Source organism: Methylophilus sp. Leaf416 (assembly GCF_001424665.1).
Taxonomy (GTDB): domain Bacteria; phylum Pseudomonadota; class Gammaproteobacteria; order Burkholderiales; family Methylophilaceae; genus Methylophilus.
The window spans coordinates 173,015-230,685 of the sequence record NZ_LMQS01000005.1 but is presented as its reverse complement, the minus strand read 5'-3'; the positions used below and the strand labels follow the sequence as shown (position 1 = coordinate 230,685).

Genomic DNA, 57,671 nt, shown 5'->3' with positions numbered 1-57,671 from the left:
AACATGGCAATCTTCATTGCCTTTGGTCGCAAAAATGCCCGATTCACCCTCTTTGGTCACAGATAAAAAGTGATGCGGGCTTGCAGCAGTCTTAATCGCGTCTATCGCTACTTTAGCGCCACCGTCAGTGCCATTTTTGAAACCGACCGGGCAGGATAAACCTGATGCAAGTTCGCGGTGAATCTGGGATTCGGTGGTGCGCGCACCAATTGCGCCCCAGCTGACTAGATCTGCAGTGTATTGTGGCGATACTACATCCAGGAACTCAGTGGCTGCAGGCATGCCGATTTCATTTACTTCCAGCAAAAAGCGGCGTGCTTTTTCCAGCCCTAAGTTAATGTCATACGTGCCATCCAGATGTGGGTCGTTGATCAATCCTTTCCAGCCGACCGTGGTACGCGGTTTTTCAAAATATACCCGCATCACAATAACCAGCTCATTGCCAAGGCGGTTACGTACTTCAAGCAGGCGCTTTGCGTACTCCATGCCAGCATCGGTATCATGAATCGAACACGGCCCGACAACGACTACCAGGCGGTCATCACCTTGATGCAGAATATGGTGAATCGCCGTGCGCGTTTGCAGGATATTCTGGGTGGTGGTATTACTTTCCTGCAGGCGTGACAACAGCTCCGCCGGTTTCACCAGTGGTTTCACTTCGAGCACCCGAACATCGTCGGTGGCTAATTTTTCATAGGTATTCATGACTTCAAAATCTGTTCCAGCACTTCCAGGAAACGTGCATTTTCACTAAACAAGCCAATACTCACGCGTAAATAATCCGGCATTTCGTAATTGGCTACCGGCCGCACAATCACGCCTTGTTTTAACAAAGCCTGATTGACAGCGCTCGCATTGGTCACTTTAAAGCTGACAAAGTTGCCAAAAGATGGAATAAAACTTAACCCTAGCTTTGTTAAACCTTGCGTTATTTGTGACATACCGGCCTGATTGACTGCATAGCTGCGTTCGACAAAGTCTTCATCCTGTAATGATACTGTTGCCGCCACTTGTGCCAAACTATTGACGTTAAATGGCTGGCGCACGCGGTTCATCAAATCGGCCAAGGCAGTATGCATGAGGCCAAACCCAACTCGCAAACCTGCCAGTCCATAAGCCTTGGAAAACGTGCGCGAAATAATCAGGTTTTCAAATTCAGCCAGCCACTTAATGGCTTCAGATTTATAAGCTACAGACAGGTACTCGTCATAAGCTTCATCCAGTACCACCACAATATTTTTCGGCACTTTTTGCAGAAAGTCTTTTAGCACTGCTTTGGAAATCAATGTGCCGGTCGGATTGTTCGGGTTGGCGACAAAAATCAGTTTGGTTTTTGGCGTAATGGCTTTTGAAAACCCATCCAAATCGTGACCAAAATCCACAGCAGGGACTATTATTCCAGTTGCACCTGCCGCTTGCGTCACCAGTGGATACACAGCGAAGGCATGCTGCGAATAAATCACCTCATCACCGGCTGTTAGAAATGCACGTGCCGCCAATTCCAGTATGTCATTGGATCCGTTACCAAATACAATCTGGTCCGGCTTTACCTGGTATTTCTGGCTGACTGCATCACGTAGCGCAAAACTGTTACCATCCGGATATCGTGCGATTTCGTAAATGGCTTCTTCAAGCGCCATCTGCGCTTTAGGACTCATGCCTAGTGGGTTTTCATTTGAGGCCAGCTTTACGATATCTATTTCGTTTAATCCCATTTCGCGAGCCAGCTCGCTGATAGGCTTGCCACCCTGATAAGGGGCAATCGCACGTATATTGGCTGGCGCCAATGCCGACAAATGAGAAAGCTTTGATGAGTCAGACATATCTTTAACAGTTAAATAATGGCGGTTGGATATGAACCCAACACTTTGAGGAATGTGGCGCGTTCGGCTAATTCTTTCAATGCCGCTTGCACAGAAGGCGCCTGCTGATGCCCTTCAATATCGACAAAAAATACGTAGTTCCATAAATTCTGGCGTGAAGGCCTGGACTCCAGTTTGGTCATACTGACGCCATGGCGTGATAATGGCTCCAGCAGCTGTAACACAGCACCCGGCTTATTATGGGCACTCATCACGAGAGAAGTCTTGTCTTGCCCTGACGGCGCTACGCTATGATTACCCAACACCAAAAAACGCGTGGTATTTTTTGGGTCATCTTCAATATTTTCAGCCAGAATATGCAAATCAAACAGCTCGGAGGCGCGCTTGCTGGCAATCGCAGCAGCAAACGTGCCTTGGGTCGCAACCAGTTCATGAATCATCTGCGCTGCACGGGCATTGCTGGTCACCGCCTCCCGCTCTACACCAGGCAGTACCTTATTGAGCCATTCATGGCATTGCGATAAGGATTGCGCGTGCGAGAACACATGCGAGATTTGCGAAATATCCTGTTGGGCTGACAGCAGGCAATGGTGCACCGGCAGTGTCACTTCGCCAACGACTTGTAATGCACTGGCTAACAGTAAATCCAGCGTAATACCCACCGCACCTTCGGTTGAATTCTCAACCGGCACAATCCCGTAATCTGCCTGGCCCGCTTCCACCGTGCGGAACACTTCATCTATGCTGGCGCAAACGACTGCCTGGCGCCCTTCCCCAAATTGTTTCAGGGCTGCCTCTTCACTGTATGTGCCTAAAGGGCCTAAAAAAGCGATAGACAACTCTTTTTCCAGCGCACGGCAATTTGACATCACGGCACGGAAAATATGGCTGACGGCTTCCGGAGACAAAGGTCCCTGATTGTCAGCCTGTAAACGGCGTATGACTTGCGCTTCTCGCTCCGGACGGTAGATAACACCATCGTCTTTCAAATGTCCGATTTCACGCGCCAAAGCTGCGCGCTCATTCACCAATGCCAATACCTGCGCATCGATAGCATCAATTTTATCTCTAAATTTTTTTAATAAATCAGACATTTAAGATTCATACTTAATGTGAATTAAGAATTACCTTTTTCGAATTCCTGCATAAAAGCGACTAGCGCTTGCACACCTTCAATCGGCATCGCATTGTAAATACTGGCGCGCATACCACCTACGGAACGATGACCTTTTAACTGCAGTAGACCACGCGCATCTGCGGCTTTCAGAAATGCCTCATTCAGGCTCTCATCGCGCAAACGGAACGGGATATTCATACGTGAACGGTAAGCCGGTTCAATCGGGTTGTAGTAAAACTCGGTTTGATCCACATAGTCGTAGAGCAGGTTGGCTTTGGCAATATTTACTTTTTCTATCGCTTCAACGCCACCTTGTGCCAACAACCATTCAAACACCAGGCCTGCAATATAAATACTATAAGTAGGCGGCGTATTGATCATGCTCTGGTTTTCGGCCTGCGTTTTCCAGTGGAATACTGCTGGTGTTAATGGTGAGGCTTGTTCCAGCAAGTCCTCGCGCACAATCACCAGGCACAAACCTGCCGGGCCGATATTCTTTTGTGCACCGCCATAAATCACGCCATATTTCGATACATCAATCGGGCGAGAAAGAATATGCGAAGACATATCAGCGACAATAGGTACGCCGTTTGTGTCAGGCACATCCACAAACTCAACACCATTAATCGTCTCATTGGTGCAGTAATGGACGTAGGCAGCATCAGGGTTTAGCTGCCATTTGGAAAATGACGGCACATTCGTGAAATTATCTGCTTCTGCGGAAGCTGCAATATTGATCTGCCCGTAGACTTTGGCATCCTGCACACTGCGCTTGCTCCAGGAACCGGTAACGACGTAATCCGCCGATTTTCCATTCAGCAAATTCATCGGAATGATGGCATTTTCACCGATAGCGCCGCCTTGCAAAAACAGCACTTTGTAATTGGCCGGTATGGCTAATAACTGACGCAAGTCGGCTTCGGTTTTCTCCAGTATGCCGGTGAACTCTTTTCCGCGGTGTGACATTTCCATCACACTCATTCCACTACCATGCCAATCAAGCATTTCAGCTTGCGCGCGCTCCAGAACCGGTTTCGGTAATACTGCCGGACCCGCTGAAAAATTAAAAATCTGTGTCATGAATCCAACTATTCTTCGCTATCGTTCTCGTCTTCATCAGTTTCAACGATTTTTTCAAGACCGGAAAGCTTCTCGCCTTCACCCAGGTTAATCAGTGTCACGCCTTGTGCAGCGCGGCCCATATCACGAATTTCTTTGACGCGGGTACGGATCAATACACCACCGGTGGTAATCAACATGATTTCGTCATCTGCTGTCACCAATCTTGCTGCAACCGCCAAGCCGTTACGCTCGCTGATTGCAATCGCCTTCACGCCCTGTGTACCGCGACCGGAGTGACGGAATTCAGACAACACAGTACGTTTACCATAACCATTTTCGGTGGCAACCAATACTGATTGCTGATCATTTTCTGCAATCAGTAATGAAAGTACCTGCTGTTTGGCAGCCAGTTTCATACCGCGCACACCACGCGTCGCACGACCCATTGGGCGAACGTCATCTTCAGTAAACCAAACCGCTTTACCACCGTTGGAAACCAGCACAATGTCATTCTTGCCATTGGTGACTTCTGCACCAATCAGGTAGTCATTGTCATCGAGGTTAATCGCGATAATGCCGGATTTGCGCGGGTTGGAGAATTCAGTCAACGCAGTTTTCTTTACTGTACCCATGGCAGTCGCCATGAATACATAATGGTTTTCGTCAAACTCTTTCACCGGCAGGATAGCATTGATTTTCTCACCTTCTTCCAATGGGAACAGGTTCACAATCGGCTTGCCACGGCTAACGCGGCTACCTTGCGGCACTTCATAGACTTTGAGCCAGTAAACACGGCCACGACTGCTGAAACACAGAATGTAATCATGCGTGTTTGCCACAAACATCTTGTCGATAAAATCGTCTTCCTTAGTCGCTGCGGCTTGTTTGCCACGACCACCACGGCGCTGTGCACGGTACTCATCCAAAGGCTGGGATTTGATATACCCGGTATGTGACAACGTCACTACAACGTCTTGCGGTGTAATCAAATCTTCCAGCGACAGGTCTTGCGTATTGTGCTCAATCTCGGAACGACGCTTGTCGCCAAACTGTTTCTGGATTTCATTCAATTCCTCAACAATAATGGCCGTCACGCGTTCAGGTTTCGCCAGGATATCAAGCAAATCGGCGATGATATCCATCACCTCTTTATATTCGGTCACTATCTTGTCTTGTTCCAGGCCGGTCAGGCGTTGCAAACGCATCTGCAGGATTTCCTGCGCCTGCACATCTGACAAGCGATAGCCATTTGGCGTCAAGCCAAAGTCTACGGATAGTCCTTCTGGACGTGATGCTTCCATGGCTGCGCGCTTGAGCATCTCTTCCACCACAGTGGAATGCCAGTTGCGTGCCATCAATTCTTTTTTCGCTTCCGGTGGCGTTGGTGCGGCCTTGATGATGGCAATCATCTCATCCACATTAGCCAGGGCTACCGCCAGACCTTCGAGTACATGACCCCGGTCACGCGCTTTGCGGAGCTCAAATACAGTGCGGCGTGTAACGACTTCACGGCGATGGCGCAGGAAGGCTTCCAGCATCTGCTTCAGGTTGAGCAATCGTGGCTGACCATCCATCAGGGCAACCATATTCATGCCGAAGGTATCTTGCAGTTGCGTTTGCTTGTAGAGGTTGTTAAGAATTACCTCTGGCACTTCACCACGCTTAAGCTCGATCACCACGCGCATGCCGGATTTATCCGACTCGTCGCGCAGATCAGAAATGCCTTCTATTTTTTTCTCGTTAACCAGCTCGGCAATTTTCTCGATCAGGGTTTTCTTATTCACCTGATAAGGCAGTTCATCAATGATGATGGACTGGCGACCACCTTTATCCAGATCTTCAAAATGCGTGCGGCCACGCATCACGACACGGCCACGACCGGTGCGATATCCCTCTTTTACGCCAACGGTGCCATAAATAATACCGGCAGTCGGGAAGTCAGGTGCAGGGATGTACTCAATCAGCTCATCAATCGAAATTTCTGGATTTTTCAGCAGCGCGAAACAGCCGTTCAACACTTCATTCAGGTTGTGTGGAGGAATATTGGTCGCCATACCTACCGCAATCCCCGAGCTGCCGTTAATCAGCAGATTAGGGATTCGCGTTGGCATAATCAGCGGTTCTTGTTCGCTGCCATCATAGTTAGGGCCAAAATCGACGGTTTCTTTCTCGATATCTGCCAGCAGTTCATGGGCGATTTTGGACATGCGGATTTCTGTATAACGCATTGCCGCCGCGTTATCACCATCCACTGAACCAAAGTTACCTTGGCCATCAACCAGCATGTAACGCAAGGAAAAATGCTGCGCCATACGAACGATGGTGTCATACACCGCGGTATCGCCGTGCGGATGGTATTTACCGATCACGTCACCGACAATACGGGCAGACTTTTTGTATGGCTTGTTATAGTCATTGGATAGTTCGTGCATGGCAAACAATACACGCCTGTGTACTGGTTTGAGGCCATCACGCACATCTGGTAAAGCACGACCAACAATTACGCTCATCGCGTAATCAAGATAACTGCGGCGCATCTCGTCTTCGAGACTGATAGGCAGGGTTTCTTTAGCAAACTGATCGGGAGACTGACTCATTCTTGACCCATTTTATAGTTAAAAATTATCTCGCGATTTTAGCATATTTAGCAGACTCTGGCTGCTTAAAACGCGGCTAAAATGGCCTGGATCAGCCTTGCAGAAGTAAAAAACAAGTGCAAAATGCAGAATTAAATCTATCGTTTTACCTGCCCATATATGGAAACAATAAAACTCGGGATAATAAAAAACGGTTTATCGCATTACTCGTCTCCAGGTAGCGATAAACCGTTTGTTTTAAAGCTGGTGTTAAGCTTGCGACAGCAGCTGCAAGTCAGCTTTTAAATCTTCAACGTGCTCCAGCCCTACTGCAATACGCACCAGGTTATCTTTGATGCCAGCTTCTGCCCTGGCTTCGGCTGACACACGGCTATGCGTAGTGGTTGCCGGATGTGTGATGGTCGATTTCGCATCACCCAGATTAGCCGTAATTGAAATCAGCTTAGTGGCGTCAATTAACTCCCAGGCGGCCTCCTGCGCGTTTTGTCCGGCGCGTGGTTTAACCTCAAAAGTGACGATGCCACCACCTAATCTTTGCTGTTGTTGTGCTAACACATACTGCGGATGCGATGGTAAACCAGGGTAATAGACACGGGCTACTCGAGGCTGTTGTTCCAGCCACTGCGCTATCGCCAAGGCACGTTGCGCATGCGCTTCCATACGGATCTGTAGTGTTTCCATGCCTTTGACGAATACCCAGGCATTGAATGCACTCATGGTCACGCCTGCGGTACGCAAGAATCCATAGACCGGCTCCATCAAGGTCTTATTACCAAGCACAGCGCCGCCCAACACCCTACCCTGACCGTCAATATATTTAGTCGCAGAGTGAATCACAATATCGGCACCCAATTTCAATGGCTGTTGCAAAGCCGGGGTGCAGAAACAATTATCAATTGCCAGGTAAGCGCCTGCAGCATGGGCTATTTCAGCCAGCTTAGCAATATCGCCTACTTCGGTCAGCGGATTAGAAGGCGTTTCGGCAAAAAACAATTTGGTATTGGGTTTTGCAGCGGCTTTCCATGCGTCAGTATCGGTAAGTGATACCAATGTCACCTCCAACCCCCAACGTTTAAGGATATTCGAAAATAACTGCACGGTGGTACCAAACACACTGCGCGAAGCCACCACATGGTCGCCCGCACTACAAATACCCATGATGCAGGCCAAAATTGCCGCCATGCCGCTGGCGGTGGCCACGCATTGTTCGGCACCTTCCAAAGCGGCCAGCTTATCCTGAAACATAGTCACGGTCGGGTTGGTGAAGCGCGAGTAAATATTGCCAGGCTCTGTGCCGCCAAATCTTGCCGCTGCCTGGGCTGCATTTTTAAAACGGAAACTGGAGTTCAGGAACAGGGCTTCAGAATTTTCACCAAACTCGGTTGTCAGCGTGCCAGCACGTACTGCCAGCGTTTCCAAATGGTATTGATCACTCATTTTGTTAATCTTCCAACTATCTTAATCTTTAACGACACATTTAACTTTACAAGGTATGCAGCCAATAAAAAACCCGCTTCAGCATTGCGCTAAAACGGGTTTTTGGGCTCTCGCTTTAGCAGGATTTATAATGCGCTCGCAAGCTGAGTTCGGCTTCGTTTAAAGTTCGCCACTCAAATCAGCGCAATTTCATTAGACGCCATCTGATGGCGCCTGTCAAGGGCTAATCTACCCCAACCAGATCGGTTGATAACAAATTCAAATCCAGTTGCGTAGTTGAATTTGGTGGCGGTTGTTTTTTGTTGAAATCGCTACGCGCCGCCTCAATACGGTTCAGGTAAGCCGCATCAATATCACCAGTCACGTACTTGCCATCAAAACAGCTACAATCGAATTCTGTCAGGTGTGGGTTGGACTTGGTAATGCTCTCTTTTAATGCATCCAGGTCTTGGTAAATCAATGCATCAGCACCAATCTCGGCACAAATTTCTTCATCGGTACGATCAGTTGCCAACAACTCGTCACGACTAGGCATATCAATACCATATACGTTAGGGTAACGTACCGGCGGCGCGGCAGAAGCGAAATACACTTTGTTTGCACCGGCATCACGCGCCATCTGTACAATCTGCTGTGATGTGGTGCCACGCACAATCGAATCATCGACCAGCAAAACGTTTTTACCTTTGAACTCAATGCCGATCGGGTTCAGTTTCTGGCGTACCGATTTTTTACGTAATGCCTGGCCTGGCATAATAAACGTACGGCCAATATACCGGTTTTTGATAAACCCTTCGCGGTAATCCAGGCCCAGTGAAATCCCTAACTGCAAGGCGCTCGGGCGGCTGGTATCAGGGATAGGAATCACAACATCAATCTGTTTGTCAGCCCATTCGCGCTTGATTTTTTCGCCTAGCAAAGTACCCATGTCCAGGCGGGTTTGGTAAACAGAAACACCATCAATCACTGAGTCTGGGCGTGCCAGGTAAACATATTCAAAAATACAGGAGGTCAGTTTAGGATTTTGCGCACATTGACGGCTGAACAAATTGCCATCCATATCGATAAATACTGCCTCGCCCGGCTCAACATCACGTAACAGGGTAAAGCCCAACACATCCAAGGCAACGCTTTCAGAAGCCACGATATATTCAGTACCTTTGCTGGTTTCCTGCTTGCCTATCACCAACGGGCGAATGCCATGCGGATCGCGGAATGCCAGCAAACCAAAGTTAGCGATCATGGCAACCACTGCATAAGCGCCTTTACAGCGCCTGTGTACGCCAGAAACCGCATCAAATACCATGTCGCTGTTCAACAAGGCATTTTTGGAGGTATCTTCAATCTCATGCGCCAACACATTCAACAACACTTCCGAATCGGAGCTGGTGTTGATATGACGCAGATCTTGCCTGAACATTTCAGATTTAAGCTGCTCAGAATTGGTCAGGTTGCCATTGTGGCCAAGCACAATGCCGAAAGGTGAGTTAACATAAAACGGTTGCGCTTCAGCCGCACTGGAAGAGCCAGCCGTCGGATAACGCACATGCGCTATGCCGACATTACCGGCCAGATTGCGCATATGACGGGTATGAAATACGTCTTTAACCAGTCCGTTATTTTTATGCATATGGAAAGTATTACCATCGCAAGTCACAATCCCTGCAGCGTCTTGCCCGCGATGCTGTAGCACCAGCAACCCGTCATACAACAACTGGTTCACCGGGTTTTTACCTACAATACCGATAATTCCACACATAGCGACATCCTATTCCAAGACTAGATTACAAATTAAATGAGGGATTCATCTGCCTGCTCATGTTCCAAATGCACATGCTCGGCAATACTAGATGGTATCCATGGCAGCAAATTCAAGACCAGCACTTCAACGGGGGCACTCAACATGGCGTTGGTCCAGCGTGGGTCTTTGGGAATATCCGTCATCGCCGCAAGCATCGCCAGTATGCAGACGATCAATACACCTTTAACTGCACCGGCAAGACCACCCAGCACGCGATTTAGGCCACCCAAACCTACTGCCTTGATCAGGGTGGTCAGTAATAAAGCTAACAAGGTGCATAAAAACAGCACAGATAAAAATACTAGCAAGAATGCAGCAATCGCTTTCACCGCTTCACCAGGCACTTGCTCCGGGATATAGCTGATAACCTCACTGTTAAATTTGTTGGCCAGATAAAATGCCAGTGCCCAGCCGATAACCGAAAAGAACTCGCGGATAGCGCCGCGCATTAATCCAACCAGAATGGAAAAGCCAATAATACCAAGTACAAAATAATCAAAAATGGTCATTGCCTGATTCAGGATTTCGCAACTATTCCGCTAAAACCGGCAGCTTCCAGCTTTTTCAATGCTGCTGCCGCTTCATTTCGTGTCGCATACGTGCGCGACCGTAACCGTAACTTATTGCCAGCGGCATCGACTTTATCCGTCGCTGCTTCAAAACCGGCCTGTTTCAATTTGCCTTGCAGGTTTTCGAGGTTATTCGGGTCAGAGAACACGCCAAACTGCACATAGAATTTACCTGATGATTTATCGGAAGAATTAGGCTCTTCTTTAGATTTCGCCGCCGCAACTTTAGGTTCAACTTTAGGTTCAACTTTAGGTTCAACTTTAGGTTCAACTTTAGGTTCAACTTTAGGTTCAACTTTAGGTTCAACTTTAGGTTCAACTACTGGAGCAGGCTTAGCAGTAGCTGTTTCAGCAACCGCCACTTGCGCAGGCACTGCTTTGGCTGGTTTGTTTGGTGCTGGGGGCGTTACAGGCACTTCTTCGATATGTGCTGCAGGTGTTTCTACCGCAGGCGTTGTCTGAGTGGCGGCATTTGCAGCAGGTGCAGCAGCCTCTACCTCAAGTTCAACATCCTCATCCGGTAATTCAAGTATCGGTTCGCGGTTAGCTTGTTGATTGACGACGGTAATCTCAACATCGTCATGCGCAGGTTCAACGACTCTGTCTTTCAGGACGAAAGGCAATACGATCAACATCAGAATAACCAGGGTGATGGCACCCACCAGCCGCCTGCGGGCTGTTTTCTTAAGGGTCAGTTCTTTGTCTGTCACACTATCTCTTGCCATGTTGTCTTAAATTCTCACTCACATCATTTCACATATTGCTAGTCAACAGCTAGCTTGATGAAGTCCATTGGTCAGGTGTTATTTCCAGGATGGCAGCCACAGTGAAAAATGAGCCGAACACAATAATTTTATCATTTTTTGCTGCTTTTTTATAACAGCTTCTTAATGCCGTTGGCAGGTCAGGATGTGTCTTCAATTGCTGATCAGAAACTTTGTGGCTCAGGCACTGCTTAAGATAATCAACACTGGCGGCACGCGGATGCTGGATAGGCGCGATTTCCCACTCATCGATGACATCATGCAGAATATCTACCACACCGGCGATATCCTTGTCTGACAACATGGAAAATACGGCAACAACCTTACAACCGTCGGCGCTCAGTTGTTGCAAATTACTGCGCAAAGCACGAGCAGCATGCGGGTTATGTGCTACATCCAGAATCACATCCGGCGAGCGATGCCAATATTGAAAACGACCCACCACTTTTGTCGAGGTCAACCCTTGTCGTAAATCGTCGTCTGTCACTGGTAATTTAGATTGTAGTGCGCGCACTGCATAAATCACGTTGGCGGCATTTTGCCACTGATAATCACCAAACAATGGTAGCGAACCAATGGCCAGTGAGCCATGAGCGTCACTATATTGCGTATCCACTAAGTCCATGCGGTAATCCACACCATAGCGTTTTAATTGCACACCTAGTGATTCAGCATAATTCAGGAGAGAAATTGGAGGTTGTACATCGCCACAAATGGCAATCTGGTGTTTACGGTAAATGCCTGCTTTTTCATGGCCGATCAATTCGCGGGTGTCACCCAAAAACTCCATATGATCAAGGTCAACATTAGTCACAATAGCGCAATCGGCATCGACAATATTGACGGCATCCAGCCTGCCGCCGAGCCCTACTTCGAGAATAACGACATCCAGAGGCTGCTGCTCAAACGCCCACAATGCCGCCAGTGTACCCATCTCAAAATAAGTCAAAGATATATCTTCGCGCGCTTTTTCTACGGCGGTGAATGCTGCGCATAAAACGTCATCGGCAATCAACTCGCCATTTAAGCGGACGCGCTCTTGATATTGCACCAGATGCGGTGAAGTGTAACAGCCGACACGGTAGCCAGCTGTAGCATAAATGCCTTCGAGCATGGCACATGTAGAGCCTTTACCATTGGTACCACCGACGGTGACCACGGTAAAAGGAAATTTCAGATGTAAGCGTGCGGCTACCGCTTGTACCCGTGACAATCCCATTTCTATCGATTTGGGATGTAATGACTCTATGAAGCTAAGCCAAGCCTCGACTGTGACAGGAAGCTCGGGCATATGTGAAGACATCAGGCAACTTTAGCAATATTCATAAAACCGGCCAGCAACTGGCTTAATTTTGCGCGCATTTCTCGGCGGTCAACAATCATATCAATCGCGCCATGCGTTAGCAGGAACTCTGCACGCTGGAAGCCTTCAGGAAGGGTTTCGCGTACTGTTTGCTCAATGACGCGCGGCCCAGCAAATCCGATTAGCGCATTTGGTTCGGCAACAATCACATCACCCAGCATGGCAAAACTCGCAGAAACGCCACCCATGGTTGGGTCAGTCAGGACTGAGACATAAGGCAAGCCAGCTTCAGAAAGTTTAGTCAGTGCTGCGCTGGTCTTGGCCATTTGCATTAATGACAGCAAACCTTCCTGCATGCGCGCCCCGCCACTGGCAGAAACACAGATAAAAGCGCATTTGTTTTCAATAGCAGCCTGCACGCCACGGACAAAGCGCTCGCCGACTACAGAACCCATAGAGCCGCCCATAAACTTAAACTCGAACGCAGCCACGACAACCGGTACGCGCTCAACCGTACCGCGCATGACGATCAATGCATCTTTTTCTTTCACGTCGCGTTGTGCGCTGCGCATACGTTCAGTATAGGTCTTGCTATCCTTGAATTTCAAGGCATCGACTGGCGTGACATCGGCACCAATTTCAACGCGGCTTTCCGGATCCAGAAACACATTCAGACGCGCGCGGGCCCCCAATCTGTGATGATGGCCACACTGGGGACATACCTCCAGGTTTGCATCCAGATCAGTACGATACAGCACGGTCTGGCAGGCATCACATTTATGCCAAAGTCCTTCCGGCATATTGCGGCGCTCGCCGCTTACCGCACGTTTGATTTTTTGAGGAATTTTGTCTAACCAGCTCATAGTCTCTCCTGCTCAAATAATGTGATGCCCCTAAACGGAGTCAATCGCAGTACGTAATTCTTTCATCAAGGCTTGCACATTCGGAATCAGGTTGTGTTCATCTGACTGCTCGATTGCCAGAACCATACGGCTACCTACCACTACCGCATCAGCAATCGCAGATACCTCACGTGCAGTCTCGGCATCTTTCACGCCAAATCCCACGCCAATAGGCAAATCAGTACTACCACGGATTTCAGCCACACGTTTTTTTACTTCAACGATGTCAAGATTACCTGCGCCGGTAACGCCTTTAAGCGATACGTAATACAGGAAACCTGTTGCCTGCTTGACAATTAATTCGGTACGCGATGGCTCGGTAGTCGGGGACAGCAGAAAAATACTATCAATGCCGGCTGCCGCCAGTTGCTTATTGAAGTCTTCACACTCTTCAGGCGGGTAATCAACAGTCAATACGCCATCGACACCGGCTTCTTTGGCTAAATTCACAAACTGTAATACACCCATTGCCTCGATAGGGTTAGCATAGCCCATCAGAACAATGGGGGTTTTCTGATTGGTTTCGCGGAAATCTTTCACCATCGCCAGCACTTTGCGCAAGCCCATCTTATGCATCAACGCACGCTCACTTGCACGCTGAATCACCGGGCCATCTGCCATCGGGTCAGAAAAAGGCACGCCCAACTCAATCACATCGGCACCGGAGTCAACCAAAGCATGCAATAAAGGTACGGTCTGGTCTGGGTGTGGATCTCCAGCGGTGAAGTAAGGGATCAGCGCTTTTTTACCTTGCGCTTTTAATTCAGCAAAAACGGATTGAATGCGTGACATAGCAAAAAATTCTTTTTTCTAATGGATGGGCTATTTATAGTCTGGACTAGCTAATTGGCTGCATCAGAGTGTGATGTTAGATAGCTTAGCAACGGTATTAATATCTTTATCACCGCGTCCTGACAGATTCACAAGCACCACTTGGTCCGGTGACATTGTTCTAGCCAGTTTTTCTCCATAAGCCAAGGCATGGCTTGATTCCATTGCCGGAATAATGCCTTCGGTACGACAGAGCTGGTGAAATGCATGCATGGCTTCGTCATCTGTGATCGCCACATATTCAGCGCGTTTGATATCTTTTAACCATGCATGCTCCGGGCCTACTCCCGGATAGTCGAGGCCAGCTGAGATAGAGTGTGTTTCAACGATATTGCCGTCTTCATCCTGCATCAGGTAAGTACGGTTGCCATGCAATACACCAATTGGGCTGTTCGCAGTTAGGGGAGCAGCATGGCTTCCGGTTTCAAGCCCATGCCCTGCTGCTTCTACGCCAATCAGGCGCACGCCTTCAACATCAATGTAGGGATAAAAAATCCCCATCGCATTGGAACCACCGCCCACACAGGCCACCACAGCATCAGGCTGGCGACCCATCATTTCCTGCATTTGCTGTTTGGCTTCAATACCGATCACCGCCTGGAAATCGCGCACCATCATCGGATAAGGATGCGGACCGGCAACTGTGCCGATAATGTAAAACGTATTGGAGATATTAGTAACCCAGTCACGCATTGCTTCATTCAGTGCGTCTTTCAGGGTTTTAGAGCCGCTTTCAACCGGGATAACTGTTGCACCCAGCAGTTTCATGCGAAATACATTAGGTGCCTGGCGTTTCACATCCTCGGCGCCCATGTAAACCACGCATTCCAGGCCCAAACGAGCAGCGATGGTTGCGGTTGCCACGCCATGCTGCCCTGCGCCTGTTTCTGCAATCACGCGCGGCTTACCCATACGTTTGGCCAACAAAGCCTGGCCTATGGTGTTATTGATTTTGTGCGCGCCAGTATGATTTAAATCTTCGCGCTTAAGATAGATCTGGGCACCGCCGATTTTATCGGACAAGCGCTTGGCATGATAAATCGGGCTTGGACGGCCAACAAAATGTTTGAGATCGTAAGCAAATTCAGCTAAAAACTCGGGATCATGGCGATACTTTTCATACATCAGCCGCAGCTCTTCCAGTGCTTCTACCAAAGTTTCCGCGACGAAAATTCCACCAAATGGACCAAAATGACCATGTTTATCTGGCATGTCATACACTTGCATGCGTTACTCCGTATATCGTTCTGTTATTCAAACCGCCCCAGTGCATACCTTCTCAACCTGCATTGCGTCTTGCATCGTATTGGGTAACCTGCTGCATAAATGCTGCTATTTTTTCTGGGGATTTAATCCCTTTTTGCGCCTCTACACCACCGCTCACATCCACGGCATAAGGCTGAACCTGTTGCAATGCATCAGCGACATTCAGAGGATTTAATCCACCAGCCAAAACCAGTGGTTTTTTTAACCCGGCAGGGATCAATCCCCAATCAAATGTCTGGCCTGTCCCCCCAACTGCTTTTTCTGAAAAAGTATCCAGCAATAAGGCGGAAGCCGACGCAAAATCAAGCTCGCATTGTACCAAACTTACATCCGGTTTGACGCGGATTGCTTTGTAATATGGCAGATTAAATTTCTCGCAATAGTCCGCCGCTTCGTCGCCATGAAACTGCAGGCAATCCAGAGAAGTTGTATCTATCACCTGTTGCACCTCGCTGGCAGAAGCATTCACAAAAAGGCCAACCTTACCAACATAAGGCGGTAAATTTTTAATGATAGCCTGCACCTGGGCTGCGCTTACAGCACGCGGACTTGGCGCATAAAAGACAAATCCGAGAGCATCAGCTCCGGCATCAATAGCCGCCCAAGCATCCTCCTGCCTGGTAATGCCACAAATTTTAACTCTGGTTCTTTTCATATGCCTCATGGACCTTATTTAGTCCCACTTTGTTTCACAGGGTGGCAGTTGCCAATGCGTATCATAGGTCACGCCCGTAAAGTACAAGCCATCCGGCATAAACGTGGGGGGTGAAAGCGTTCTATCTTTACGCTGGAGCAACTCAGCAAATTCGGCGACCGTCAGTTTGCCTTGACCGACATAGACTAATGCCCCGACGACATTACGTATCTGGTGTTGCAGAAAAGCATTTGCCTGAAAGCTGAAAACTATATGTTTGCCTTGCTGGTTTACTTCGGCACGGTGCATGGTGCGTATCGGGGAACTCGCCTGACATTCACTGGCGCGAAACGCACTGAAATCATGCTCGCCTAATAAGAATTCGGCGGCAAGTTGCATCGGTGCAATGTCCAGCGGTCTATGGTACCAGCCTACACGACCGTGCTGGCTCGCTGGTGCCACGGCATGGTTATAGAGCACATATTGGTAACTGCGTGCCTTGGCGCTAAATCGGGCATGAAAATCATCAGCGACTTCGCGCGCCCACAAGATGCGGATCCATGGTGGCAAATGCGCATTGGTACCACGAACCCAGGCACTTTGTGGCCGTGCTACCGTCGTTTCAAAATGGGCAACCTGCATTAACGCATGGACACCGGTATCAGTCCGGCCAGCCGCATGCAGCCTTACCGGTTCACCACCAACCATTGCTATGGCATGCTCAATTGCATCCTGTACCCCACGGCCATTAGGCTGGCTTTGCCATCCCTGAAAATAAGCACCATGATATTCAATGCCAATCGCAATTTTCATGGCGCATAGTATAAGGGCTGTCAGGTATAACACCTAATAGCGCAAAGCTTTGAATCAATATTTTCTTATTCGTGCTGGCTTTTGGCTGATCCATACCATTGCTATGCGTCAACTTCATCTTCAAACAAAAAGGCCGGAAAACCCGGCCTTGTTTTATGCAACTTTTGCAAGCAACTCACTAGCTCGTTGCCGCTGGCGTTCACCACCCTCGGTAAGCACTTCTTCGATCAATTCCTTGGCGCCTATCATATCTTCCATATCGATGTAGGCCTGGATCAAATCCAGCTTGGTATTAACCTCTTCTGGCTCACCATCAAACTCAACCAGGCTTTCCTCAGGCTTTTCTGTGACATCCAGTGAAATTTCAGGGAAAGCGGTCTCGGTACTGAAGGTTTCGGCAGGTACGCGGCTGAGCACTTCGTCATCCACATTGTCGAGGCGGATATCATCGATATCGAGTGCATCATCTTCTTCGGCAGTCTTGATAGTCTTATCATTTGGCCCTCCCAGCTCCAGCGAAAGCTCAGGTAGAGATTCAAACACAGCATCATCCGATGATAGCGTCTGCTCACCTGTCGCCTGTGTAGCAGCCTGATTATCTCTGACTGAACTTGAAGACTCGTCATCAAGATTCAGGGAGGGTAAGTCGAGCGCTTTTGGTGTTAGCTCTGCATCAACCACTGCATTTGGCGCCGATGTCTGCTCAATTGTTTCTTTTTCAGAGCTTCGTTCAAAGCGAAGTTCAGTATTAAGGTCTGGTTTCTCAGAGTCCTCGGACTGAGGTGCTTTTTCGTTAGCCAGAATATTTTCTTGCTGAACAGGCTCGATGATTAAATCGTCTGCAGGCGTTTCTAGCAATTCCGGCAAATTATCTGCAGGTTTGTTATCAGGATTATCAAAGTCTGTTTGTAATTCTGCAAATTTTTCCGGTTTAGTTTCTGTCAGTGCCGGTTTAGTTTCTGTCAGTGAGGGTTCAGTCAATGTATTTACGGTTGATGAATCTTCAGTCGAAACTTCTACGCCTGCATTGCCCGCATTATCAGTATTATTTTTTTTGCTATCATCAGATGGTTCGAATTCAAGCGCTGGCGCTTCAAAATTGAAGTGGTAGCCTTGATCTGCACTATCTGCTTCAACCACGGGTGTTTCGAGGCCGGTATTATCAAGCGCCGGCATCTGGTAAAGTGAATTTTCAGGATCCAGCTTCTGCCCCATCGCCACTACTTTGGACCAGGTCTGGTCATTAGGGCCGACATTGGCGTAAATCTCCCCAGCCAATGATTCAAATGCTCCCTTGTTAGCCGTGCTTTGGTAAATTTCAAGCAGCTTTAACTTGAGCTCCTGACGTTCGGGATCTTTTTGAATCGCATCCTTGAGAATTTCTTCTGCCTGCGCATCACGACCGTAAGCCATGTAGACTTCGGCTTCAGCGATCGGGTCGACATCGTGTGAGTCGATCATCCCGCCTACACCACTTTGCGAGAAGTCGGTCAAGAAAGAAGTGTCTCCAGAAGCAGCCTGCGTATCACCAAATACAGTGTTATTCTGCATTTCAGTCGCTGGGGAGGTCAGGATCGCATCTTCAAAGGTATCAATTTCTTTTTTACGGCGAATGCGGATCAGTGCCCAGATACAAATCAAGATAGGTAAAGCAATCAAGGCCCATGGCAATACGGGACTGATTCCTTTCAAGCGCGCCATCAGCACATGCATGAAAGAAAGCTGCTCTGCTTCAATAGCAGGCTCAACCGGAACAGGTTCTGTATTCGCTTTAGGCGAATCCTGAACAGCGGGTGCCGGTTTGCTTTCGGCGGGTACTGCAGGCGTTTCAGTGGCCTGAGTGGCAGATACTTCAGTTTTGGATTCCGGGCCTTGGGCTTCAGGTGTTTTGGTATCAGGAGCCGTAGCTTGTGCAGCATTTTTCTCCGCCTGCGCCATGGCATTATTTTTCATCTCTACCAGTTTTTTCATGTCGGCGACTTGTTTTTCAAGCGCTGCGGCACGCGATTGCTCTTCCTTGATAGCGTTTTCTTTAGCGATGGCTTCTTCCTTGGCAGCATTTTCCGAAGTTTTAGAAGCGGCTTTATCGGTTTGGGTGCCAGACTTTTCATCGCCGGCAGACAGCTTCAGTGTATCTTTGCCTGCTGGTATTTGTGGTACCGGCTTGTCCTGTGCACTACCAATTTTGCCAGCGGATTGCTGGGTGTTACCGCCAGTTTCACTGGCAGCAGATTTTTCCACTACATTGGACAAGGCATTTTTATACGCCAGCCAATTTGTATTGTGTTCGGCCACCAGATTTTTGGCTTGCTGGTTGCTGATGGCATTTAAAGTGTCTTGATCCGGCATGCGGATGATCTTGCCCACTTTCAAACGGTTCATGTTTTTACCATCAAACGCATCCTGGTTTGATCGGTAAAGCGCCGCCAGCATTTGCTCGACACTGACGTTATCCGGTTTCATTTGCCGCGCGATGGCATACAGCGTATCACCTCGGTCAGTGGTGAGTGGGTCCGGCGTATCAACGTTTTCAGCTGATGGTTCAGGTTTGGGCGTTGGCTTGGGAGCCACGGCACGGTTAGCTGGCGACTTTTTCGAAGCAGGCTTGCTTGTAACAGGCTGTTCAATGTCGGCTGCAGGCACCGTTTCCACTTTAGGTGTTTGAGCGGGGGCTTGTGGTTGACCGGTGACGGGCAACCCTGATGATTCAGACACGTAGTTAGAATTAAATCCAGGAGGGTCCAGCAAGAGGGTGTATTCTTTGACCAGTCGCCCGGTCGGCCAATCTACCTGGATCAGCATATCCAGGAAAGCTTCGGTAATCGGTTGTGAACTGGTAAGCTTGAGGATGGGCTGACCCTTGCTATTGTTGCCCACCTCAATCTGAATATATGGGTAAGAAGCAGGTTTTTCCAGCATCTGATCCTGGTACACCTGATCAGCGGCTAGCGCGGCCTGGATACTATTTAATTCGCCTGGCGCAACCGCCAGCAATTCAATTTCTGCATTTAGTGGCTCCCCCAGTTTTGAAGTGGAGGTCATTGTTCCCAGACCTGCAGCGTGCGCAACAATTGCTGCGCTCAAGCTCAACCCCAGACTTAATGTAAAGGCTAATTTTTTTAATTTAAATTTAGGCACCGTTTAACCCTTGTCATTCATGGCGATTGTCAACATAGCATCAATCAGTAAGCCACGCAAGCACGCCAATTGCCACCCTGCTTGCCACAAACTTACCTTGCTTGGACTCTATCATCCATTAAACCTGAATGCATGCAAAACAAAAGCCCGAAAAGACCATGATTTTATTAACAAATCATGGCTTTACGGGCTGCAATTTAATTAATTACTTAAGCTTCAACCAGAATACGTAACATACGACGCAGAGGTTCTGCTGCACCCCAGAGTAACTGGTCGCCAACGGTAAAAGCTGACAGGTATTCGCCACCCATGGCCAGCTTGCGCAAACGGCCAACCGGGGTTGTTAACGTACCCGTCACGGCCGCTGGCGTTAATTCACGCATGCTGACTTCGCGCTCATTAGGAATCACTTTGGCCCACTGGTTGGCTTCTGCCAGCATCTGGTTGATTTCATCCAGCGGCAGATCCTGGCGCAACTTCAGGGTTAAGGCTTGTGAATGGCAACGCATTGCACCAATGCGCACGCACAGACCATCAATCACAATCGGGTTGGCTTCACGGCCCAGAATCTTGTTGGTCTCTACACCGCCCTTCCATTCCTCCTTGCTTTGGCCGTTACCCAGATCCTTATCAATCCACGGGATCAGGCTACCAGCCAAAGGCACGCCAAAATTAGAAATAGGTAAATCAGCGCTCCGAATAGTATCGGCTACAGTTTTATCAATCTCAAGAATCGCAGAAGCAGGATCGCCCAACAGATTCGCCGCTGATGCATGAATCACGCCCATTTGTGAAATCAACTCACGCATGTTTTGCGCACCGGCACCTGAAGCTGCCTGATAAGTCATCGAAGTGGCCCATTCCACCAGATCCGCCTTGAACAGACCGTTCAAAGCCATCAGCATCAGGGAAACCGTACAGTTACCACCAATCCAGTTTTTGCCGCCCTGGCTCAATGCATCCTTGATCACATGCATATTGACCGGGTCAAGAATCACCACTGCATCTTTTTCCATACGCAAAGTAGAAGCGGCATCAATCCAGTGACCATTCCAGCCACTACTCCGCAACTGCGGAAAAATCTCGCTGGTGTAATCACCGCCCTGGCAAGACACAATCGCATCCATCTTGCTCAGTTCAGCAATATCCTTGGCATCTTTTAGCGCAGGCGAATCCTTGCCAACCTTGGGAGCAGCTCCACCCGTTTGTGATGTAGTGAAAAACTGCGGATCAATATCTGCAAAATCGCTCTCTTGCACCATGCGTTGCATGAGCACAGAGCCCACCATACCGCGCCAACCTACAAACCCTACTTTTAACATGTGATCTCGTTATTCTCGCCGGTCATCCCAGCATCAAAACATTATTCGGAGGCCTTTTTCTGCACAGCTTCACCAGCTTTTTCCATATCCTTGCCCACACCGTTCATGGTATTGCAACCTGCCAACACCATCGTCACAACCAATAGCATCATTAACATTTTCATTTATTTTCTCCTTAAAATTAATCTCTGAAATTACCAAACTTCAACGGAAAATCCGTCACACTCTTTTTAACATACGCAATGGCATCCTGCAATAAATCGCGCTTAGCACCATTAACCCGCACTGTATCGCCTTGAATAGTGGCTTGCACTTTCATTCCGCTGTCTTTGATCAGCTTGGTGATTTTCTTGGCTAAGTCGCTATCAATACCATCTTGCACGCGCAGATCCTGTTTCACCTTGTTACCTGAGACTTTTTGTACGTCCTTGTGTTCAAGTCGCTTGGAAGACTCCGGTTCTTTCTTTTCCATTGCTGGAAGCAAAATATCTTTTATCTGGTCCAGTTGAAAATCATTGTCACCAAACAAGGTAATGACCTTGTCTTTTTCGTTAAATTCGACTTTGGCAGATGTACCTTTGAAATCGTAACGATTGGTGATCTGTTTAATTGAAGCATCAATCGAGTTTTTTAAGTTGACCATATCAACTTCAGAAGTAATATCAAAACTGGGCATCTTTGAAAACCTTTCAAGCGATGGCAGAGCAAGGCGTTAGCGCGCAGGCAGTACATTAAGTACGACAAGCGCTAACAACACCGCTCTGCCGAGCAATCACACAATTATTCGAAATGGCAAACGTAGTCTACAGTCTCTAACACTTCAATATCAAAAGACGAATTACCCGCCACAGTGAATTTCTCACCTGCTTTATAAGTGGTCCAGTTTTCTTCATCTTTCAAGCGCACTTTACAGACACCATCATTAATTTCCATCAATTCTGGCGAGCCGGTATTGAAGGTCAAAGTGCTCGGGAAAATTACACCCACGGTACAGCGTGTACCGTTCGGAAACAGCACAGTGTGGCTCACACACTTGCCATCAAAATAAACGTTTGCTTTCTTTTTAACGCTGACATTATCAAATTGTGCCATTTTAAATTCCTGATTAATTTCAATGTGTCGCCAATAAAAGCGCGACTATATCACACCTGAAAACTGAGCGAGCGCGATGCAATGCAAGGCGCGCTCTGCCCGTTTACATCGCAGCCACGATCTGATCACCCATTTCAGAACAGGAAACACGCTTGGTGCCCTCTTCATAGATGTCACCGGTACGGTAGCCTGCTGCCAACACTTTCTTCACTGCGTTTTCAATGCGGGTCGCCGCAGCTTCGTTATCAAAGCTGTAACGCAACATCATGGCCGCAGACAAAATAGTCGCAATCGGGTTCGCCAGGTTTTTACCAGCGATATCCGGCGCAGAACCGTGTGATGGCTCGTACAAGCCCTGCTTGCTCTCATTCAGCGAAGCAGACGCCAGCATGCCAATCGAGCCAGTCAGCATGGAAGCTTCATCTGACAAGATATCGCCAAAGATATTGCCCGTCACCATCACATCAAACTGTTTAGGATTGCGGATCAACTGCATGGCTGCGTTATCCACGTACATATGGCTCAATTCCACTTCCGGATACTCTTTCGCGACATCAATCACAATCTCTTTCCAGAATTCAGTAGTTTCTAGTACGTTAGCCTTGTCTACTGAACACAGTTTTTTCCCGCGTTTCATGGCGATTTCAAACGCCACATGCGCAATGCGACGCACTTCCGGCTCGCTGTAGATCATGGTGTTGAAACCTTCACGCACGCCTTCTTCATTAGTCCGAATGCCACGTGGCTGGCCGAAATAGACATCACCGGTCAATTCACGCACGATCATGATATCAAGGCCGGCAACTACTTCCGGTTTCAAGGTTGACGCATTCGCCAGCTCAGGGAATAGCACAGCCGGACGCAGATTGGCAAACAAACCCAAGTCTTTACGAATAGCCAGTAATCCGCGCTCAGGACGCAATGGGCGGTCTAAAGTGTCATACTGCGGGCCACCAACAGCGCCCAGCAACACGGCATCCGCAGCCCTACAGATTTTCTGCGTAAATTCAGGGTATGGGTGACCGTACTGGTCATAAGCCTGACCGCCCAAAGGAGCCTCAGTGAAAGTCATGTCCAGGCCGTCTTTTTTCAATACTTCCAGCACGCGCAAGGCTTGTGCAACGATTTCAGGGCCGATGCCGTCACCGGGTAAAACTGCAATATTTAATGCCATTTTTAAAGAATTCCTTTTTTTAAAAATTTTCAGACCGCAAACCGTCGCGAGCGCTTTATATTCAAGGCGCACGGCGCGCATGAAATGAGACAGTACGATAAGTACGGCGAGTTTCAGAGCACCGCGCAACGCAGAAGATAAAGTGCGCAGCAGGTTTTAGGCGAATAGCCAGGGTTGGGCGGCTTTATGTTTGATCTCAAATGCCTTGATCTCATCCGCATGCTGCAAGGTCAGGCCGATTTCATCGAGGCCATTCAGCAGGTTGTGCTTACGGGTCGGGGTGATCTCAAAGCTGAATGACTGACCTGAAGGCGTAGTCACCGTTTGTGAAACCAGATCGACGTTCAGCGAGTAACCCTCATTTGCCAGGCACTCTTTGAACAGGATATCTACTTGTTCGGCTGAAGCGACTATCGGCAAGATACCGTTTTTGAAACAGTTATTAAAGAAGATATCGGCAAAACTAGGCGCAATAATCACGCGGAAACCCTGGTCTTCAATCGCCCATGGCGCATGCTCACGTGATGAGCCACAACCGAAATTATCACGCGCCAGCAATACTTGCGCACCTTGATAGCGCGGCTGGTTGAGCACGAAATCCTTATTCAAAGGACGTGTGCTGCAATCCATGCCAGGTTCGCCATAGTTGGTATAACGCCATTCATCGAACAAGTACGGGCCAAAGCCTGAACGTTTGATGGATTTCAGGAATTGCTTTGGAATAATCGCATCAGTATCGACGTTTGCGCGATCCAGAGGACAAACCAGGCCGTTAATAGTGGTAAATGCTTTCATAGGGTGTTCTCCTTTATACGCTGCGCACATCAACGAAATGACCGGCAATCGCAGCTGCTGCTGCCATTTCCGGGCTCACCAGATGCGTGCGTCCACCAGGGCCCTGACGGCCTTCAAAGTTACGGTTAGAGGTTGAAGCACAGCGCTCACCCGGCTCCAGGCGGTCAGCATTCATAGCCAGGCACATGGAACAGCCTGGCTCACGCCATTCAAAACCTGCATCAATAAATACTTTGTCCAGGCCTTCAGCCTCGGCCTGGCGTTTCACCTGGCCGGAACCAGGCACTACCATCGCCAGTTTGATATTGCCAGCAACTTTTTTGCCTTTGGCAACACTGGCTGCAGCGCGCAGATCTTCAATACGTGAGTTGGTACAGGATCCAATAAATATTTTATCCAGCCGAATTTGATCAAGCGGTGTATTGGCATCCAGTCCCATGTACTTCAGGGCATTTTCGATACTGGTACGCTTGGTCGCATCGCCTTCCTGTTGCGGATCCGGCACATTCGATCCGATCGGCAACACTTGTTCAGGCGAAGTACCCCAGGTCACTTGTGGCGCGATTTCAGCACCTTTCAGTTCAACTACCGCATCATATTGTGCATCTGCATCGGATTGCAGAGTTTTCCAGTACGCCACCGCCCTGGTCCAGTTTTCACCTTTGGGGGCATGCAGACGGCCTTCAAGATAAGCAGCGGTTTTCTCATCCGGTGCCACAATACCGGCACGTGCACCTGCTTCGATCGCCATATTACACAGCGTCATACGGCCTTCCATGGATAAACCACGGATGACTTCGCCACCAAACTCAATCGCATAACCAGTACCGCCGGCGGTACCTATTTTGCCGATAATCGCCAGCGCAACGTCTTTAGCAGTCACGCCTTTACCAAGCTGACCATCCACTTTCACCAGCATGCGTTTGGACTTTTTAGCCACCAGTGTTTGCGTAGCCATCACATGCTCAACTTCAGAAGTGCCTATGCCATGTGCAAGCGCACCAAATGCACCATGGGTTGAAGTATGGCTATCGCCACACACCACTGTCATACCAGGCAGGGTCGTACCGTTCTCAGGCCCGATCACATGGATAATGCCTTGATCCTTGTTTTTGAAAGGAAAATACACCAAGGCACCAAATTCCTTGATATTGCTATCCAGTGTTTCCACCTGCAGGCGCGAGATTGGGTCTTCAATCCCTTTATCCCAATCTTTGGTCGGCGTGTTGTGATCAGGGTTAGCCACGATGGATGAATTGCGCCATGGCTTACGGCCAGCGATGCGGAGCCCTTCAAAGGCTTGCGGGCTGGTGACTTCATGCACCAGATGGCGATCGATATAAATCAGACAGGTGCCGTCTGGTTCCTCACGCACCACATGTGAATCCCATAATTTGTCGTATAGCGTTTTGCCTGCCATGACTGTTCCTTTCAAATCCAAGCTATCAAATCTTAATAAATTGATAAAACACGCGCAGAATACCTAAATTTTAATACCCTTACAAGAAGATGATTTATACTAGTATTGACACTAATAGGATAATAAAATCAAATGGATACAAGACGTCAGGAACTGGCTGAATTTCTGCAAGCTATGCGCCAGCGCGGCAGTCCTGAAGAATTCGGTTTTCCCTCAGGCTCTCGCCGCCGCACACAAGGCCTGCGTCGTGAAGAAGTCGCGCAATTGGCGGGCATCAGTGCCACCTGGTATACCTGGATTGAACAGGCACGCGAAATCAATGTGTCGTCAGAAGCCTTGGACAGACTAGCGACTGCTTTAAAACTCAGCAAAACCGAGCGCAGTTATTTATTTGATATGGCCGACCGGCGTGATCCGCAGGCGCATCAGAGCGAAGTCGATACCGCCCCTGAAACATTAGTGGGTATCTTAAATCAGATACAGGTTCCCGCTTACATCATGGGTCGCACGTGGGATATCCTGGCCTGGAATCAGGCCGCTACCAACCTGTTTAGCGGATTGCTGGATATTCAATGGCCCGAAGGTCAGCACCCTAACCTGCTGCGGTTTGTGTTCGCCAATCCTGCCGCCAGGCAATTTGTTGTTAACTGGGAGATGCGTAGTCGCCGCCTTGTCGCCGAATTCAGGGCCGATTGCCGTTCGCGGTTGGAAGAACCGGAAGTGAAACAGCTGGTGGATGAACTCAGTACCAGCAGCGCTGAATTTGACCGCTTCTGGAAACAGCATGATGTGCTGGAAAGACAAGGCGGAAAACGTGAATTTCAGCATCCTGATTTAGGATTGATCCAGTTTCAGCAAGTGACATTGAGACTGGTTGAACAGGAGCAACTTAAACTGGTGTTACTGCAACCCACCTAACAATGAATGCAATTACACCTTTTTCGTCTTGAAAAGCTTGTATTCAATCGCATCTTTTAATGCCAACCACGAAGCTTCGAGAATGTCTGATGAGACGCCTATCGTGGTCCAGTTGGTCTGCTGGTCAGTAGATTCGATCATGACCCGCACTTTAGCCGCCGTGGCCAGGTTCGAATCCAGCACACGTACTTTATAATCTATCAGTTTGATGTCTTTGATGATGGGGTAAAAAGGTTCCAGTGCTTTGCGCATCGCCTTATCCAGTGCATACACCGGCCCATCACCATAAGCGGTCACTTCCGCTTCCTGGTTATCTACATAAATATGCACGGTAGCAGAAGAGTTGATGCCATTTATCGATGGTTCATGAATGTACACACTATATTGTTTCAACCTGAAAAACGGTTGAAACTTACCCAGCAGCTTTTGCATCAGCAAATCAAATGAGCTTTCTGCACTCTCAAACTGGTAGCCTTCATGCTCCAGTGCTTTCAGGTGTTCAAGTATCTGGATAGCCTCATCAGACTCTTTGGTCAGGGTCGGATCTATCTGTTGCAGTTTATTCAGGATCGCCCCGCGCCCTGCCACCTCAGACACCAGAATATGGCGTTCATTGCCGACCATATGCGGGCTGACATGCTCATAAGACTTGGGGTTTTTATTCACAGCATCAATGTGCATACCGCCTTTGTGAGAAAAAGCATCGTGGCCGACATAGGGTGCTTTATCATTAAAAGTGACGTTTGCGACTTCGCTTACAAAGCGCGCAGCGGCTGTAAGTTCAGCCAGCTGGGCTGAAGAAATGCATTCACGCCCTAGTTTCAGCTGCACGTTTGGAATGATGGACACCAGATTGGCATTGCCACAACGCTCACCTATGCCATTGATGGTGCCTTGTACCTGCACTGCACCTGCTTGCACCGCAGCGACAGAATTTGCCACTGCCATCTCGCAATCATTATGGCAATGAATACCGATTTCTAAACTGGGGAAACGCGTAACAACTGTTTGGGTGATTTCAAAAATCTCGTTGGGAAATGTCCCGCCATTGGTATCGCACAATGCCAACACATTCGCACCGGCATCAGCCGCTGCCTGCAAGGTATTCAATGCGTACTCGGGATTTGCTTTGTAGCCATCGTAGAAGTGCTCGGCATCGAACACAATCTCTTTATTTTGCGCTTTGAGAAAGGCAATCGTGTCGCCTATCATCGCCAGGTTTTCCTCCAGCGTGGTACGCAGGATATCGGTCACCTGGTAATCCCAACTCTTGCCAAAAATAGCGACCGCTTGGGTATTGGCTGATAACAGGGACTGCAGGTTTTTATCTTCGGCAGCTGTAATCCCAATTCGGCGCGTGCTGCCAAACGCAATGATCTTGGCGTGTTGTAAATTCAGCTCGCCGACGCGTGCGAAAAACTCTAAATCTTTTGGGTTGGAACCGGGGTTGCCGGCTTCGATGTAGCCTATGCCTAACTTGTCCAGGCGTTGCACGATTTTGAGTTTATCCTCGACTGAAAATGAAACACCCTGCGCTTGTGCTCCATCGCGCAGGGTTGAATCATAAGCAATCACACGTTGCCTGGACATAAGGATTATTTGTTTGCGGTCATTTTTTGCGGTTATGCAAATTCGCTGCAATACGCATACGCAAAGCATTCAGCTTGATAAAGCCGCCGGCATCTTTCTGGTCGTAGGCGCCTTTGTCATCCTCAAAGGTAGCAATAGTAGAGTCAAACAGCGAATCTGTTTTACTGTCACGGCCTACCACAATCACATTGCCTTTATACAGCTTCACGCGCACCCAGCCATTGACTGTCGCTTGCGTGTGGTCGATTAATGTTTGCAGCGCAAGACGCTCCGGGCTCCACCAGTAACCGTTGTAGATCAGGCTGGCGTAGCGTGGCATTAAATCATCTTTCAGGTGCGCGACTTCGCGGTCCAGTGTGATGCTTTCAATCGCACGGTGTGCCTTGAGGATGATGGTACCGCCAGGGGTTTCATAGCAGCCACGTGACTTCATACCGACATAACGGTTTTCCACCAGATCCAGGCGGCCAATGCCGTGTTTGCCACCAATACGGTTAAGTTCTGCCAGGATTTCATGCGCTTTCAAGGCTTTGCCATTCAGGGCTACGATATCGCCGTTCTTGAATTCGATATCCAGGTATTCAGCGCCATCAGGCGCTTTCTCAGGCGACACTGTCCAGCGCCACATATCTTCCTCGGCTTCGGCAGAAGGGTCTTCCAGGTGACGGCCTTCGTAAGAAATATGCAGCAAATTAGCATCCATAGAATATGGACTGCCGCCTTGCTTATGCTTCATTTCAACCGGGATGCCATGTTTTTCGGCGTAAGCCAGCAGTTTTTCGCGGGACAACAAATCCCATTCACGCCACGGGGCGATGATCTGGATATTCGGGTTAAGCGCATAAGCACCCAGTTCAAAACGCACCTGATCGTTACCTTTACCGGTCGCACCATGTGAAATGGCATCGGCTTTGGTTTCATTAGCGATTTCAATCAGGCGCTTTGCAATCAATGGACGTGCGATAGACGTACCCAGCAGGTATTCGCCTTCATATACAGTATTGGCACGGAACATAGGAAACACGAAGTCACGCACAAACTCTTCGCGCAGGTCATCAATGTAGATTTCCTTGACGCCAAACTTTTGCGCTTTCTCGCGCGCCGGTTCCAGCTCTTCACCCTGGCCCAGATCAGCAGTAAATGTCACCACTTCACATTGATAGGTGTCTTGCAACCACTTCAAGATCACGGAAGTATCCAACCCGCCGGAGTAGGCCAATACCGCTTTTTTAATATCGCTCATTTAAATAAATCCCAAACTGAAATCATCAGGCTTGTTTTATCAAGCCACTTTTCCCAATAATAAATATTCCATCAACGCTTTTTTGGTATGCCGCCTGTTAACACTATGGCCGCCAAGCTTAACCTAAAGATTAGCTCGCGCCGAAACAGCTTGCAAATCTTAAGCTAGCGCTTAAAGAATTTTTCCCAGCAGAAGGTACTCCATGAGTGCCTTCTGCGTGTGCAACCTGTTTTCAGCTTCATCCCAGACCACGCTTTGTGAACCATCAATCACTTCTGCAGAAACCTCCTCACCACGATGGGCAGGCAGGCAATGCATAAACAATGCATCCGCTTTCGCTACGCGCATCATGTCGGCATCGACTTGCCAGTCGGCAAAGTCTTTACGGCGCTCTTCATTTTCAGCTTCAAAACCCATGCTGGTCCAGACATCGGTCGTTACCAGGTCAGCGTCACGTGCCGCTTCCATCGGGTCAGCAAACGACTCGAAATGGTCAGTGCCGTAAAGATTGGCACGCTCAAACTCGACTTCGTAGCCTGGAGGTGTTGACACATGCACGTTGAAATCCAGTACTTCAGCGGCTTGCAGCCAGGTATTGCAAACATTGTTGCTGTCCCCGATCCAGGTCACAGTTTTGCCCTGGATAGAACCACGGTGCTCAATGAATGTAAAAATATCCGCCAGTATTTGGCAAGGGTGATATTCATTGGTCAAACCATTAATCACCGGCACACGTGAGTTCTGGGCAAAGCGCTCGATGATGCTTTGCTCAAAAGTTCGGATCATGACGATATCGCTCATACGTGAAATCACTTGCGCCGCATCTTCCACCGGTTCGCCACGGCCCAACTGAGAGTCGCGTGTATTCAGGTAAATGGCTGAACCGCCCAGTTGCTGCATACCTGCTTCAAACGACAGACGCGTACGCGTGCTGGCTTTTTCAAAAATCATGACCAGCGTTCTATCCACTAATGGCCAGTATTGTTTGTAATTTTTGAACTGGGATTTAATCCATTTGGCGCGCGCAAAAATATGCTCTATCTCATCACGCGCTAAATCGTTAAATTGCAAAAAGTGTTTGATACTCATGATATTTCAGCGCCAGTTACTTCACGCGCTTGCCTTTAAAAAATTCAAAATCAGGGGAGCGAGTCTATTAACTAACTCTTCGGCCTCTTGCTTGGTCATGACCAGTGATGGCAGCAAGCGGATGACTTTTTCAGAAGTCACGTTAATCAATATCTTTGCCGCCAAGCCCTGTTTAACCAGCTCGGCACAAGGCCTATCCAGCTCAACACCTATCATCATGCCGGCATTACGTATCTGGACGATGCCTTTCTGGCCTTTTAATGCATCAGTGAGCAACTGGTTAATGTAATTACCTACAGTCTCTGCGTTTTCGCGCAGGTTTTCTTCGGCGATAATATTCAGCGTCGCCAGCCCGGCGGCAGTTGCCAGTGGGTTGCCACCAAACGTTGAACCGTGCTTGCCCGGGCTAAAAGTATCAGCCGCTGCACCACGCGCTACACAAGCGCCAATTGGCACGCCAGAACCCAGGCCTTTAGCCAGTGTCATCACGTCAGGCACAATCCCCGTATGCTGGAAAGCGAACCAGGTGCCTGTTCTGGCAATACCGGACTGTACTTCATCCAGCATCAGCAACCAGCCATTCGCATCACAGATCTCGCGTAAGCCCTGAAAGTAGGTTTTCAGGCTGGCGGGAATATGCACGCCACCTTCACCCTGAATCGGCTCCACCAGGATAGCCACCACATTGTTTTTATGTGAAGCGATGGTTTTGATGGCTTCCAGGTCATCAAACGGCACACGCAAAAAGCCACTGACCAAAGGTTCAAAACCTGCTTGCACCTTGCGGTTACCGGTAGCAGACAAAGTCGCCATGGTCCTGCCGTGGAAGCTATGGTCCATCACGATAATTTCAGGATGATCTATACCCTTGTTGTGCCCATACAAACGCGCCAGCTTGATCGCAGCTTCGTTCGCTTCGCAACCTGAGTTACAGAAAAAGATCTTATCCATGCCGGAAATTTCAGCCAGCTTATCTGCCAGTGCTGACTGCTCGGCGATCTGATAAATATTGGAGACATGGATCAAACGGGCGACTTGCGCATTGAGTGCGGCGGTAAATTTCGGGTGTGCATGACCAAGACCATTCACAGCCACGCCAGACAGCGCGTCGAGGTAGCGATCACCGGCGGTGTCTGTCAACCAGACACCTTCGCCTTTGACAAACGTTACCGGCTGCCTGCCATAGGTGTTCATTAAATGTTCGGAATGCATTTCAAACCCTTTTTCAAAAAACAAAACGGCGGCTCAAGCCGCCGTAAACGTCTTGAACCTTCTAAAATCCTAATACTGCCCTATGACTCAATCCATTAGCCATAAAAAACAACATCGGCAAGGAGAGCATCATGTTTGTACGTGATGCCAGCATAGCTACACGTCGCGCTTTATTCTTGGCTGAATCATTAGCAGGCACTATACCTAAAATCTTTTTCTGGTTCGGCCAGATAAATACCCAGACATTGATCAGCATGATGGTGCCTAACCATGCACCCACACCAATCACTTCAAAACCATTGCGCAGCATGAAAGCATCACCCATATGCGCGCCCAGCAAAGCAGCACCAGCCAGCCAGGTCACCACGGCAGACCAGCGGAACCAGAGCAATGCCCTGGGTGCCACATGTTTGCTGATGCCAGCAGCCGTGCCATCCGCCGCCGCGTCTTTCAAGGCAGCCATCTGCACCAGGTTAAAATAATACAGCAGACCTATCCAGGTAATGCCTGCCAGGAAATGTATCCATCGTGCCAGAGCCGGTACCAGTTCCATGGTTTAGCCTCCGACCGCGATAAAGTTCTTAAGGAAAAACACCAGTGCCAGAGTTAATAACAACCCTGAAATGATAGTACCTGCGACAGATTCCAATGGATTTTTCATACTTTCCCCCTTGTATGTAGCCATGTTTATAGTGAATATTGCATGCCCTATTAAAAGCAAATAAGACGCAAATTCCGGTCATTTCACCCGCCCTTTAATACAGGCATTTTTTGTTGTGAAATCACAGTTTGGCGAATGCTGGAGATTACCGCAAAAGTCTTGATTTGACAAGTTGGCAAGCCTGATGCAGCCCTGCCAAACCGATTTCGCAGATGATGGCTGGACTTTTTCGATTTATAATGCGCGACGGCATTATGATTGTGCGTTTGAAACTCAAGCGCCTCCCTATGAGGAACTCACACACCATGGCAACAAACCATATCGATGTATTGCTTGTTGGCGGCGGCATTATGAGCGCTACCCTGGCTATTCTTCTGCATCGTCTGGACCCTGCACTAAAGATTTGCATGGTGGAACAGTTGGAAGATGTAGCCCTGGAAAGCTCGGACGCCCTGAACAATGCGGGTACCGGCCATGCCGGTTATTGTGAGCTGAATTACACTCCAAAAACCAAAAATGGTGACATTGAGATTCGCCGCGCGCTTGAAATCAATGCAGCGTTTGAAGTGTCGCTGCAATGCTGGTCAACCCTGGTGAAAGAAGGCGTATTGAACGCCGATGATTTTATACAGCGCGTGCCACACCTGAGCGCAGTATGGGGAGAACAAAGCAGCGCGTTTTTGCGGCAACGTCACGCCCTGCTCAAAGCGCATCCGCTATTTGCTGAAATGCAATGGAGCAACCAGGAAAAAAAACTTAATGAATGGATGCCACTGATGATGGCTGGCCGCAGGCAAGCAGATCATATGTCTGCCACCCATGTCGGACATGGCTCTGATGTCAACTTCGGTGCTTTAACGAGGCAACTGGTCGCGTATTTAAAAACACGTCCTAATTTCACCTTGCTGACCCAATCGCGCGTCAGCAAACTGAAGCAGCAGCACCTTAAAGAACAAAGTGCGTGGCAGGTGCACATTCAGCACTTAACTTCAGGGCAAACGCAATCGTATGACGCCTCGTTTGTTTTCCTGGGTGCTGGCGGCGGCGCATTGCCGCTCTTGCAGCAATCCGGCATCCCTGAAGCGCAGGGCTATGGCGGCTTTCCGGTCAGCGGACAATGGCTGATCTGCAATAATTCTGCACTGATCAATAAACACCATGCCAAGGTCTACAGCCAGGCTGCAGTTGGCGCGCCACCGATGTCTGTTCCGCATCTGGATACACGCATGATCCACGGAAAACCGGCACTGCTATTTGGCCCTTATGCAGGTTTCACTACCCGCTTCCTCAAGCAAGGCTCACGCTTAGACCTGGCCAAATCGGTCAAATTCAAGAATATCAAAAGCCTGCTGGGTGTATGCCGGCACAATGTAGACCTGACAAAATACCTGATTAAAGAAGTATTCCAGGGCCACGAAAAACGTATGAATGCACTACGCGTATTTTTGCCGGAAGCGAATAGCCATGACTGGAAGCTGGCGCATGCCGGCCAGCGGGTACAGATCATCAAACGCTGCCATCAACACTGGGGTAAGCTGGAGTTTGGTACTGAAATTGTGGCTTCTGCCGATGGCAGCCTGGCAGCATTGCTAGGCGCATCGCCAGGCGCATCAGTGAGTGTCAAAGCCATGCTGGATGTACTCGAACGCTGTTTTGGCGACCGTATGCAAACGCCAGCCTGGCAAGACACATTGAAAGCACTGATTCCCTCTTACGGAGAATCGCTGATTGAGGATGCAAACCTGCTTGGCCGTGTTCGGCGAGATACATTGAGCACATTAAAGCTTGCGCCATAGGCTATTGATTTTTCAAACAAAACTCACTTATTTGAAGTCATGAGCTGCTTACGGATGATAAGAAAAATTGAATTTCATAGCCAATGTCATGGTCCAGCCTACAAATACTTAAAAATGAAAGCCCATTTGTTGATGCCTTATTTTTCATTGTCTCATTCAAATTTTCCAGCCTTCAACCTGCCTCTTTGTGCAAAGACCTCTGCGTTATTTGCCAGCCTGGTGCTAGCTGGCTGCCAGGCAACAGAAGCGCAAAATACGCCTTCACAAACACCAGATTTCGGTGAGAACGTCATTATCATGGATCCTTCCATGCCCTCGAGTGATATCCAGAACAAACTGGATGCCATATTCAAACAGCAGGAAGCTAACCAGTTCGGCCCTGAGCGCTATGCGGTATTGTTCAAGCCTGGCGTTTACCATAACAAAGTCAGGTTAGGGTTTTATACCCAGCTATTAGGTCTGGGGCAGTTTCCCGATGATGTCATGCTGCAAGGCGGTATCCAGGTGGAAGCCTCCTGGCATGGCGGTGATGCCACGCAAAACTTCTGGCGCAGTGTAGAAAACCTTTCAGTGACGCCTGATAACGGCACCATGCAATGGGCGGTTTCACAGGCATCCCCTTTACGCCGCATCCATGTGCGCGGCAATATGTTGCTGGATGACAATGGCGGCTGGTCGAGTGGCGGATTTATGGCAGACAGCCTGGTTGATCAGGAGATCAATTCCGGTACCCAGCAACAATGGTTTACCCGCAACTCCACCCTGGGCAGCTGGACTAACCAAAACTGGAACATGGTTTTCGTAGGCGTAAAAAATGCGCCCGAAGCCAACAACTGGCCTACACCGCCTTATACTGTGGTTGTGCGCACGCCGCGGGTGAGTGAAAAACCATTTTTAAATATTGATAGCGTGGGCCATTACAGTGTCTTTATTCCGGCATTGCGAAAAGACACTCAGGGAGTCAGCTGGCAAGACAAACGCGTAGCAGGTAAAAGCCTGCCGTTAAACAAGTTTTATATTGCCAAAGCCAATAAAGATACCGCCAAAACCATCAATGCCGCATTGGGCACGGGCAAACATTTATTGCTGACACCAGGCATTTACAAACTAGATGCCCCAATCCAAATAAAAAAACCGAATACGGTAGTGCTGGGATTAGGCATCGCCACCCTGTTGCCTACTTCTGGCAATATCGCAATGACAGTGGCCGATGTGGATGGCGTCAAAGTCAGCGGCGTACTATTTGATGCCGGTGAAAAGAATTCTGACATATTGCTACAGTTGGGCGACAAGAAAACGGCTGTCAGCCATGCGCAAAACCCGAGCACCTTGCATGACGTATTTTTCAGGGTTGGGGGTGCCAGCGTCGGCAATGCCACACATAGTGTGATTGTGAACAGCAACCATGTCATAGGCGATAACTTATGGGTGTGGCGCGGCGACCACGGCAATGGCATAGGTTGGCAAACAAATAAAACCAAGCATGGCATTATCGTGAATGGTGATGACGTCACCATGTACGGCTTGTTTGTTGAGCACTTCCACAACTATCAAACCTTGTGGAATGGTGAGAATGGCGAAGTCTATTTTTACCAAAGTGAAGCGCCTTATGATGTGCCCAACCAGCAAGGCTGGATGAACGGCAGCACCAACGGTTATGCTTCTTATAAAGTCGCTGACCATGTCAAACACCACAAAGCCATCGGCATGGGGATTTACTGCTTCTTTGATGTGAATACCAGCGTCAAACTGCATAGTGCGATTGAAGCGCCAACCGGCCCGGACATTCACTTTGATCACATAACCAGTGTGTCGCTAGGCGGAACCGGGGAAATCACCCATGTGCTCAATGACCAGGGTGAAAAAGCTTATGACAAAAATTATGTATCCAGGATAGTCAGTCACTAAGCGCAGACTGGTCGCTTCCCCCTTTATCTAGAATCCAAACAATGAGCGGAAAATAATTAATATTTTCCGCTCATTGCATTTTTAGCGTTTGACTTTACGATCAAGGAAATTGTGCATTAACTTGCCGATTTCCTCGCCATCCTCTTCCAGAGCAAAGTGACCGCTATCGAGCAGGTGCAATTCAGCATTAGGTAGATCACGCAGGTAAGGCGTTGCCCCGGCAGCCGGAAAGATTTTGTCGTTCTTACCCCAGACTATCAACATGGGTGGTTGATGTTTACGGAAATACGCTTGCCATGCCGGGTAAAGCGGAGGATTCGTCCCGTAGCTATAGAACATCTCAACTTGAATATCCTTGTTTCCAGGGCGATCAAGGTAGGCCTGGTCTATTACCCATGTATCAGGGCTCACATGCCTAGCCGGGTCACGAAAGCCCTCCGTGTATTGCCATTTGGTAGCGCCAATTTCCAGCAGCGGGCGCAGCTTGGCTGCATTAGCTTCTGTTTTATCTTTCCAGTAGGCTTTGATCGGCTCCCAGAACGGATTATCTATCCCCTCTTGATATGCATTACCGTTTTGCACAACGATTGCAGTGATTTTTTCCGGGTGTGCAGCAGCCAGGCGGTAACCGATAGGTGCGCCATAATCCTGTACATAGAGGGTATAGTTGCTTAAACCGATCTTGGTGGTCAATTTGTCTACTACTGCAGCCAGGTTGTCGAAGCTATAACTGAACTTATCCATGGCTGGCTGATCGCTTTGACCATAGCCGGGATAATCAGGCGCGATGACGTGATAACGGTCAGCTAGTTGCGGTATAAGATTGCGGAACATATGTGACGAGGTTGGAAAGCCATGCAAAAGCAGGATTGTAGGCGCATTTTTAGGCCCTGCTTCGCGGTAGAATACTTTCACGCCATCGACGAATACCGTGTGATATGAAACAGCCGTTTCATTCTGGATAGCTTGCGTTGATGTTTCTGCCGCCGTTGCCTGATACACTGGCAAAACTGATGAAGTCATTAGCGCAGCCAGTAATACTGGAATTTGCACAGCAATTTTAAATTTTGTGTAGTTCATCATTTATCCTTTGTCATTGAGGTCGATAACCGAAGAAATTCGGGATGACTCAATGTAACCGGATAAGAATTTAAGAAAAACTAGCGGGAAATCAATACACTGTTTCGCTTAACGTAATAATGAACGACAGTAAGGCCTGGCCTTTCAATCCGGGCAAGCCTGTTTGCATGAATCAGGCTGTTTGCTGACCATACAAGCGCTGGTAAACACTACCCGCCTGGTTAACCAATGTCGCATGCTGGCCTTCTTCAATAATACGGCCAGCATCAAACACCAGTACACGATCAGCTTCTTTCACGGCGGACAAACGATGTGCGATGGTAATCGTGGTACGGCCACGCAAGAACACATGCATAGCCGCATGTAGCATGGCTTCAGTGTGTGTATCCAGCATAGACGTCGCTTCATCGAGGATAACAACTTGCGGCTGCTTGAGCATCATGCGCGCAATCGCCAGCCGCTGTCGCTGTCCACCTGACAAGCGCACGCCACTACGTCCAAGTTGCGAATCCAGCCGCTCTGGCAAATCACGGACAAATTGCGCCAACTGGGCTACTTCAAGTACCTGCCATAACTCATCATCAGAATAAGCCTGTTGCATGGAAAGGTTTTGCCGCACGCTATCATTGAATAACATGGGATGTTGCAGTACTACACCCACATGCTCACGCACCTGCGCATAGCCTAATTGCTCTATCGATTTTCCATTAAACAAAATCTGTCCATGGTTAGGCGCATACAAGCCGAGTAGCAATTGCACCAGGGTAGACTTTCCTGCACCGGAAACTCCAACCAGGGCGACCTGCTCCCCCGGCGCAATATCCAGGCTGACCTGATCAAGTATCGGGTCACCCTCCCCATAGGCGAACGTCACCTGTTTTAGCGTAATGGCGGCGGGCTGTTGGTCAGTGAAACCTTTTACTGCTGCCGGATAATGCGGCTCTTCATCTGCTTCCAGTACCTGGTTAATCCTGCTCAGAGCCGCTTTGGCTGCATAGTAGGAAAATTGCACATTGAGCAGTTCCTGTACCGGCCCCATCATGAACCATAAATAGCCGAACACGGCGATCATTTGGCCGACTGACAAATCCGAAAACACCACCATCAACATGGCGACGGCACGGAAAATCTCGAAGCCAAACAGGAATACTCCAAATGACAAGCGGGATAAAGCATCTGATTTCCAGCCGGAAGCGGTAGCGGCTTCCCTGACCGCTTCCGCGGCTTGCTTGGCTTGTTCGAGGAAGCGTTTATCACTATTGCTGGCGCGAAGCTGTTGCATCACTTCCAGCGTCTCGCTGACTGATTGCGACAACACTTCAAACGCATTATTTTCGCGCTGTTTCCATAACTTGACCTTTTTACCCAGCACCATGGTCAGCGCAATGACAAAAGGGTTAAGCAGCAGAATAATCAAGGCCAGTTGCCAGTGCATCCATAGTAAAACCACAGCGACACCAATCACACTCAATACGGCAACCAGCACTTTGGCAATGGTCTCACCGAGGAATTTATCCAGTGTTTCAATATCCGTCAGCAGGCGCGCGGTGATTTGCCCTGCCCCCAGGCTTTCATATACCTGCATGCGGATGCGTGACAACTTGTCGAGCAGCGTTTGCCGAACGCCTAATGTGACCTGCTTGGATAAACTGACAAAAATGCGGGTGGTAGCCACACCGAGCAATACACTGCCAAGACGTAAACAAATAGTGAACAGCGTCACACAGGCTATAATAGCGATAGGCCCCATCCATGTTGGCGGGAGCCACTGGGAAAGAGTCTGGGTGAGTTTACCAGGTTGATTTAACAGGACTTCATCGACCAGCAGTGGCATCATCAACGGGATGGGCACCGCGACTGCGGCACCGCAAAATGCCAGCCACTGGCCCAACCACAAACGCCGAGACTGCCGGCGTAACTGCTGCCAAAGGCCAGTTAAAGTAATCATGAATCTGAAGCTTATTTCTGGGGATTGGCCAACACGCGTTGACGGCGGACTTCATACAAAGCAATGCCACTGGCGACACTGACATTCATACTTTGCACTGAGCCAAACATAGGGATAGTAATCAGTGAGTCACAGGTTTCTTGGGTCAGGCGGCGCAAGCCATCGCCTTCAGCCCCCATCACCAGGGCAATCGGCCCTTCAAATTTGGTGTTATGCAGTTCACTTGGTGCATCCATAGTGGTGCCGACTACATGCACGCCCGCTTCTTTGAGCTCACGCATGGTGCGCGCAAGATTGGTGACTGAAATAAACGGCACTGTTTCAGCGGCGCCACTGGCGACTTTACGTACCGTGCCATTTAAGCCGACTGAACGGTCTTTAGGCGCAATAATCGCATGTACGCCCATGGCATCTGCAACACGCAAACAGGCACCCAGGTTATGCGGATCCTGCACACCATCCAGGATTAAAAAGAAAGGTGGCTCATCCAGGTCTGATTCGAGGATATCGTGGATATCCTTATAAGGCATGGGCGTTTCAATCACCCTGGCGATCACACCCTGGTGGCGGCCATGTGCACCGATAAATCCGTCCAGGCGGTTACGCTCGGACTGGATCACGCGAATATTCTGTGACTTGGCCATCTCCAGCAGGTCACGCATACGCGCATCTACCCGGTCTTGATCAATGATAATTTCCTGAATGCTGCTGCCATGCTGACGCATGCGACTCAACACCGCATGAAAACCAAACAGAATGCGGGCTTCTGACATAGTTACTCCTAATTAATTTAATTCTGATTTCAAACGCCAAACGCCGCGCAGATTAGTTCAAGCACGGGCTGGTTTGAATATCGCAAGGTTGCACGCATAAGAAACAACCTTGCGAAATGTGCACAGGCGATATTATCGGGCTTTCGCCTTGGGTTTGCCTTTATTTTTTTGCACCGAGCGACGGTTTTTTTCTTTTGCCGTACGTGGTTTGCCAGCGCCCTCTTTGCCTGAGCTTGCTGATGTTGTTGCTGCTCTGGCTTTGGATGACGCTTTATTACCTGTCGCTTTACCCGTTTTACCAGCGTTATAGGGGCTTGCAGGTCTGGCCCGAGCCTCTGTTACCTGCGATCTTCTTGGGCTGGATGTTCCGGCTTCTGAAACTGTCTCAGTTTCTGCGCCCGCATCGGAAGCGTCGCCTTTCCCTGCCAGGGTAAAGTCGATGCGGGCGGTTTCCAGGTCTACACGCACGACTTTCACAGTCAGCCGGTCGCCAAGGCGATAACGAACACCGGTACGCTCGCCTACCATTTCATGGCGGGCTTTGTCATGGATAAAGTAATCGTTTCCAAGGTCTGTCACATGCAGCAAGCCTTCGACATAGACTTCATCCAGCGCTACAAACAGGCCGAAACTGGTCACGCCAGCCACGGTGCCGGCAAACACTTCGCCGACTTTGTCCTGCATGTAAAAGCATTTCAGCCAGTTGGTGACATCACGTGTCGCATCATCGGCCCTGCGTTCAGTCATCGAGCAATGGGTGCCGAGTTGATGCCAGTCTTTGGCCTGGTAACGCTTGCCTTCTACAACTGCCTTGATTGCGCGGTGTACCAGTAAATCCGGATAACGACGGATAGGTGAAGTAAAGTGCGTATACGCATCGTAAGCCAGGCCGAAATGGCCGACATTGTCCGGGCTGTAGACTGCTTGCTGCATGGAACGCAGCATCACGGTTTGCAATAATTGCGCATCAGGACGCGATTTAATGCGCTGCATCAGTTTCGCGTAATCCTTGGCCTGCGGCTTTTCACCACCGCCTACGCCAAAACCGAACTCGCCCATAAACAGGCGCAGGGCTTCCAATTTTTCCGGCGTCGGGCCTTCATGGATACGATAGAGGCAAGTCTGTTCGTTCTTGAGCAGGAAATCTGCAGCACAGACGTTGGCAGCCAGCATGCATTCTTCAATCAGCTTGTGCGCGTCGTTACGCACCACGGGCACAATCTTGTCTATCTTGCCGTTTTCATTGAATACCATCATGGTCTCGGTGGATTCAAACTCGACCGCGCCGCGTTTTTCACGTTGCGTCAGCATTAACTTGAACACGCCATTCAGATTATTCAAATGCGGTAGCAGCCATTGGTATTCTGCGGTCAGCGCCGGATCTTCCTCGTGCAGCAACGCAGATACCTTGGTATAGGTCATGCGTGCTTTGGACAGCATCACTGAAGGATAGAATTGGTATTGTTTGACCACGCCCTGCCCATCAATCTGCATATCACAGACCATACACAAACGCTCAACCTCAGGGTTCAGCGAGCACAAGCCATTCGATAAGGCTTCCGGCAACATCGGAATCACGCGGCGTGGAAAGTACACAGAGTTACCGCGGTCAAACGCCTCTTTATCCAGGGCATCGCCAGGCTGCACGTAAAAACTGACATCAGCAATCGCCACCACCAGTCGCCAGCCTTTGCCTTGCGGCTCGGCAAATACGGCATCGTCAAAGTCACGCGCCGTTTCACCATCAATGGTAATCAGCGCTAGATCACGTAAATCCTTGCGGCCTTTGTAATCCTTGGGCTGGACCGTTCTTGGAAAGTCCTCAGCCTGTTTGATGGCTGCCGGATTGAATTGATGCGGCAAATGGTGCTTGCGTAAGGCAATCTCGATTTCCATACCGCTATCGGCATAGTTACCCAAAATCTCCACCACTTTACCCATAGGCCGTGAGTGTGAGGAAGGATATTCGGTTAACTCAATGGTCACCACCTGACCTACCTGCGCATCCATATCCAGATGGTAAGGAATCAGGATATCCTGGCTGATACGCTTGTCTTCTGCTGCCACAATCGTCACACCCTGTGCGCGAATAACGCGGCCTACAAGCGTCTTGTTGGCTCGTTCCAGCACTTCAACCAGCTTGCCCTCCGGGCGGCCTCTTCTATCCAGCCCGGCCAGCCTCACCATGGCGCGGTCACCGTGCATCACCATGGTCATTTCTTTCGGGCCCAGGAAAATATCCTCAGGATGCTTGGTCTTGTCATCCGGTACTAAAAAACCAAAACCATCGGTATGGCCGAAAATAGTGCCGGCGATTAAATGTATCTTGTCCGGCAGGCAAAACGCGTTTTTACGATTGCGCATTAACTGACCATCACGCTCCATCGCGCCCAGGCGGCGGTTAAAGTTATCGCGCTCATCATGGCTGATGTCTAGCAACAGGTATATCTGGTCTGCACTGAGGGGAACACCCTGATCGGAAAGAAGCTGCAGAACCAGCTCACGGCTTGGTAACGGTGTTTGATATAACTCGGCTTCGCGTTGCGCCTGCGGGTCATTTGCCCGCAGAGGCGTTTTAGTTTTTCTTGTTGACAATATTAATTCTTCCTTTAAAATGCACAGCTTCTTTAGCCCAGGTGGCGGAATTGGTAGACGCGCTAGTTTCAGGTATTAGTGTTTAACGACGTGGAGGTTCGAGTCCTCTCTTGGGCACCATAAAGAATAAAATAATCCTTTGTTAGTAATAACTTAGGATTTTTTTGTTTTAAGCTACCCAAAAAAACTACCCGCATAAAATTTATTCTGACTGTGTTGAGACAACATAATGTCAGTTTAACACTCTTTCCAATATCTACCGTTTTACTACAGGTAGAAATTCGACAACATCACTTCTGTTTCGTCATTCGCAAGTTTTTTTATTTCATTCATATTTTTTGAAATATTTGCTCATCGCGAATTAGTTTTAATTCAATATTCCTACATTAAACCGGTTTTAAAAACGCTACAATTCGCTCGAATGATTTCAGTTTTTTACAGCTAAGCATGAGCGATGCAAATTCACGCCGGATTGCGCATATCGATATGGACGCATTTTTTGCTTCCTGCGAATTATCACAATATCCGGAACTCCGCGGTTTGCCGGTAGTGGTAGGCGGACGCGCTTCGGATACCCCTAAATTGAATGATGATGGCACGCATATTTTCTCGCGACTGCGGGATTATGTCGGCCGTGGCGTGTTAACCACTGCCACTTACGAAGCCCGCGCGCTGGGCTTGCATTCTGCCATGCCTACCATGCGTGCTGCCAAACTGGCGCCAGATGCGATTATCCTGCCTGTCAATTTTAATTTATATCGTCGCTATTCAAGGCTATTTAAAGAGGCTATACAGTCGATCAGCCCGGTCATTCAAGATATTGGCATTGATGAAGTCTATGTGGATATCACCATGCTGGATGAGGATTCCCTGACTATCGCAAAAAGGCTAAAGGCGGCCGTATTGGAGGCCACCAGCCTCACTTGCTCTGTCGGCATTGCGCCCAATAAGTTATTAGCCAAACTTTGTTCCGATATCCAAAAACCGGATGGCATCACCATTATCAGCATGGACGATCTGCCTTCCCGTATATGGCCCATGCCGGCACGCAAAATCAATGGCATAGGCCCTAAAGCCAGCGCCAAGCTTGAGTCACTGGGAATCCACACGATTGGTGAGATTGCCACACTGCATGAAGCCTGGCTGATCTCACATTTTGGACAAAGTTACGGTAAATGGCTCTATCGCGTCTCTCGCGGGCTGGATGACCGGCCGGTCGTAACCGAGAGCGAGCCGGTTTCCATGAGCCGCGAAACAACCTTTGAACAAAACCTGCATGCAGTGCGCGACAAGCAAACTTTGAGTGCAAGCTTTACCCATTTGTGTGAGCGTGTCGCGGATGACCTGCAACGTAAAGGCTATGTCTGCCGCAAGATAGGCCTCAAGCTGCGTTTCGATGATTTTAAAACAGTCACCCGTGACCTGACGCTACCCAAACCGATCGCAGATGCACAATCGATACGCCGGGCTGCGGGCAAATGTTTAAAGCGCATAGATCTTAATCGCACGATACGTTTGCTTGGTGTAAAAGCCAGCGGCCTTGAACGGCCTGGTGTCCAGGCAAGTAAAGCCTCAGAGCAATTTACGTTTAATTTTGATTGATGGGATATTTGCTTTATCTAAGCTTGTCTTTACCCACGCAATCACTATCTAACATTTGACTTAAGCACGCCCCATCCATACAAGCTTTTCCGGAGAACCCCTATGAAGTACTGGCTTTATCTAGCAATCGCAATCATTTCCGAAATTACGGCCACATCAAGCCTGAAAGCCAGCGAAGGCTTTACCAGACTATTACCTTCAATGGCGGTGGTCATTGGCTATGGGCTATCGTTTTACTTCCTGTCACTGACGCTCAAAGTCATTCCAATCGGGATCACTTACGCAATATGGGCAGGTCTGGGCATTGTGCTGCTTGCCATTGTTGGCTGGGTATTTTATGGACAAAAACTTGATACTGCAGCCATCGTCGGCATAGGTTTTATCCTGGCTGGCGTACTTATTATGAATTTATTCTCTAAAACAGTCTCTCATGGATAGATAATCAATTTATCAATCAATAAATCAGAATAATTTAAAAGGAGAAATGAATGAGGGCTTTATTCACGTCGTTGGTATTGATGGCCGGATTTATTCCGGCGGCTAGCCATGCAGCAGCAGAGACACTGAAACTGGATGAGTCAGTGGAAATTAATGCTAACGCAGATACAGTCTGGGCAAATGTCAGCAACTTTGGCGACTTGGGCTTGTGGCACCCAGCCATCAAGACTACGCATATTTTAAGTGGTACGCCTAACCTTCCTGGCGCCATCCGCTTGCTGACATTACAAGATAACAGCCAGGTAAAAGAAGAGTTGCTGACCTTCAGCCCGGCGCAAAAAACCTTTAGCTATAAAATCCTGGATGGCGTGTTGCCAGTCAGTAACTATCGCTCAACCATTAGTGTGAAAGCGATCTCTGCAACAAAATCCAAAGTGTCCTGGAGTGGTGACTTTAAACGCAAAGACCTTTCGGATAAGCCAGTCGCTAACCAGACCGATGATGATGCGATTAAAACCATGACTGTGGTTTATAGATCTGGCCTAGATAATTTGAAGAAAATATCTGAAGGCAGGTAATGATGGTTGGTATTTACCTTTTATAAAACAAAACCGGCAAATTAGTTTTTGCCGGTTTTTTTAAATCTCTAATTTGCTTAAAGACCTAACTCACTCAAGCCAGGATGGTCATCCGGGCGTCGACCCAGAGGCCAGCGGAATAACCGTTCACTCTCTTTAATCGGTAAATCATTGATAGATGAAAAACGATTGATCATCAGTCCGTCCGGCCCGAACTCCCAGTTTTCATTACCGTAAGAGCGAAACCAGTTTCCCGAGTCATCTTTCGACTCATAGGCGTAGCGAACCGCAATGCGGTTTTCAGTAAAAGCCCACAACTCCTTGATCAGGCGGTACTCCAGCTCTTTGTTCCATTTACGCTCAAGAAATGCCTGCGCCTGGTCGCGGCCCTTTACAAATTCTGCCCGGTTTCTCCATTGCGTATCCAAAGAATATGCCATGGCAACTTTGGCTGCGTCCCTTGAATTCCAACCATCTTCAGCCAGCCGCACCTTTTCAATGGCTGTTTCGCGTGTGAACGGCGGAACAGGTGGGCGAATAGATGGGGTTGAGCTCATTTCAATCTCCTGAGTGGATTAGCAGTTTTTGTCATTTATAAAACTATAAAGCTTTAGAAGCCTATTGAATAACCTACATAACCCAACGGCTGAAAACGAGTTTCGACGATCGGGCTATCGGCCTGCTGGTTGCCAAGGCGATTGGCAATCAGCCCGAAAAACACCGCCTGATCAGCAGTCACACTATAAATCCCATTAACGCCCAGTTGCAACTGCGTGCCGGCCTTAGCCTGATAGGCTGGGCGATCGGCGCGAACTTCATCGGCATCGACGCCAAAGTAATAATCATTAAATTTTCGGTTATTCCACTGCACGCCAACCAGGCCATTCACGCGGAACCGTTCAGACCGGTAAAGACTGCGGATAAATTGTAGCTGCACATTCTGGCCGTTGCTGGCACCACCGGCATCGAATCCCCATTGTGCATTAATGGTGCCATAATCAGTCTGCCAGCGCAGTACTGGGCCGACATCTACAGAAAAATCACGGTCATTCATGCCTTTGGTACGGCTGCTGTCATCGGCATCCCAGCCAAACCTGGCATCGGCAGACAAACCCATGCGGATACGTTTGTCATCCGACTCCAATAACCAGACACCTGCCTGCAAACCATTGATATAAAAGCGCTCGCCATAGTTGGCGTTGATGACAGGCAAGATCAGCATGCGCTGGTCTTTGGAGCCCGAAGTTTTTGGAATCACCCCAACGCCCAGGCCATACATGTTTTTCTGTCGAGGCATGGCGGTTTCGGTTTGCCTGTCAATATTGGTTTCTGCCATTACTCCGGGACTCACTAGCAACATGCTGACAAGCCCGAGTGCGTGATTGAATGGTGCTAATGCTTTTTTGCCTGTCTTATTCAAACTTCTTCTCCGATTCTAAGGCTTTAAATTGATATCCAATGATATTAAACTGGATTCTGCAAATTACATAAACCACAGACGCCATATCTGTAAAGAAGTTGCTTAAACATCCGTGTATTTCAACCTCATAAACCCATCGTTAAATTAAGCTCAAAAAAAAGAGCTTACATCTCACAATCAGTATCATCCGGAACTTTTATTTGCGCGCCCTCTTTCTAGTTAAAACATTAGCTAAGTGATTGTAAATTCAATAAAAAACAAGGTTTTATCTTCTGTAGTAAATGTAGGTTTTTGTACGAATATTCCTACACGAGATTCAGCCAAAGATGTATGGAGCCTAATTTGATTAATCAGCATTATTGAGCCTTCATTGAAATAAATGCATTAAACCAAATTAGAAATTAGAGGGAGGACACACAATGTCACAATCTTCAGGTACAAACAGCGCTACAAGCGCGATCTCACTAGCTGCTATTACTGCTGGCGCTGTAGCTGCCGCAGTAGTGATTATGTCAATCGGCTCTATCGTTACCATCATATCTATTGGTGCATCCATCAACCCAGGAACGCAACAAACAGCATCTAACTTTATTGATAGTACTGCTGGAATTCGTAACGTAGCTGTATTGCCAGTTGAAATGCAAACCACCAAAGCTGGTAACTTTTACAAAGTTAAAAAGAATAACAAGAACAAAAGCTTTTATATTGATGCCATTTTACGTGAAGATTCACACACTATTTCACCTGATTCACAACAGTCCAATACTGAGCCAAAAGAGCAGCAACCTAAACTTTCGGTTAAAGGTAATCACGTTTTCGCCAGCTTGAATGCTAAACAAACACAAACCTTAGTTGCCGCAGCATAATCAAAATTTCAAATGCGCAGGCTGATTCAAAGTTTACTAATCATCAGCAGTTTTTTAACTGCTGATTTGTTATTAGCAGCCGAAACAATTAAAGCACCCCATGTAGCCTTTTCCAGCAAATATCGTAGCGTCGATTATTTATTTACTGACCGTGCTGAAGTTGAAGCCATCGCCGATGGCGCCAATTATGATTTCGCTATCCGTGAAGTGGGTTGGGACCTGCTTTCAGCAGTTGGCCGAGCTTGCAATTCCGTAAAAAATATCCAGGCCATATTTATTGACCGCATTAACTTCAAAGAACGTCACTCCCTAGTCGTGCTCGGCGTCTTGGCAGACTTGCAATTCCTGTCTTTAAATATTGATGAAGCACTATCAAATGCAACTCTGAAAGAACTGCTCAGCGCGTTTGAGCGGGAGCATGTTTCCATTATCCGCCTTGCTGAAGCAAGCGGTGTAGAACTTTCAATCTCAAAATAAAATCGCGTCAATCGCCTTTATTATTAAAAAGGCCCTCTAATGGTGTATTTCAGGTTTATCACAGATACATAGTTTGAAGCCTATTTCCAATCTTATTCCAGGCATCAATATTTCACTAAATCATTTACAATAAAAGACCAAAAGTTGTTTACCTATCGATTAATTCAATCAGGTATCCACGCAGCATTTGACTGGTAATCAAGTGCGAAAACCTTGAGTCTTGAAGACTTTTAAGGCATTGTGGCGACATTGAACGAAGATACATTGGAACAAATGAATGAGCAGCACGTTTCACCCTGAAAAATCTCATATCAAGGTTGATCATACAAAGTTTGTAAAAGGAAATAACGCCTCCTTAAAACCTTTTCATTGTGAAAAAGGCCTGGTAGAAATTGGCAAACTAAATATTTTTCTCATCGGCGTGATTGGAGTGATCATATTTGGCTTGATTGCGCAGGAAGATGGGAGCACGCTACTATCTACGCAGGATATGCGTGTCCAAACGGTGACTACACCTGAAATTGCCGCTATTGAAACGCCAAAAATAGATACTCCCTCAGAAGAACAGCCTGAGGCTCCTTTACCCGAGTCAAAACCCTCGCCCAAAAAACGTAAGAAAAACGAAACAAACGCTACAGTGATTGTGACTCGCACTCAGCAACCTGAATCAGCAGCGGGTAACCAAGTTCAGCATACCGAAGCAAACACAGAGACTGCAGCTAATCATGAAGCAGAACAACCAACTCTGAAAGAGCCACAAAAAAACATGCTAGTGTTTAATATCTGGAGCGTTTCTGAACTGAGATTGCGCAGTGCTTTCACAAAGCTAATCAATGATAGCTCAGCCTCTGCCTCAATTTTGGAGTCTAGAAAAAAAGAGTATCTCAGCTTTGTCAATAAAAGAAGCCACAAATGCGGCGAACTCAATAGCAAGTTTGCCAGCAATATCAATACAGTCGAGAAATTGACTTTTAAAGATAAAGATGTGGAAATTTTAGAGTGCCATACTTCAGAAAATACGACAGAATTGAACAGATTAAATGAGTTGGGTATGAGTGTTTCTTAATTATTTTAAGTTTAGCTTGGCTTTATAAAGACAAAAACCGCAAAAATATCTGACAATCCAACCTATGGATAAACAAAAAAAATCGCCCTATATGGGCGATTTTTTGTTAAATGTTGACTTTTTTGTTATAGCGTTCCTTTTAGCACCAACCCGATATAACGGAACGTACCTAACCCATCCCAGCCAACAGGATAATTATTGGTAAAGTTATTCACACTTGTTGTATACCTTTTATCGAACAGATTTTTGGCCACCAGGTTAATTTCAAACTTGTTCTTGGTGTTGGTAATAATTCCAATACCGCCATCTGTCACTGAATAACCACTGACCTCACCATATTCAGATAGTTGAGACTCCAAATTCTGCTTGGAGCGGAATACTGTGCTAAAGAATGCATGCCCAGTGAATCCATAAGCAAGCGGCAGACGGTAATCAGCGCCGATAATCCCAGTCAGTCTCGGAGCACCTACAATCTGTTTGCCCGTGTTATCGCAAATAGGTGCCGTATTTTCTGTCGGGCAAGTGGCTTCTTTCCAGTCAGTATATACTGCATGGTTGTAAGCTGCACCGAAGTTAAATATCAAGTTAGAAGTTGCACTAAATGCACCATCCAATTCAACGCCTCGTGCAGTAATTTCAGGGATATTACCAAAGTCAGAACGATATCCTGTCGTAGTTGCATTAGGCCCAGTAGTACCAACAAAGGTACTCGTAGTCGCCTGGTAATCCTTAACCACGGTATTATAAAAGTTCACGTTTAATAGCAAACGACGATCAAATAACACACTTTTGAAACCTAGCTCGAAATCCAGAGACTTTTCAGGTTTGGCATCCTGACGTTCACCGTTTGTTGTTCTAAACGCAACTACACTTGATTTTTCACCACCGGCCGCAGATGCGTAAAACATGACGTTTTCATTGTATTTGTAACTTGGACTTAATAACCATGAAATTGAATTTTCGGTCAGATCCCCATCTCTGTAGCCATACGAATTACCAGTTTGACCATTGCGAATAGTATTGGCCGCGGTTACTTGGGCCGCTGAAGCTCCGTTTGCGTTTGTCAATGCTGTTAGGTCTGAGCCATCATAGAAAGTATTGCTTTTAGAAATGCTGTTGCTACGCTTTTCATGTGTAAACCTTAATCCAGTTGTCAGATCAGTTTTATCAGTCAAATGCCAGTTGATTTGTCCGAATAATGCTTTGCTATCAGTCTTAGAAATTTGATTATTGGTGGCGTATACGTTATTCAAAGAATTTTTTAAAAGCTCTCGACCTGCAGCATCTGCGAAGAGTGTATTGAAGTTTCCCGTGCTTGCAAAATATGCGCCAGCATCCTCGCCATATAAGTTACGCGAGGTCGTATCAGCTTCCGCCTTTAAATAGTACAAACCGGTTTGATAATCTAGCAAACCACCTGGTTCAGATGTCAAACGAAACTCTTGCGAAAATTGTTTGGCATCAACCAGTGTGCCGCCACGTTGAATATCGAACTTGGTTTCTTCAGCATCATTCCTTGCATCAAAATGATACTTTCTGGTACCCGTAATTGAACTCAATGTCACCGGACCAAGATTCCAATCAACCGTTGCAGAAGCACCGCGATTATAAGTTTGAAGTGGTTGAGCTGAGTTTAACTCTACTTTATCTGCATTATCGATACCAATAATAGGCCTGTAATTACCATTATCAAAGTACTGACGTGACAATCTAGAAGTATGCCCACCTTGCGGGTCTATAATTTTTGCTTTCGTGTTGCTTCGCTCATTCGCAACTGCAGAGTCTAAATTTAATTTAGCTGTAATATTTTCGGTCGGTGTTAACAAAAACTGTATGCGACCACCAAGGCGATTTTTTTCATGCCAGCGTCCGCCTTCGGTGAATACGTTTTCACGGTCACCATCCTGCTTATCCACGATGAAAGACCCTCGCCACGCCAGTAAGTCATCCACAATCGCGTTGCTATAAGAACCACGTGCTTTCTGACCTCCAGGTGAAGCATCTTCACCCATACGACCACCAGCTTCTAGCTCTAACCAACCTTGCTGTGTAAAGCTTGGCGCGCGGCTTACATAATTAATCACGCCCAAAGTCGTATTTTTACCCTTTAATGTCCCTTGAGGACCACGCAATACTTCCACACGATCTAAATCAGTAAAATTCTGGAAAGACATACCAACCTGGCTTAGGTAAATATCATCCACCACGATACCCACAGCCGCTTCTTGATTTTCGTTACCAGTGGATTTACCGATGCCGCGGATCGAAATACCTGAACGGCGTGCATTTGGTGTTGTAGCCGTTAAACCTGGGGTAACCCTGGTCAAGTCATCAATGGTAAATATACGATCGCGGTCAATTTGTTTACCGCTGATAATCGTCTCCGGGATCGGCACATCCTGCGCAATTTCTGCACGGTTACGTGAAGTCACCACAACAGAACCCAGCAAATTTTGATCTTCAGGCTCAGCTTTTTTGGCAGTTTCTGTTTTAGCAGTAGCTTCTGCGGAGCTTGCAGACTCTTCACCAGTCTGGTCTTTCAATTCTCTTTTGGCATCTTCAAGCGCTTGTTCAAGCTGAATGATTTTATCTCTGATCTCTTTAGAGTCTTTCTCAGCCGCGTATGCATCCAGAGAACCTGCTAGTGAAAGTCCAGCCAATACAGTAAATGCGGTGCCGCGGAAAACTGCTGTCGAATGGTGTTTTCCAAACACCATTGTGGAAAGCAGTTTGGCAATAATCTTGGGTCTGGCGTGTGTCCCTGTATTAATGTCTTGCATTACATCATCCCTTTTATATAAGTTTTAAAACTTTGTCACGCATGCCTTATCGCAAGATGCGTACCATACAAAAGAATGCTGTTATATAATCTTTTATCTATTTGATTTTATTGAAATTTATTTTTCATTTTAATAAAATAATATCTTTGTAAATTTAAAAATACTGCATCTCACCCAACATAATCTTTAGCGATTGTTGCTGTGGAAACAGCTTTTTTTCACCCTGAGTTATGTATAAAATTTTACTAAGATCAAGATCATTTATTCATTTCCCTTCTATCGAATAAAGCTACAAATACCATAAAAAAAAACCCAGTTTTAACCGGGCTTTATCAGTCGATGAACTTGGAAATATTTGTTATTTAACTAACACCTGTGGCGTGTCTGTTGCACCTAAACCGAAGCCACCATTGTTTTCAAAGCATATACGTTCATCATGTTCCAAATACTTGGCGCTGGTTTTAGTTTTTGCCCAGCGGGCTTCCAGGTTCCAGCCATCAGAATCCTCTGCTTCGGTATACTTAATGGCAGGAATGGTGATGGTGAAAGGCCGTGTATAGATGGTCGGATCATCAAACGTGCCTTCGTAATTAAAACGTTTGCCATCGTCTGAAAAAATATATTTTTCTTTGATAGTGGCATTCTCACTGACGAACTCACCTGAGCGTCCGAACAGTGCTTTTCCGTTATGATTACTCACATCAACTACCAGCGTATTGCCTTCCCAATGCCCTCTGGAATCACCGTTCCATAGTTTTAATTTGGAAGGCAGATGTGGTTTGTTATCCAGGTGGATAATCCGGCTGCCGTTATCAAATACAAACAATACATACCCTGGATATTGCAAAATATCATAACCGTGCCAGTAAAAGGATTTTGGTACGCCACCCGGTGCGCATCGTGCGTTTGGCTCTACATGACCTGGGTTGGTGGGGTTATGAAAGCCTATCCTGAACTGTTCCACCTTTTCCTTGGCCCATGGCTGGAAAGGGAATTTGCCATCCTGAGGATCGCTGATTCGGCTTGGTGCCCGCTCTTCACGTGGCCCCAGTGGTTTTTTTCTGGCTTCGTAAATCACCCCTGCTTGCGGGTCTTCCAGATTGCTGTGATTACCAATCGTGTTCGACCACAAGCCACTAATGTCAGGTTGGCCATCCGGCAACCGCGGACCACTCCATTTTCCTGAGACCAGTTTAGGAAATGAAGTTTCACGGGCAATCCTGGTCTGACCAGGTGGCGTGACAACCGGTGTTGCAGCTACTGGCTGAGCCTTGCTCTTAGCTTCATCGGCAGCCAGCGATGACTCTGACGCTGCCATTGCGCACAAAGCAAGGAAAATACTGGAGTACCCTGAAAAGCGCTTAATACCATGTTTAATCATATGATTCATTGACCATTCATTTGTTTTAACTGAGTTACTGAGCTATTTAGTGTCCGGCTTTGGCGGGTAATGTTGCTCGTACTCGAGGGTGTGGCGGTAATCTTCAATAAGCTGAAAGTTTTTTTCTGGGTGGCGATGCAAATAAACAGTAATGTTCCATGGACGGCTAAACACATTTTTGTCTTCAATCGTGGCCTTGTATTCAATCGTGTTAGCATCAGCCAGCTTCCAGCGCTCCACAACGTGCAGTGCATCACTGTGAAAGTTACCTGAACGATCCAGCCAGGTTTTATCATTAAAGTGCTTCACGTCAACAACCAGGGTATCGCCTTCCCAATGACCACGGGAGTCGCCTAACCACCAGTCGTTAGGATCATCAGGATGCTCGGTATTGTTGGTGTGTATAGTGCGTACCGAGTGTCCAAATTGATGCACGATAGTGATATCACGTGGCCGCTGGAATAGCTGGATGGGTTCACGGTAATAGATGCCACGTGGTACGCCGAGCGTGGCACCTCTCAAGCGTGGATCTGCGGTGAACCTGTTTTCAAAATTCTTCTTTCGCTGCTCTAGAGCTTGCGGCAGGTACGGAATCTCTCCACCCTCCACCACACCCACACCAGAAGAAGCATCAGCGCGTGCAATATGCGGCTCCAAATCTTCATCTGCCGAACTGGTGGTCTCCCATATACCGGAAAAATCCGGTTTTTTGTCAGCTCCGCGAGGAATTTTGGCATCGTGGGCAAATACATGATCAACCGGTAAAAAAAAGGCCAACACCATGAAAGACAGCAAAGTCGCTATTTCTTTCACACGTTGCCCGGATTGCATCCTTAAAGGCATCAACTGAAATCCCATTCTTTTAATTTTTTGTCATCAGTGACATTAGTTAGTGGTACCTGCAGACGGCAATGCTGGTGCGTCCTGTGCACCGCCAGTCTGGAATACCCGGCCATCGGCCAATTTGATAGAAGTGGAATAGGCGAATTTCTTACCATTCTTCGATAAATAACCATTGATGACTACTTCAGTACCTGATGGCAACACAGTTTTGGTCAGGCCTTTTTGTTTGAGGCTGAAAGGTGCCCCAAACTCAAATCCCCAGTTGCTGACTGTGCCATCGGCTTCTTTTACATCAACATATACCCAGCTATGCGGGTTCACCCACTCGGCTTTGGTGACCACACCTTTAATTTCAATCGGCTTCAAAGCATCAAACTCTGCCGAAAAAGCATGGTGTGCAGTCACATTCTGTGCACTTAACATTAAGCCGGTTGTTATTACGGCTAAAGTCCCCTTAAAGCACACAAAACTATTTAATTTAGTCATTCTTTAAATCTCCACTATTTTCTCTACGCTTGTATTACTCAGCTTTAGTTAACACAGCCAATTTGGATATGCCTACACGTTCCACTATCGCCATCACCTTTGCAACAGACCCGTAATTCACTTCATCGTCTGAACTCAGATGAAACACCTGTTCCGGACGTTGCTGGTAAATCGTTTTCAACTTGCTTTCAAGCTCGGTCAAGGGCACTTGATCTTTATCCACGTAAACATCGCCTTTGGCGTCTACACTTAGTGTCACAGGTTTAAGCTGGTCGGTAGGTTTGGTTGCAACCGTTTTAGGCAAATTCACGGAGATTGCATTGGTCATCACCGGGGCAGTCACAATAAATGCCACCAGCAATACCAACATCACATCCACTAACGGGGTTACGTTGATCTCACTCAGGACGTCGTCGCCATCGCTTGAACTAAAAGACATTAAGCTATCGCTCCTTTCAGGTTACGCACTACATTAGCTTCTTGAGTTGTACTGCCAGTTTCAATACGTGGCTGGAAAGTCACGCGACGGGATACTTTGATCAAGTCTGCGGCAAAATCATCCAGGTTGTCGCTGCTGGTCTTCAAGCGGCGCAGGAAGAAGTTATAGGCAAGCACCGCCGGTACCGCTACAGCAATACCAATTGCAGTCGCAATCAATGCTTCACCAATCGGGCCTGCAACGACTTCCAAGCTGGCAGAGCCCAGACGGCTGATGTCAGTCAGCGCGTGCATAATGCCCCACACCGTACCAAACAGACCGACGAATGGCGCAGTACTACCAATACTAGCCAGCACTACCAGGCCGGCTTCACGGATAAAACGCTCTTTTTTAATCTGCTGTTTTAACGCACGCTCCAGTACATCCTGGCGGTCACCGGAGTGCTGTAGATCACCACCAGCGCCTGATGAAGCATCAAACTCTTTCAGTGCATGAAAACCCACTTGGGCGACACGATAAGCAGGGCCTGCATGCCCTTCTAACTTAGAAGCTGCATTCAAATCGGACGCAGACCAGAATGCGCCACGGAATTTAACGTTTTGACGGCGGATCAGCCACACCTGATAGGCCTTAATTAAAATCAAAACCCAGGTGAAAATTGAGCCGATGACTAATACAATCAATACGCCTTGTACGACTGCAGATGTTGATGAAGATACTTCTAACATAATCTAAATTCCTTATTGTTCAGGATTAAAAATAATTGGCACAGTAGCCCAGCCATCGATAGGTGTGCTGCCACGCTTAGAGGGTACGAAAGTCCATTTCATGACAGTATTTACAGCCGCATCATCAAGTACTTTCTTACCGGTTGATTTTTTGACTGTTGCACTCTCAGGGGCTCCGCTTGCCAACACTCGTACACGCAATATGACTGTTCCACCCCACCCGTTTCTTAATGCCGCACCGGGATAATCAGGTTTGGGGTTATTCAAATAGCCTGCGTTAGCAGAAGCTTCTGTTACAGGTTCTTCAACCTTGGGTGCAGGCGGTGCTGGTGGTGGCGCTACTTCGGGTATCGGTGCGCTTTTGTCCAGCGGACCGCTGGCTGCCATCACCGGCGCACTGGTTGCCTCTGCCTTGGTGTTTTCTTGCACGGTCAAATCAGTCGGCGCCACATTTTCAACCGCAGGCGCCGTTTTAAGTGCTGCGATGGGCTGGGGTGGCGGCGGTGCTACTTTCTGTATTTTTGGTGGCGGCGGAGGCGGTGGTGGCGGAGGCGGCTCTACCACCGGCGGTGGAATTTCAGGTTTGATAAACTCAATCGCCACCTCATGCTTAGGTTCAACAACCAAAGGAGGCTGCTCGTAATTAAGATATGCCCATACGGCAGCCAGGTGCAGTAAAACAATGCCTGTACCAGCCCAAATGTAAACACTCTTTTTTAGCTCGCCATCAAACTGCAACCCTTGCTTGATAGCAATCCGCTCCAGTTTTGCAGCCAATTGTGCCGTTGGCTTTGCCAACTGGCTAAAAGTTTTGTCATCAAATGCATCAACTACATAACGACTTAGTGAACTCGACATCAATTATTCCCTTAAGCAAGCGTACATATGCATAATCTCTTGCTTTGTACATCCATGAAATATTGCTTTATATATACAATTTTTGTGCCAACATAAAAAACTATTAATATTCAATTGGTTAAGACATAAATCGCATTTCTTCCAATGGTTAACTGTCTCTGTAGAAACAACTACTGTTGCGTGGCAAACAGTCCTCATGGCTACAAAAAAGCCACTCGTTGTTTTGAGTGGCGTTTGAGACTACCTGTTAAAAACTAGCAAAAGTTAATTACTGGATAATCCCGTATTGCTTTAAATAAGCCCTTAACACATTACGGCTAATCCCCAGCACCCGCGCCGTTTGCACTTGGTTCTGGTGTGAATATTCATAAGCTTTGAGCACTATTCTTTTAACGCAATTCTCAAGCAATTCATCTGGCTCCAGTTTGAAATATTCACTCAGCAAAGCATCCATCTGATCTTCAAGTGACAAACTATTGCTTACCCCGGAGCCTGCAAGACTTTGCAAACTTGGCAAGTTCAAATCCGATGGCTTCAGCAATTTGCCGTCGCACACCAGTAATGCCCGGTGAATGACATTTTCCAGTTCACGGATATTTCCCGGCCATGGATAATCATTCATCAATTTAATTGTGTCTGATGTCAGCTGCGGCTTCACCGTATGCAAGCGATTGCGATAGACCTCCAGAAAATGTTCAACCAGAGGCAAAATATCCCCCTTACGATCTCGCAAAGGCGGGATCTCAATGGGGACCACTTTAATCCGGTAGTACAAGTCTTCCCTGAACCTGCCTGCATTCACGGCTTCCACCAGGTTCACATTGGTCGCAGCTATCAGCCGCACATCAATTGGAACCGGTTTTCGGGAACCTATCGGCGTCACTTCACGCTCCTGTAAAACCCTGAGCAACTTCACCTGGGTGGAGAGAGGTAAATCTCCGATTTCATCCAGGAATAAGGTCCCGCCGTTGGCAGTCTCGAACCATCCTTTTTTGGAACCGACGGCGCCGGTAAACGCACCTCGCTCGTAACCGAA

At 47.9% G+C, this 57,671-nt stretch carries 51 protein-coding genes and 1 tRNA gene (2 of these 52 running past the window's edge); 10 read left to right on the top strand and 42 right to left on the bottom strand.

Annotation, left to right across the window (positions count from 1 at the left end; genetic code table 11):
* The 23 genes from ASG34_RS13195 to leuC all read right to left on the bottom strand — a co-directional run.
* A protein-coding gene (locus tag ASG34_RS13195; protein ID WP_055831276.1) for a 3-deoxy-7-phosphoheptulonate synthase crosses the window boundary here: on the bottom strand, positions 1-705 show its 5' portion. 378 nt of this gene lie to the left of the window's left edge; the window shows 705 of its 1,083 coding nt (coding positions 1-705); it begins with the start codon at positions 703-705; the stop codon falls past the left edge of the window.
* Positions 702-1,823, bottom strand: a complete 1,122-nt coding sequence (gene hisC / locus ASG34_RS13190) for a histidinol-phosphate transaminase (RefSeq protein WP_055831273.1) — start codon at positions 1,821-1,823, stop codon at positions 702-704. Before hisC ends, ASG34_RS13195 begins: the two co-directional genes overlap by 4 nt.
* An 11-nt stretch (positions 1,824-1,834) precedes the next feature.
* Positions 1,835-2,917, bottom strand: a complete 1,083-nt coding sequence (pheA, locus tag ASG34_RS13185) for a prephenate dehydratase (RefSeq protein WP_055831271.1) — start codon at positions 2,915-2,917, stop codon at positions 1,835-1,837.
* Between the two features lie 23 nt (positions 2,918-2,940).
* Positions 2,941-4,020 (bottom strand): 3-phosphoserine/phosphohydroxythreonine transaminase, encoded by a 1,080-nt coding sequence (gene serC, locus ASG34_RS13180; protein WP_055831270.1) that lies wholly within the window; start codon positions 4,018-4,020, stop codon positions 2,941-2,943.
* Between the two features lie 8 nt (positions 4,021-4,028).
* Positions 4,029-6,599, bottom strand: coding sequence for a DNA gyrase subunit A (gene gyrA / locus ASG34_RS13175; RefSeq protein ID WP_055831269.1), 2,571 nt, complete (start codon positions 6,597-6,599; stop codon positions 4,029-4,031).
* 249 nt (positions 6,600-6,848) lie between these two features.
* Positions 6,849-8,036 carry an O-succinylhomoserine sulfhydrylase gene (locus ASG34_RS13170; protein ID WP_055831267.1) on the bottom strand — a complete coding sequence of 396 codons (1,188 nt, stop codon included), beginning with the start codon at positions 8,034-8,036 and terminating at the stop codon, positions 6,849-6,851.
* 223 nt (positions 8,037-8,259) lie between these two features.
* A complete protein-coding gene (purF, locus tag ASG34_RS13165; protein ID WP_055831265.1) occupies positions 8,260-9,795 on the bottom strand; it encodes an amidophosphoribosyltransferase in 1,536 nt (511 codons plus the stop codon).
* A 32-nt stretch (positions 9,796-9,827) separates the two neighbouring features.
* Positions 9,828-10,346, bottom strand: a complete 519-nt coding sequence (locus ASG34_RS13160) for a CvpA family protein (RefSeq protein WP_055831263.1) — start codon at positions 10,344-10,346, stop codon at positions 9,828-9,830.
* An 8-nt stretch (positions 10,347-10,354) separates the two neighbouring features.
* Positions 10,355-11,131, bottom strand: coding sequence for an SPOR domain-containing protein (locus ASG34_RS13155; protein WP_055831261.1), 777 nt, complete (start codon positions 11,129-11,131; stop codon positions 10,355-10,357).
* 49 nt (positions 11,132-11,180) lie between these two features.
* Positions 11,181-12,473 carry a bifunctional tetrahydrofolate synthase/dihydrofolate synthase gene (gene folC / locus ASG34_RS13150; protein ID WP_200934479.1) on the bottom strand — a complete coding sequence of 431 codons (1,293 nt, stop codon included), beginning with the start codon at positions 12,471-12,473 and terminating at the stop codon, positions 11,181-11,183.
* Positions 12,473-13,336: an acetyl-CoA carboxylase, carboxyltransferase subunit beta gene (gene accD, locus ASG34_RS13145; RefSeq protein WP_055831257.1), complete on the bottom strand. Its 864-nt coding sequence runs from the start codon at positions 13,334-13,336 to the stop codon at positions 12,473-12,475. Before accD ends, folC begins: the two co-directional genes overlap by 1 nt.
* Before the next feature lie 30 nt (positions 13,337-13,366).
* Positions 13,367-14,167, bottom strand: a complete 801-nt coding sequence (gene trpA / locus ASG34_RS13140) for a tryptophan synthase subunit alpha (protein ID WP_055831255.1) — start codon at positions 14,165-14,167, stop codon at positions 13,367-13,369.
* Positions 14,168-14,230: 63 nt separating this feature from the next.
* Positions 14,231-15,433 carry a tryptophan synthase subunit beta gene (trpB, locus tag ASG34_RS13135; protein WP_055831253.1) on the bottom strand — a complete coding sequence of 401 codons (1,203 nt, stop codon included), beginning with the start codon at positions 15,431-15,433 and terminating at the stop codon, positions 14,231-14,233.
* A 52-nt stretch (positions 15,434-15,485) separates the two neighbouring features.
* Complete coding sequence (locus ASG34_RS13130; protein WP_055831250.1) at positions 15,486-16,127, bottom strand: phosphoribosylanthranilate isomerase; 642 nt, start codon at positions 16,125-16,127, stop codon at positions 15,486-15,488.
* 18 nt (positions 16,128-16,145) lie between these two features.
* The gene (gene truA, locus ASG34_RS13125) at positions 16,146-16,919 is read right to left on the bottom strand and encodes a tRNA pseudouridine(38-40) synthase TruA (protein WP_055831248.1); all 774 of its coding nucleotides are present in this window, start codon (positions 16,917-16,919) and stop codon (positions 16,146-16,148) included.
* Between the two features lie 153 nt (positions 16,920-17,072).
* Positions 17,073-20,003 carry a FimV/HubP family polar landmark protein gene (locus ASG34_RS13120; RefSeq protein ID WP_235559811.1) on the bottom strand — a complete coding sequence of 977 codons (2,931 nt, stop codon included), beginning with the start codon at positions 20,001-20,003 and terminating at the stop codon, positions 17,073-17,075.
* Between the two features lie 263 nt (positions 20,004-20,266).
* Positions 20,267-21,379: an aspartate-semialdehyde dehydrogenase gene (gene asd / locus ASG34_RS13115; RefSeq protein ID WP_055831245.1), complete on the bottom strand. Its 1,113-nt coding sequence runs from the start codon at positions 21,377-21,379 to the stop codon at positions 20,267-20,269.
* Positions 21,380-21,420: 41 nt separating this feature from the next.
* On the bottom strand, positions 21,421-21,543 hold the full coding sequence (locus ASG34_RS13885) for an entericidin A/B family lipoprotein (protein ID WP_156376489.1): 123 nt from the start codon (positions 21,541-21,543) through the stop codon (positions 21,421-21,423).
* Positions 21,544-21,560: 17 nt separating this feature from the next.
* Positions 21,561-22,055, bottom strand: a complete 495-nt coding sequence (locus tag ASG34_RS13110) for a YajQ family cyclic di-GMP-binding protein (protein ID WP_055831243.1) — start codon at positions 22,053-22,055, stop codon at positions 21,561-21,563.
* Positions 22,056-22,159: 104 nt separating this feature from the next.
* A complete protein-coding gene (gene ppnP, locus ASG34_RS13105) occupies positions 22,160-22,471 on the bottom strand; it encodes a pyrimidine/purine nucleoside phosphorylase (RefSeq protein WP_055831241.1) in 312 nt (103 codons plus the stop codon).
* Between the two features lie 103 nt (positions 22,472-22,574).
* Entirely contained in the window at positions 22,575-23,645 is a 1,071-nt protein-coding gene (gene leuB / locus ASG34_RS13100) for a 3-isopropylmalate dehydrogenase (RefSeq protein WP_055831239.1), read from the bottom strand.
* A 156-nt stretch (positions 23,646-23,801) separates the two neighbouring features.
* Positions 23,802-24,440 (bottom strand): 3-isopropylmalate dehydratase small subunit, encoded by a 639-nt coding sequence (gene leuD / locus ASG34_RS13095; RefSeq protein ID WP_055831237.1) that lies wholly within the window; start codon positions 24,438-24,440, stop codon positions 23,802-23,804.
* Between the two features lie 13 nt (positions 24,441-24,453).
* Complete coding sequence (gene leuC / locus ASG34_RS13090; protein ID WP_055831235.1) at positions 24,454-25,860, bottom strand: 3-isopropylmalate dehydratase large subunit; 1,407 nt, start codon at positions 25,858-25,860, stop codon at positions 24,454-24,456.
* A gap of 132 nt (positions 25,861-25,992) precedes the next feature.
* On the opposite strand from leuC, the gene ASG34_RS13085 reads away from it, so the two are divergent.
* Entirely contained in the window at positions 25,993-26,778 is a 786-nt protein-coding gene (locus ASG34_RS13085) for a helix-turn-helix transcriptional regulator (RefSeq protein WP_055831233.1), read from the top strand.
* A gap of 12 nt (positions 26,779-26,790) precedes the next feature.
* On the opposite strand, the gene cimA is transcribed toward ASG34_RS13085, so the two are convergent.
* The 5 genes from cimA to ASG34_RS13060 all read right to left on the bottom strand — a co-directional run bounded on the left by cimA (position 26,791) and on the right by ASG34_RS13060 (position 32,465).
* On the bottom strand, positions 26,791-28,368 hold the full coding sequence (gene cimA, locus ASG34_RS13080; protein WP_055831231.1) for a citramalate synthase: 1,578 nt from the start codon (positions 28,366-28,368) through the stop codon (positions 26,791-26,793).
* 19 nt (positions 28,369-28,387) lie between these two features.
* Entirely contained in the window at positions 28,388-29,611 is a 1,224-nt protein-coding gene (locus ASG34_RS13075; protein ID WP_055831228.1) for an argininosuccinate synthase, read from the bottom strand.
* 171 nt (positions 29,612-29,782) lie between these two features.
* Entirely contained in the window at positions 29,783-30,700 is a 918-nt protein-coding gene (gene argF / locus ASG34_RS13070; protein WP_055831226.1) for an ornithine carbamoyltransferase, read from the bottom strand.
* 21 nt (positions 30,701-30,721) lie between these two features.
* Complete coding sequence (locus ASG34_RS13065) at positions 30,722-31,912, bottom strand: aspartate aminotransferase family protein (RefSeq protein ID WP_055831472.1); 1,191 nt, start codon at positions 31,910-31,912, stop codon at positions 30,722-30,724.
* A 61-nt stretch (positions 31,913-31,973) separates the two neighbouring features.
* On the bottom strand, positions 31,974-32,465 hold the full coding sequence (locus ASG34_RS13060) for a urate hydroxylase PuuD (RefSeq protein ID WP_055831224.1): 492 nt from the start codon (positions 32,463-32,465) through the stop codon (positions 31,974-31,976).
* Positions 32,466-32,812: 347 nt separating this feature from the next.
* On the opposite strand from ASG34_RS13060, the gene mqo reads away from it, so the two are divergent.
* Both mqo and ASG34_RS13050 read left to right on the top strand, forming a co-directional pair.
* Positions 32,813-34,369: a malate dehydrogenase (quinone) gene (gene mqo, locus ASG34_RS13055; RefSeq protein WP_055831222.1), complete on the top strand. Its 1,557-nt coding sequence runs from the start codon at positions 32,813-32,815 to the stop codon at positions 34,367-34,369.
* A 114-nt stretch (positions 34,370-34,483) separates the two neighbouring features.
* A complete protein-coding gene (locus ASG34_RS13050) occupies positions 34,484-36,277 on the top strand; it encodes an adenylyl cyclase (RefSeq protein WP_235559809.1) in 1,794 nt (597 codons plus the stop codon).
* Positions 36,278-36,358: 81 nt separating this feature from the next.
* Here the strand turns inward: ASG34_RS13050 and ASG34_RS13045 are convergent, their stop codons facing one another.
* The 4 genes from ASG34_RS13045 to rnr all read right to left on the bottom strand — a co-directional run bounded on the left by ASG34_RS13045 (position 36,359) and on the right by rnr (position 42,673).
* Positions 36,359-37,360 carry an alpha/beta fold hydrolase gene (locus ASG34_RS13045; protein WP_055831220.1) on the bottom strand — a complete coding sequence of 334 codons (1,002 nt, stop codon included), beginning with the start codon at positions 37,358-37,360 and terminating at the stop codon, positions 36,359-36,361.
* A 169-nt stretch (positions 37,361-37,529) separates the two neighbouring features.
* Entirely contained in the window at positions 37,530-39,305 is a 1,776-nt protein-coding gene (locus ASG34_RS13040; RefSeq protein WP_055831218.1) for an ABC transporter ATP-binding protein, read from the bottom strand.
* 11 nt (positions 39,306-39,316) lie between these two features.
* Positions 39,317-40,078: a 23S rRNA (guanosine(2251)-2'-O)-methyltransferase RlmB gene (rlmB, locus tag ASG34_RS13035; RefSeq protein ID WP_055831215.1), complete on the bottom strand. Its 762-nt coding sequence runs from the start codon at positions 40,076-40,078 to the stop codon at positions 39,317-39,319.
* A 132-nt stretch (positions 40,079-40,210) separates the two neighbouring features.
* The gene (gene rnr, locus ASG34_RS13030) at positions 40,211-42,673 is read right to left on the bottom strand and encodes a ribonuclease R (RefSeq protein WP_055831213.1); all 2,463 of its coding nucleotides are present in this window, start codon (positions 42,671-42,673) and stop codon (positions 40,211-40,213) included.
* 35 nt (positions 42,674-42,708) lie between these two features.
* Here rnr and ASG34_RS13025 point away from each other — a divergent pair.
* From ASG34_RS13025 to ASG34_RS13010, 4 genes are all read left to right on the top strand, one after another.
* Positions 42,709-42,793 (top strand) — tRNA-Leu (locus tag ASG34_RS13025).
* A gap of 327 nt (positions 42,794-43,120) precedes the next feature.
* Positions 43,121-44,275, top strand: a complete 1,155-nt coding sequence (gene dinB, locus ASG34_RS13020) for a DNA polymerase IV (protein WP_055831208.1) — start codon at positions 43,121-43,123, stop codon at positions 44,273-44,275.
* A 102-nt stretch (positions 44,276-44,377) separates the two neighbouring features.
* Positions 44,378-44,713 (top strand): DMT family transporter, encoded by a 336-nt coding sequence (locus ASG34_RS13015; RefSeq protein WP_055831206.1) that lies wholly within the window; start codon positions 44,378-44,380, stop codon positions 44,711-44,713.
* 50 nt (positions 44,714-44,763) lie between these two features.
* Positions 44,764-45,291 (top strand): SRPBCC family protein, encoded by a 528-nt coding sequence (locus ASG34_RS13010; protein ID WP_055831205.1) that lies wholly within the window; start codon positions 44,764-44,766, stop codon positions 45,289-45,291.
* Positions 45,292-45,368: 77 nt separating this feature from the next.
* Here the strand turns inward: ASG34_RS13010 and ASG34_RS13005 are convergent, their stop codons facing one another.
* Together ASG34_RS13005 and ASG34_RS13000 are read right to left on the bottom strand one after the other, a co-directional pair.
* Complete coding sequence (locus ASG34_RS13005) at positions 45,369-45,848, bottom strand: nuclear transport factor 2 family protein (protein WP_055831204.1); 480 nt, start codon at positions 45,846-45,848, stop codon at positions 45,369-45,371.
* A gap of 53 nt (positions 45,849-45,901) precedes the next feature.
* Entirely contained in the window at positions 45,902-46,711 is an 810-nt protein-coding gene (locus ASG34_RS13000; protein WP_235559808.1) for a MipA/OmpV family protein, read from the bottom strand.
* A gap of 419 nt (positions 46,712-47,130) precedes the next feature.
* Between ASG34_RS13000 and ASG34_RS12995 the strand changes: the two genes are divergently transcribed.
* The 3 genes from ASG34_RS12995 (at position 47,131) to ASG34_RS12985 (ending at position 49,120) form a co-directional block, all read left to right on the top strand.
* On the top strand, positions 47,131-47,577 hold the full coding sequence (locus tag ASG34_RS12995) for a hypothetical protein (protein ID WP_055831203.1): 447 nt from the start codon (positions 47,131-47,133) through the stop codon (positions 47,575-47,577).
* A 12-nt stretch (positions 47,578-47,589) separates the two neighbouring features.
* On the top strand, positions 47,590-48,054 hold the full coding sequence (locus ASG34_RS12990) for a hypothetical protein (RefSeq protein ID WP_055831201.1): 465 nt from the start codon (positions 47,590-47,592) through the stop codon (positions 48,052-48,054).
* A gap of 277 nt (positions 48,055-48,331) precedes the next feature.
* Positions 48,332-49,120, top strand: coding sequence for a hypothetical protein (locus ASG34_RS12985; protein WP_055831199.1), 789 nt, complete (start codon positions 48,332-48,334; stop codon positions 49,118-49,120).
* A gap of 125 nt (positions 49,121-49,245) precedes the next feature.
* On the opposite strand, the gene ASG34_RS12980 is transcribed toward ASG34_RS12985, so the two are convergent.
* From ASG34_RS12980 to ASG34_RS12945, 8 genes are all read right to left on the bottom strand, one after another.
* Positions 49,246-51,900 carry a TonB-dependent receptor gene (locus tag ASG34_RS12980; protein WP_235559807.1) on the bottom strand — a complete coding sequence of 885 codons (2,655 nt, stop codon included), beginning with the start codon at positions 51,898-51,900 and terminating at the stop codon, positions 49,246-49,248.
* A gap of 358 nt (positions 51,901-52,258) precedes the next feature.
* A complete protein-coding gene (locus tag ASG34_RS12975) occupies positions 52,259-53,290 on the bottom strand; it encodes a hypothetical protein (protein ID WP_235559806.1) in 1,032 nt (343 codons plus the stop codon).
* 33 nt (positions 53,291-53,323) lie between these two features.
* Positions 53,324-54,112, bottom strand: a complete 789-nt coding sequence (locus ASG34_RS12970; RefSeq protein ID WP_235559805.1) for a hypothetical protein — start codon at positions 54,110-54,112, stop codon at positions 53,324-53,326.
* Positions 54,113-54,166: 54 nt separating this feature from the next.
* Positions 54,167-54,547: a DUF6152 family protein gene (locus tag ASG34_RS12965; protein ID WP_229007229.1), complete on the bottom strand. Its 381-nt coding sequence runs from the start codon at positions 54,545-54,547 to the stop codon at positions 54,167-54,169.
* Between the two features lie 97 nt (positions 54,548-54,644).
* The gene (locus tag ASG34_RS12960; RefSeq protein WP_055831195.1) at positions 54,645-55,049 is read right to left on the bottom strand and encodes an ExbD/TolR family protein; all 405 of its coding nucleotides are present in this window, start codon (positions 55,047-55,049) and stop codon (positions 54,645-54,647) included.
* Positions 55,049-55,777 (bottom strand): MotA/TolQ/ExbB proton channel family protein, encoded by a 729-nt coding sequence (locus tag ASG34_RS12955; RefSeq protein ID WP_055831193.1) that lies wholly within the window; start codon positions 55,775-55,777, stop codon positions 55,049-55,051. The genes ASG34_RS12960 and ASG34_RS12955 overlap by 1 nt, the downstream gene beginning before the upstream one ends.
* Before the next feature lie 12 nt (positions 55,778-55,789).
* Positions 55,790-56,635: an energy transducer TonB gene (locus ASG34_RS12950; RefSeq protein ID WP_055831191.1), complete on the bottom strand. Its 846-nt coding sequence runs from the start codon at positions 56,633-56,635 to the stop codon at positions 55,790-55,792.
* Between the two features lie 268 nt (positions 56,636-56,903).
* Positions 56,904-57,671, bottom strand: the 3' portion of a protein-coding gene (locus ASG34_RS12945; protein ID WP_082504918.1) for a sigma-54 interaction domain-containing protein. 348 nt of this gene lie beyond the right edge of the window; only the last 768 of its 1,116 coding nucleotides appear in the window; the start codon falls outside the window, past its right edge; it ends in the stop codon at positions 56,904-56,906.

Coding starts and splice junctions, on each gene's coding strand:
- truA (WP_055831248.1), bottom strand. CDS start 16,919: ATGAAAATTGCGATTGGCATTGAATATCATGGTGCTTATTTTCAGGGA.
- mqo (WP_055831222.1), top strand. CDS start 32,813: ATGCGCGACGGCATTATGATTGTGCGTTTGAAACTCAAGCGCCTCCCT.
- ASG34_RS12950 (WP_055831191.1), bottom strand. CDS start 56,635: ATGTCGAGTTCACTAAGTCGTTATGTAGTTGATGCATTTGATGACAAA.
- ASG34_RS12995 (WP_055831203.1), top strand. CDS start 47,131: ATGTCACAATCTTCAGGTACAAACAGCGCTACAAGCGCGATCTCACTA.
- ASG34_RS13015 (WP_055831206.1), top strand. CDS start 44,378: ATGAAGTACTGGCTTTATCTAGCAATCGCAATCATTTCCGAAATTACG.
- ASG34_RS12970 (WP_235559805.1), bottom strand. CDS start 54,112: ATGCAATCCGGGCAACGTGTGAAAGAAATAGCGACTTTGCTGTCTTTC.
- gyrA (WP_055831269.1), bottom strand. CDS start 6,599: ATGAGTCAGTCTCCCGATCAGTTTGCTAAAGAAACCCTGCCTATCAGT.
- ppnP (WP_055831241.1), bottom strand. CDS start 22,471: ATGGCACAATTTGATAATGTCAGCGTTAAAAAGAAAGCAAACGTTTAT.
- ASG34_RS13005 (WP_055831204.1), bottom strand. CDS start 45,848: ATGAGCTCAACCCCATCTATTCGCCCACCTGTTCCGCCGTTCACACGC.
- serC (WP_055831270.1), bottom strand. CDS start 4,020: ATGACACAGATTTTTAATTTTTCAGCGGGTCCGGCAGTATTACCGAAA.
- pheA (WP_055831271.1), bottom strand. CDS start 2,917: ATGTCTGATTTATTAAAAAAATTTAGAGATAAAATTGATGCTATCGAT.
- leuD (WP_055831237.1), bottom strand. CDS start 24,440: ATGAAAGCATTTACCACTATTAACGGCCTGGTTTGTCCTCTGGATCGC.
- ASG34_RS13085 (WP_055831233.1), top strand. CDS start 25,993: ATGGATACAAGACGTCAGGAACTGGCTGAATTTCTGCAAGCTATGCGC.
- ASG34_RS13130 (WP_055831250.1), bottom strand. CDS start 16,127: ATGAAAAGAACCAGAGTTAAAATTTGTGGCATTACCAGGCAGGAGGAT.
- ASG34_RS12955 (WP_055831193.1), bottom strand. CDS start 55,777: ATGTTAGAAGTATCTTCATCAACATCTGCAGTCGTACAAGGCGTATTG.
- ASG34_RS13050 (WP_235559809.1), top strand. CDS start 34,484: ATGAAAGCCCATTTGTTGATGCCTTATTTTTCATTGTCTCATTCAAAT.
- ASG34_RS12960 (WP_055831195.1), bottom strand. CDS start 55,049: ATGTCTTTTAGTTCAAGCGATGGCGACGACGTCCTGAGTGAGATCAAC.
- hisC (WP_055831273.1), bottom strand. CDS start 1,823: ATGTCTGACTCATCAAAGCTTTCTCATTTGTCGGCATTGGCGCCAGCC.
- ASG34_RS13155 (WP_055831261.1), bottom strand. CDS start 11,131: ATGGCAAGAGATAGTGTGACAGACAAAGAACTGACCCTTAAGAAAACA.
- ASG34_RS12985 (WP_055831199.1), top strand. CDS start 48,332: ATGAGCAGCACGTTTCACCCTGAAAAATCTCATATCAAGGTTGATCAT.
- ASG34_RS13075 (WP_055831228.1), bottom strand. CDS start 29,611: ATGAGCGATATTAAAAAAGCGGTATTGGCCTACTCCGGCGGGTTGGAT.
- cimA (WP_055831231.1), bottom strand. CDS start 28,368: ATGTCCAGGCAACGTGTGATTGCTTATGATTCAACCCTGCGCGATGGA.
- ASG34_RS12990 (WP_055831201.1), top strand. CDS start 47,590: ATGCGCAGGCTGATTCAAAGTTTACTAATCATCAGCAGTTTTTTAACT.
- ASG34_RS13170 (WP_055831267.1), bottom strand. CDS start 8,036: ATGAGTGATCAATACCATTTGGAAACGCTGGCAGTACGTGCTGGCACG.
- dinB (WP_055831208.1), top strand. CDS start 43,121: ATGAGCGATGCAAATTCACGCCGGATTGCGCATATCGATATGGACGCA.
- ASG34_RS13885 (WP_156376489.1), bottom strand. CDS start 21,543: ATGAAAATGTTAATGATGCTATTGGTTGTGACGATGGTGTTGGCAGGT.
- ASG34_RS13045 (WP_055831220.1), bottom strand. CDS start 37,360: ATGATGAACTACACAAAATTTAAAATTGCTGTGCAAATTCCAGTATTA.
- rlmB (WP_055831215.1), bottom strand. CDS start 40,078: ATGTCAGAAGCCCGCATTCTGTTTGGTTTTCATGCGGTGTTGAGTCGC.
- ASG34_RS13010 (WP_055831205.1), top strand. CDS start 44,764: ATGAGGGCTTTATTCACGTCGTTGGTATTGATGGCCGGATTTATTCCG.
- ASG34_RS12980 (WP_235559807.1), bottom strand. CDS start 51,900: ATGCAAGACATTAATACAGGGACACACGCCAGACCCAAGATTATTGCC.
- leuC (WP_055831235.1), bottom strand. CDS start 25,860: ATGGCAGGCAAAACGCTATACGACAAATTATGGGATTCACATGTGGTG.
- ASG34_RS12975 (WP_235559806.1), bottom strand. CDS start 53,290: ATGAATCATATGATTAAACATGGTATTAAGCGCTTTTCAGGGTACTCC.
- leuB (WP_055831239.1), bottom strand. CDS start 23,645: ATGGCATTAAATATTGCAGTTTTACCCGGTGACGGCATCGGCCCTGAA.
- purF (WP_055831265.1), bottom strand. CDS start 9,795: ATGTGTGGAATTATCGGTATTGTAGGTAAAAACCCGGTGAACCAGTTG.
- accD (WP_055831257.1), bottom strand. CDS start 13,336: ATGAGCTGGTTAGACAAAATTCCTCAAAAAATCAAACGTGCGGTAAGC.
- ASG34_RS13040 (WP_055831218.1), bottom strand. CDS start 39,305: ATGATTACTTTAACTGGCCTTTGGCAGCAGTTACGCCGGCAGTCTCGG.
- ASG34_RS13060 (WP_055831224.1), bottom strand. CDS start 32,465: ATGGAACTGGTACCGGCTCTGGCACGATGGATACATTTCCTGGCAGGC.
- asd (WP_055831245.1), bottom strand. CDS start 21,379: ATGTTAAAAGTAGGGTTTGTAGGTTGGCGCGGTATGGTGGGCTCTGTG.
- trpB (WP_055831253.1), bottom strand. CDS start 15,433: ATGCAAGTGTATGACATGCCAGATAAACATGGTCATTTTGGTCCATTT.
- ASG34_RS13160 (WP_055831263.1), bottom strand. CDS start 10,346: ATGACCATTTTTGATTATTTTGTACTTGGTATTATTGGCTTTTCCATT.
- folC (WP_200934479.1), bottom strand. CDS start 12,473: ATGTCTTCACATATGCCCGAGCTTCCTGTCACAGTCGAGGCTTGGCTT.
- ASG34_RS13065 (WP_055831472.1), bottom strand. CDS start 31,912: ATGCATTCCGAACATTTAATGAACACCTATGGCAGGCAGCCGGTAACG.
- trpA (WP_055831255.1), bottom strand. CDS start 14,167: ATGTCACGCATTCAATCCGTTTTTGCTGAATTAAAAGCGCAAGGTAAA.
- ASG34_RS13110 (WP_055831243.1), bottom strand. CDS start 22,055: ATGCCCAGTTTTGATATTACTTCTGAAGTTGATATGGTCAACTTAAAA.
- argF (WP_055831226.1), bottom strand. CDS start 30,700: ATGAGTATCAAACACTTTTTGCAATTTAACGATTTAGCGCGTGATGAG.
- ASG34_RS12965 (WP_229007229.1), bottom strand. CDS start 54,547: ATGTTAAGTGCACAGAATGTGACTGCACACCATGCTTTTTCGGCAGAG.